Origin of the sequence: Lysinibacillus sp. G01H (assembly GCF_028872195.1) — a bacterium.
Taxonomy (GTDB): domain Bacteria; phylum Bacillota; class Bacilli; order Bacillales_A; family Planococcaceae; genus Lysinibacillus; species Lysinibacillus capsici.
This window is the reverse complement of sequence record NZ_CP118397.1, coordinates 4,325,366-4,383,036: the sequence shown is the minus strand read 5'-3', so window position 1 is coordinate 4,383,036 and position 57,671 is coordinate 4,325,366. Positions and strand designations below refer to the sequence as shown.

Genomic DNA, 57,671 nt, shown 5'->3' with positions numbered 1-57,671 from the left:
AGAAGATGCGGTGAAAGATTTATATGGGGAAAGGTGGATTGCTCCTTGGTTACAATCCTACTCAGATAAAGAACTTTTAGCTTTATGGGAGCATCATTTTTTACCGAATTTACAACTCCAAGGAATCGAACAACATCATCCATTTCTATACGGGGGGCCCCTTCCACCTTGGATAGGCTACTGTATAGGCTACAAAATTGTCCAGTCGTATAAAATGAACCATTCACGCCAACATCCCTTGTTCATTTCAAGCCAAGATTTACTTGCTGGTTCGAATTTTCCGCTACAATAGAGAAAAGGAGTGATTGTTGTGTCCAATGAATTAAAAAATATATTATTACCAATTGTAGATTCAGCAACAAGGGTGCTCATTGTTGGATCCATGCCAGGAAAACAATCGTTAGAGAAACAGCAATACTATGGCAATCCACGCAATCACTTTTGGCCTATTATGGGTGAGTTATTAGAGATAGCGATTCCAAATGATTATACAGAGAGAATAGCCTTATTAAAAAACAATGCAATCGGTCTTTGGGACACGATTGCAACTTGTGAACGCGAAGGAAGTTTAGATGCAGCGATACGTAATGAAAAGCCCAATGATTTTCAAACCCTTTTTGAACAATACCCTAATATCCAATTAGTGCTTTTTAATGGAGCGAAAGCATTTGAGGTTTTTAAAAAGCATATTGGCTTAGAGCTTCTAGATGGACGAGCCTATAAAAAGATGCCATCAACAAGTCCAATACCAGGGAAAAATATTAAAACGTTCACTGAAAAGCTAGAGGACTGGCGGATTATCCAACTCTATTTAGTCTAAACATCAGGACGAGATTAACGTGATGAAGTAGCTACTTTGGGGTGAATAGTATTCCTTGTGCTTTTAAACCATTGATAAAAGAGAATATACACAAGAAGGATTTCAATAGCATCCCCACCGTAGTACATGATCTTAGCACCTAGTTCTGCCTCAGTGGATGGTACATGATGAGGCGGATTTGCAAAAATAAATTTTGCCAATATGGCATGAGCAGCCAATGCTACTACTAATGTAAGAGATCGAAAAACATAAGAGTATGGATGTGGAGTAGGATCAATATAAATAAAGGCGATGGTGAACAAATAACCCGCTAGAAAAATGTGAAGATGAATGAATACATACAGTAGTATATATTCGTGCATCATGTTGAAGAGTGAGGTTGTATAGAGTAACCATAAACCGCCTACATTTAAAATAGATGCAATAATTGGATGGCGAATAAAAAGAACATACGGTTTTTTTAATATCCGAGAAAGTATACGTGCGTTGTTCACTGGTAAGGTTCTTAACAATAGAGTCATGGGTGCTGCTAATGCCATAAGTAATGGTGCCAGCATGCCAAGCAATAAATGTCCTATCATATGTGCGTCAAAATGAATATGACTAAGAGCAGCCAATGGGCCGATTAATGTAATCAGAGCACAGACATTTCCAATAATCCAACAGATAGTACGGAAATGAGGCCATTGTTTTTTATGTTGATTCGAAATAATAACAGCGAGGATATAGCCTATAAGAACTAAAACAAATGGCAAAGCCAGTAGAAGCTGAACCATAATAGGAAAGTTTTGAGCATGAACTTCGTGAGAATGCAAGATGGGCCACCTCCTATCGTCCTTTTTGATTTGTTTGGAGCAGTAAGACAATACCGATAATTATTAATAGCGCCGCCAGTATGTTCCAAACGATATCATAGGGTAGTATTTCAACATTGTAACGAATTTGGTGAAGTTTCATGAATTTATGTTGTATAATTCCATCGTAAAGCTGAAATGAGCCTGCTCCAAGAAAAATACCGCCTAGCCATCTTTTTAGCCAAAACCCATGTTTTCTATGTAGGTCAGCCAATAAAAAAGCAGATCCAATCGTAGCAAAAAAGCTGAATGCATGAAATAAACCATCTGAAACTAGCCCAATAGCAGCTGTAGACTTATCATAGAAATGATGCCAGTGTAATAATTGATGAAAAATCACCTCATCTATAAATGCCACCACCCCAAGCCCAAATAAAATCCCAGTCCACATGTTACGCTGCTTATATTGAAAGCGATTTTCATGCTTATGTTTTTGTTCTTCATACATATTCGTCATATCCAATCCTATCACCTCAAGCTAATTTTCTTTTAGTCTACCCCTGAGATGAGCTCTTAAACAAATATCCCTCAAAACAGTTGTTTGTCAGAGGGAAGTAAGGATGATTGCCAGCTATTATAGTAAGAGCCAGCAGGACTATAAAAGAATTTGAAGTGATGCTTCTCAGCTAAAGCACGGCTTTTTGATTCTTCTTCAAAACCAATTGTCATCACTTGTGTACCAAATTTATTGCGTATGTGGATAAGCTGTTGCATCATATCGAGTGACCATTCATCTTTTCCTACCACAGGATACGAAAAATCCTCCCACATAATAAAGTCAACATATGGCGCTGTATAATCAGCAAGTGTTTGAAATCCCCAATTTTGAGCAACAGATAAATCGGGATGACGTTTTTTAATTTGTTGGATAAAAGACAAGATGGCTTCATTTTGCCACTTTTGTTCATCTTCAGGTAAATAGGAATTGATATTACCAACCGTATCTAAAAACACACCGTCTAAGCCTTTCTCAACAATTTGCTGCTGTATTTCTGCTAGCAAAATGTCTTGATAGTGCGTAGAAGTCAAATCCATTAAAAAAGAATCCCATTTGGCAAAATACATTCTTTCCCCCTGTTTGTCTCGATAAAAATCTTCTTCCTTCAATTGATGATAGAGTGCTGTATTCCATTTGTCTGCTTCCATCGCATTAATATAGCCGTACACTAAAGTTCCGCTTTTTTGAGCATTGATGATATACTTTTGCTGCATTTCAATAGGTTCTACAATCACTAAATCTAACTTCGTCATGCTCTTGCCAATGGCATCGTTGCCTTTATCTAAGTAGTATGTGTAATCTTTCACATCAGCAAGCTTTGCTTGGATACTTGTGGAAGAAGATACTGGATTTTTAGCAAGCAGCATCCACATACTACCTGCGATTAGAGGGGCTAATAAGAGTATCAATAATTTTTTCATAAGTACTCCTTTTTTAAGGATTTTCCATCCATTATACAATAATAGGAATTGGGTTACCTGTGGTAAATGGGCAATGGCTCAAAGGTGAATCGCCCTTTTACATATATTGAATAATGTAAAAGGAGGGTTTGTGTGTATAATAATCCATTTAGAGAAGATAATTTTAGAAGACCTGGTGGTTGGGGAGATTATAATGATTTTGAAACAACGTCATTTGGGCCAACTCATTTCGGCCCCCCTCCAGCAGGACAAATGCCCATGAGCACACCACCAGGTTTTTCACCACCAATTCCTGCTTGGCGAGAAGGGTCTAGTGGTATACGTTCCTGTTTGTTTAGAAATACGTATATTTGGATGAATAGTGGTAGAAGTTTTTGGTTTTTCCCAACAGCTGTAGGAAGGGAAATCATTGCTGGCTTTAGATGGAGTCGAAGATATGGCTGGTATTTCCGTACGATTTCTAGAAATCAAATTCGCTCCTATGAATGTTTTAGATAGACTTATCTCAAGGTATAGAGTTTTATTTTTAAAAAAATGATGTTACAATGAACGATAACGATGAATGAAGGGAAGATGGGTGGCTAATGAATAACTAATCTTAATTTTTGTATAGGAAATTTTATATTTCACGGACAACAAAAATAGGATTAGTCTGCCCATTTTTCATAATAATTGCTTTATATTCGCAAACAACTGCTGATATTTAGCTACTCCAAAGATTGTTTTCATAATAATTTTGGAGCTTATTTGTGTATGATATTGTAGCGACTAATCCTTCCAAATGAATTGGAGGGATTTTTTTGTCCCTCCAACTGGAGAGGATGGATAGTATGAAGGAACTTTTAAAATTACAGGATGTACGTTATGAAATAAAGGATATATTGTTATTTGAGCATGTGACAGGCACAGTAAAACAAGGCGAAGTCATCGGCATTATAGGGCGAAATGGTGCTGGGAAATCGACATTATTACAATTGATTCAAGGTACATTATCACCAACTATGGGAGCAATTCAGAGAGCACAGGCTTTAAAAATTACATTTGTTGAACAGGAGCTAGCTCATTTTGACAAATTAGAAGTATCCGCAAGAGAAGCTGATCTGCTGGCTAAGTGGCAGGTACCTAATGTGTCATTTACAGCGTTAAGTGGGGGTGAAAAGCTGAAAATGCGTCTTGCAGAAGGTTTTTCCCAGAATGCTCAAATTTTATTACTTGATGAACCAACGAATCATTTAGATGAACAAAGTACCGAATTCCTCATCAGACAAGTCCAAAACTATAAGGGGACAATCATCGTTGTATCACATGATCGCTATTTTTTAGATAAGGTTGCCACAAAAATCTTGTCTATTGAGGAAAAAAGCCTGATTGAACATGATGGTAATTATACAAGCTATATGGCAGATAGAGAACATCGGCGATTAACCCAGCAACGTTCCTACGAGAAGCAGCAAAAAAACATTGAACGAATTGAGGCTCAAATGTGGGAACTGACGTCTTGGTCACAAAAGGGCCACACTCAGTCAACAAAACTGGAAGGCTTTAAGGAGTACCACCGTGTGAAAGCAAAGCGCTTAGATTCGCAGGTGAAATCTAAGAAAAAGCGATTAGAAGCTGAACTTGCGAAGACAAGAGTGGAAGCAGTGGAGCCAGAAGCCGAGATTCGTTTTTCTTTAGGCACGAATCAACGAGTTGGCAAGCGCTTACTGGAAATCAAGCATTTAACTTTAAAATTTGGTGAACGCATATTATTTAACGATGTGAATATTACAGCTCAATTTGGAGATAAGATAGCTATTACAGGAAAGAATGGAAGTGGGAAAACAAGCTTTTTAAAAGTACTTTTAGGCAAGCTAGAAGCTGAGGGTGAAGTATGGCTATCACCAGCTGCAAACATTGGTTATCTGACACAGGAAGTATTTGATTTACCACTTGATCAGACACCAGAGCAATATTTTTATCGAGAGACATTTGAAGAGCGCGCTAAAGTGCGCAACTTGATGAAGAATTTAGGATTTACACTGACACATTGGACATCGCCCATAGGCAAAATGAGTATGGGAGAACGCGTAAAGTGTAAGCTGATGGCTTATATTTTAGAAGATAAAAATGTTCTTATTTTAGATGAGCCGACAAATCATCTTGATCTACCTTCTCGTGAGCAGTTAGAGCATACTCTTACCCAATATAATGGGACTTTGCTTGTCGTTTCACATGATCGATACTTTCTAGAAAAAGTCACGAACAGCGTTTGGGAGCTTCACGGTCAGCACATCAAAAAAAAGTGGACAGAAGTCACACCGAATAAAGTGGATGATACAGCGGCTCTCCGTTTAAAGCTTGAAACGGAAAGGCAAGAGATTTTAGGCAAACTGAGCTTTCTAACAGATAAAGATAAGGACTACGCAATGCTTGACCAGAAGTTTAATGAGCTAACGAAGCGCATCAATGAACTTCGATAGCTGAAGCGTTTAAGTTAACCTTTTCCAGGGAAAAATATGTAGAGAGTGCATTTCTTAAATGGGGGTTAACATGGTGAAAAAGGTAGTATTTCTCTTTTTATTGTTAAGCATTTGTAGCTTAAGTGCTTGTGCAGAACGAAATAAGAATGAACAACAACATGAGATTGAAACAAGTACATCTGTAGCACAGTCAAATAATGATCAAGTTGATGCGGTTCAAGCAACTGAAGCTCTTCAACAAATAAAGGAACAGATTCATTTTGATGTTCCAATAAAAATGCCAACAACGTTACCTATTGCAGAGGGTGCATTTTTATCAGCTACAGTAAGGACAAAGGGCGACCAGGTTGAAGTTATTTTTTATGAAAGCAAAGAGAATATGCCCATTAATGATATTCGATTAAAGAAATCAGCGACTGTTATTGGAAGATTGCTGGTCAAGAAATATAAAAGTGTGGAAGGTGCAAGCACACAGATAGCATTTGATAATTTCAATCAAAATGGCGGGCAAGAGGTTGATCTTGGTTACAATATAAAAGGTTATCAAGATGCAGGTGCTGGTTCATTATGGACTGGTTGGAATGAAGGGCGATGGGCAATTGCCACTCACACACGAACTGATAATCCTGATGCAGGTGTCAAACTTGCTAAGCAGGCAGTAGCGTATTTAGAAAACCACATGCTACCTATTCCAAGGCAATATGGCATGGCTCAGCTAGATGTTTATCAATCAGGTAATTTAATTGTTTGGCAAGATGAAAAGCTTGTTTACACACTCGATTCAATCAAAGAGCCTTTAAAAGCACTAGCAATTGCTACAGCTTTTTATCAATAATAGAAATCCTAGAGTAAAGATGCTCTAGGATTTTTTGTATTATTTTACTTTATACTATTCAGCATTTTTTGGTATTCGCTGAATTTTTGCTGCCATTCATCCATTGGGAAATATTGATGTTCAACGCCATTTAGTAGATCTGTTAACATATCAAGACAAATATGCCATCCCGCTAAATCCTTCGGTGTATGCTCTGTCAGATTTTGAAGTGTCTCTACTAATACCAATAAAGAACCCTTTTCAGTAGAAAATAATTCAAATCTCACCGTATCTGTACCCCAACCAAATCCCAATACTTCTTTCTCAACATAATCTGTGATGGTTATTTCCTCAAAATTACCTGTTCCATCATTCATATTAAAATGTATTTTCCCGTTCTTACGTAGCTCAATGATTTCTAAATTACTCATCCATTTTTGTAGGTTTTCATTGTTAGTCATAGCGGACCAAACGGCATCTATTGGATATAGTAATTTTCGTTTGAACGTAGCAATATGGTAATTTGATTGTTTTTCAATAGTAGCTAGCACAGACATCCTCCTAATGATAAATTGCTTGAAAAAGTCTAGTGATGCCTAGTTCAATTTCATGCTTTTGTAAATGACCATAGCCAATAATCAATCTGTTATTATATTTTCCCTTTTTAATTGTATGATCCTCTACTGGGTAAACCTTTACACCAAATTGTTCTATTTTCACTAATAAGTTTTGTGTAAAATCAATCTTCTCAAATTCTGCAACTAAGTGCATACCTGTAGAATAGCCGAATATCTTTATGTTATGTGAAAAAGTGGATTGTAAACATTGAATCAGAAAATCACGTTGGCTTTTATAGAACTTCTTCATTTTTGTGATATGTCTTTCCATATAGCCCTCCTGTATAAAGCGAGAAAGGATAAGTTGGTCTAAGGAAGGTGTATGTAAGTCCGTAAACCATTTTAATTGACGACATTTTTCAGTAAGCTGTGTTGGAAGGATAATGTATCCTATTCTTAATGCGGGAGAGAGAATTTTACTAAAAGAACCGATGTAGAGAACAAGCTCTGGATCTAGTCCCTGTAAAGAACTAACAGGTGGCCCTTCGTAGCGAAACTCACTATCATAATCATCTTCAATTAAAAAGCAATGATTCTTTCTAGCATACTCAATTAATTGAATTCTACGTTGAATAGGTAAGGTACTTCCTAAAGGAAATTGATGAGAGGGAGTTAGAAAGACAAGTTTAGGATCTATATTATCTGGTAATAGGCTTGTTTTCATCCCGAATTCATCTACTGGTATCGGATAAATGGTAGCACCTGAAGCTTTAAAGATAGTTTGAATATCATTCGTTATAGGATCTTCCATAATAGCAAGATCATTAGGTGACAGCAATAATCTCGACACAAGCATCATTGCCTGTGTCGCACCAGATGTAATAATAATTTGCTCTGGATGACATTCAACGCCCCTTGTTCTTAATAAGTAGTGGGCAAGAGTATGCCTTAATTCTATGCGCCCCTCTGGAACCCCGTATCCCAATATGGAGGATTCACTATCGTGCCAAAGTTGATGACTTATCTTCGCCCAAGTTTTACGAGGAAACAAGTCGAGTGCTGGAATACCTGAGCGTAAGTTGATAACTTCTTTCCCTACTATTGAATCTCCTGCTTTATTTGTAATAAAAGGTTTGGTCTGTTGTGGTAACAACGCCCCTTCTGCAACAAATGTACCAGCTCCTCTTCGTGCAATTAAAAATCCTTCGGCTAGTAACTGATCATAAGCTTCTAATATGACATTTCTTGATACTTTCAATTCTACTGAAAGCTCTCGTGTGGATACTAACTTTTCTCCTGCCTGAAGGTGTCCACTTAAAATTTTTTCCCGTATTTGCTGATAGATTTGACGATTTAAAGGAATATCTAATGCTCGATCAATAGGTATCCATAACATTTTACATACCTCCGATTTGAAAGTGGTACCTTTAAAATCACTTTAAAGTGGTTCTACAGTTACCAATTTTATCATGATAAAGTACTTACCAATACCGAAGAGGGGGAATAAATATGAAGAAAACAGAAGAATTAGTGATTCAAGCCTTGAAAGTCGCAGCACGAGACGAGCGCTTGAAAAATGCGGTGCAACAATCAACAGAGCTCTACCCATTATTATGGAAAGCAGCAAAAAGGTATGTAACAGGGGAAAAGAGAGAGGATGCCATTACTGCTGCACGTAATTATCTTAATGACAATTATAATATCTCCATTGAATATATTGGGGAAAATACAACCAATTTAAGGGATTGTCAAAGAGCAAAGGATGAGCTTTTACAAGTAATTGAGGACATGGGGGTTTTATCTTTGAAGCAAACAGTATCTTTCGATTTATCTCATATAGGTCTTTCTATTAATGCTGAGATTGCTTATAAGCACCTTGAAGAGCTTACACAAAAAGCTCAGCGGTATGGAATAACTTTGATGATAAGTATGGAAGAATCCTCAAAGACTAGTGATATTATTACTCTTTACAAAAAAATAGCAACGAATTATACAAATGTTGGAATTACGTTGCAAGTTCATCTTTATCGTACAAAGGTAGATTTACAAGAACTTATGCAATATCCAGGGAAAATAAGACTTGTTAAAGGGGCTTTTCAAGAGTCTATCGATATAGCCATGATCAGATCAGAAGAACTGAATAAGCGTTATCTTGAGTATGTTGAACAGTTAGTAAATGCGAATCATCCGATATCAATCGCTACACATGATGAAATGCTTATTCAAGAGCTAGAGCGACGTCAATATCTTGATAACTCAAATGTTGAAGTTGAGATGCTTTATGGTGTACGTCCTTCATTACTCAATGAATTAAGACGGAAAGATTATCGTTGTAGAGTATATTTAACGTATGGAAATGAGTGGTACTTATATCTTTGCCACCGAATTGCTGAACACCCTGAAAACCTCTATTTAGCAGTAACCGATATTATTAATGAATCCATTGAACGCGTAGTATAGAAGAATGAATAGATGGATCTGGAGTAGCGGGAAAGTTATTGTGGCAATGAGTATCGTTGGTAGTTCAGTTGTTGCGGGCAAGTTGGTTGTTCAAAGCTTTCCAATTTTCTTAGCGAATGAACTAAGATTTCTTGTGGCTGCAATTATTTTAATTCCTTTGTGGATAAAGATAGAGGGATTTTCAACATTAAACAGAAAAGAATTAGTAGCGGTTTTTTTACAAGCGTTATTAGGGGTGTTTTTATTTAATATATTAATGCTCCATGGTCTTTCAAAAACGACTGCTATGGAAGCTGGTATTATTACTGGTACTCTGCCAGTCTGCACTGCAATCCTATCCTATTTTATTTTGAAGGAGAAATTAACGAGGAATATGGGGATTAGTATACTTCTTGCCGTAGTGGGAGCTATCTTTATGAACATTGCTAACTATTCTGCTACTAACCATTATTCAACTTCATTATTAGGGAATCTATTCATTTTAGGGGCAGTATTTTGCGAATCTTTATTTATCATCATAGGTAAGTTAATTTCTTATCGTATGAGTGCTCTTACAGTCTCAACTATGGTTAGCTTATTTGGAGTCATATTATTTTTCCCATTGGCTGTAGCTGAAAGCAGATATTTTGAATTTGAAGAAATTTCAGCTGCAGAGTGGGGATTAGTATTGTATTTCGGCATTGTTGTAACCGTCATAGCGTTTCTTTTGATGCAACAGGGTCTTGCAGTAATTTCAGCATCGTGGGCAGGTGTACTTACTAGCTTATTGCCAATTAGTAGTATGATTTTATCTTCTATTCTATTGGATGAAAAAATAACTAATCTTCAGGTCTGTGGTTTTTTCTTAATTATAGCTGCCATCTATTTACTGTCAAAGCAGAAAGGGATAAGGAACTAGTGATTTATAAGAAGTTAATTATAGGATAATATTGTTAAAAAAGGAGGGGTGAAGATGACACATCAACAAGCATTGGAACAATATATCCAAGCAACAAATACCCATGATTTTAATCAAGTAAAGGCTATTTTGCATCCACAAGCAATTTATTGGTTCTCTGATAAAACTTGCACAACAACAGAGGAGATTGAGGCTTATTTCAAGCATGCATGGAATGTCATTAAAGAAGAGGTTTATTCAGCTACTGATGTAAAATGGTTAACCGTTGATGAAAAGACGGCTACCTGTCTCTATACATATCACTATGAAGGCTATCATAACGAAAAGTTTGTATCAGGTAGCGGTAGAGCGACTAATATTTTTACATTAGTTAACGATCAATGGAAGATAATTCATGAGCATTTGAGTAGTGGTCATTAAATTATTTTCAATGTAACTTGAACAAGCAACAATATAATAATCACTGTTAGTAGTGTTTTGGCTATTTTTAATGGAATGTAGGGGAGCACTAGGAGACCTAATTGGGAGCCTATAATGGAGCCTAGTGCCATAGCAATTGCATAGTGCCATTGAATAAAGCCAGTGTGATAAAACACAATAAATGCACCTGTACAGCTCCCGAAGAGGAGTACTCGAGTGAGCTGTACAGCCTTTATATAAGTATGATGTGAACGTAGATAGTGTAAGATGCTAAATGTCGAAGAGCCAGGGCCGAAACCACCATCATACATGGCGATGATAAATGGTTGCCAAAAATGAGGTGCTTGATGTTCTAGCGAATCAGGAACTTCCGTCCACGCCTTATTTTTAAAAGTTACGACTAAAGCCAAAAGGAGTAGTACACAGGCCATATAGTTCATAGTTTGCTCAGACAGCGAAACAGCTAAAAGTGAGCCGCAAATCCCCCCAACAATAGCAAGGGCTATATATTTAATGATAGATGTGAGATGTAGCTCCTTCTGATAGAGTAGATAAAAAATACTGGATAAAGACGAAATGCCTGTCGAAAATTTGTTTGTGGCAATACTTGTTTGAATCGGGATACCGACAAGCATCATGGCAGGAAGTGTAATGAGTCCACCACCTCCCGCAAGTGTACCGATAAAAGCAGCTACCATTCCGATACATACGAGTGTTAAAGAAATGTTTGCATAGAAAAGTCCAATTAAGCTAAGTAGTACAAATAACAACAGCAGGATCATTTTATTCATAATCTTCTCCCTTTCTTTTATTAGCTTTAGGGTAAATGGTGTTGATGTATAAATCTAATATATAATTTTTGATGATTTATAGATTTAATTTATATTAATGGGGGCTGGCTGAATGAGATTGCTTCAAACGGAGGAAGAGCTGAAGAACTTAATCGCATCTGATGACTGGATGATGAGCATTTTATCCACAGTAGAAACTTTGCAATTACCAGATTGGTGGGTATGCGCAGGAATTATTCGCTCAAAGGTATGGGATTACCTTCACGATAAGGAGGAAAGAACACCAATTGCTGATATTGATGTGATATATTTTGATAAAGAAAATTTAGCAGAAGAAGTAGAGAAGCAGTATGAGCAAGAACTGAGAAAGGTATCTCCAAACGAGCCTTGGTCCGTGAAAAATCAAGCCCGAATGCATGTCCTAAATGGTAGTAAACCATATCAGTCTGCTGTTGATGGAATCTCTCATTTCCCAGAAATCCCAACGGCAATTGGAGTAAAATTATCAGATGGGTTTCTAGACATTGCAGCACCGTACGGTATTCTTCTTTTAGGAGCAGGCATTGTAGAGCCAACACCGTTTTACCTAGAAAATAAGGATGCCTATGCGATTTATCGTCAAAGAATTCAGCAAAAGCAATGGCATTTGAGTTGGCCAGAATTGAAAATTCATCTTCAATAAAAAAGAAAGAGGGGGACCAATTGCAACAAGATAAAACCTATGTCATTAAACACTATAAAAAATCTTTAGATTGGATAGATAATTTGCGAGGGTTATCTGAGGCGCAATGGCGTATGCCTATTGAACCTGGGAAATGGTCGGTTGCAGAGGTAATTGGGCATCTTCCTCCATGGGACAAGTTTGTGCTAAATCACCGAATCCCTTTTCTGTTTACAGATGAGCGTCTGCCGAAAGGACCAGATGTAGCACATTTGAATACGATGGCAGCTAAGAAAAGCCGTGAACAAACAATGGAGGAAACATTGAATGATTTTATGTCCACAAGGCGTCAATTATTGCAGGATATTCAGCAATGGACAGACGAGCAATGGCAACAGTCATTTAAAATTGGGCAGTCAGAAATGACTATAATCGACTATTTTGTAGGATTAATCAATCATGATTTACATCATTTTCCACAGATTCAGAATGTTATACATGTATAGGAGTTAGCATATGGATATCAAATATTTAATTGATTACTTTGCACATGCTTCTGTAAAATTTACAGATGTTTTTACTAAAAAAATGGACCCAGGTGAAGTAGATGCTGGTAGAACAACAGCTCCAGATAAGTGTGGGTTAGTAGTACCACTTGCAGGGAGTGCGATCTTTAGCTTTAATGGAACCCCCTATATGATGGAGCCTGGAATGATTGTCCATGCAGGCCCCCAGATGCCGATAGAAGTGAGAGCGACTGGTCATAAAGGTTGGGAGTATGCAGTTGTTCATTATCGCCTACCAACAGAAGAAATAAATCTATATCCACTAGCAGAGCAACATTTTCTAATTAATACAGGTTTTAACACACAAATTATTAGCCATGTTAAGCAATTAGTGGAGAGCTATTCCTTTCCTGGTAATATGGCTGTATTCAAGTCTAAGACATTATTTATGAATTTGTTGGAAGATATCCTTGTGGCGGCAAAAATGCAGGTTTTAGATAGTGCCAGCGAATTAATAGAGCAGGCATTACAGTATATACATGAAAATTATGCAGAGCAAATCTCAGTATCAAATATCTCGATGGAATTGGGCATTGAGCGTCGCCGTTTTGCTTATTTATTTGAGCAGCATACAGGTATGAATCCAAGCACTTATATTACGGAATATCGTATACGGCGTGCAAAAGACTTGCTAGAATATGATGTCATTCCAGTAGCTGAAGTAGCAGAATGTGTCGGATATGTCGATTGCTTTTACTTTAGTAGAGTGTTTAAAAAGTGCACAAATTTATCTCCTTCCGCCTATAGAAAGATGAAAATGGAGGAATCCAATTATATGTAAAAAAACTGCTTCTTCCAAAAAAAGAAGCAGTTTTTTAATAGCAAAATCGGCAAAAATCCATGTCATTCTCGAAATCGTCCATTCACAATCTTTTTTCACTTTGTTAGGATAGTATCCGTAAATGATAATGAGTATCAATTATGTATTGACTTATATATGAAAACGATTATCATTATCAATATGAGCTCGTTAGGGGAGAATATCTATGAATAAATATTTTAAAATGTGTGCACCTGCACTATTAGCATTATCACTGGCTGCATGTGGAACAGATAAAGCAGAGGAATCAACATCAACAGCTAATACAGCAGAGACAAGTGCAACAGAGTCACAGACAGAGCAAGCTAAATCAACACAGACCGTAACGTACTTAGGTGAGCAATATGAGCTACCAGCCGAAGTAAAGAACATTGTCGCTGCCAGTCTTGAATCGATGGAAGATGCGGCGATACTTGGTATTAAGCCAGTAGGTGTCCTAGAAGTAGGTGGAAAAGTTCCTGCCTATCTAGCAACAGATTTTGAAGGAGCTACACTTGTAGGGAATAAAATGGAGCCAAATGCAGAAGCCATTCTTAATCTGGATCCTGATGTAATTGTGGGTACTTCGAAATTCCCTGAAGAAACGGCTGAAAAGCTCAACAAAATTCAAACAATGATTCCATACTCACATATTTCAACAAATTGGAAAGAAAATTTAACTTTGCTTGCACAATTAGCTGGGAAGGAAGAGGATGCAAAGAAAATCATCTCTGACTATGAAGCAAAAGTTGCTGATGCCCAAGTAAAATCCAAGGAGCAATTAGCAGATAAGCAAGTATTAATTATCCGTATACGTGGTGGAGTGATGTACATCTATCCAGCAGGCGTTTATTTAAACCCTGTTCTATATGAAGATTTAGGAGCACCTGTACCAGAAGTTGTTACAACAGCTAAGGCGCAAGCGGAACTATCACTTGAAACATTAGCACAAGTAAATCCAGATGTGATTTTCCTACAATTCGAGGATTCAGAGAATAAGGATACGCCAAAAGCTTTAGAGGAGCTACAAAAGAATCCAATTTTCACTAGCTTAAAGGCAGCACAAAATAATCAAGTTTTCGTCAACACAATTGAGCCATTAGCACAAGGTGGTACTGCTTGGTCTAAGGTGAAATTCTTAGATGCTGCAGCTGAAAAATTATTTAAATAGTATAAACAGGCTGGTAGTAGATTTGGTGATATCACCGGGCTATTACCAGCCTTTTGTAAGATGTGGCATTTTTCATTGCAGGCAGTTGTTAAGGGTATACACTTAAGTAATCGATATTGTGTACCGCAAAATGGATAAAGAAAAAGGTGTGAAAGTTGAAAAAAACAAACATAGTGTCGTTTTCAATATTAGCGATATCTCCTTTCCTTATTGCCCTTGTGGCACTTATTTCTGTTATGTATGGGACAAAAGATATTAGTGCCATTACAGTATGGCAGTCGATGACAGCATTTGATCCATCGGATGTTGATCATCAAATTATACGAACAGGCCGTATTCCAAGAGTTGCTGCGGTGTTACTAGTTGGAGCATTTTTAGCAGTTGCCGGTGCAGTCATGCAGGGGATTACACGAAACTATTTAGCCTCGCCTTCATTAATGGGTGTCAATGATGGCTCTGCATTTGTCATTACATTAGCCATTGTTTTTTTTCCAGGGCTACCAAACTATCAAATGATTTTTTTATCGATGCTTGGTTCTGCATTGGGTGCAGGTATTGTCTTTGGTTTTGGCTCGTTAATCCGCAATGGCTTATCTCCAGTAAGGCTAGCCATAATTGGAACTGTCATTGGCACATTTTTAAGTAGTATTGCTACTGCTATTGCGATGTATTTCCAAGTATCACAAACAGTAAGTGCTTGGTATAACACAAAGGTACATATGGTAGATATGGATATGCTGATCCTTTCTATTCCATTTGGTTTAACTGGGTTGATCTTGGCTTTATTCTCTGCAAAAGCAATTACCATTACTTCATTAGGTGAAGATATTGCCATGGGGCTAGGACAGAAAACAAAAGCAGTACGTATTATTAGCATGCTAGCTGTCGTATGTTTGACAGGGACAGCGGTTGCCCTTGTAGGGAAAATCGCCTTTGTAGGGTTAGTCATACCACATATTACACGCTTCCTTGTTGGTGTTGATTATCGCTATATTATTCCTTGTGCAGCCGTCATTGGAGCCTTTTTCTTAGCGCTTTGTGATGTCCTGAGCCGCGTTGTCAATTATCCATTTGAAACGCCAATTGGTGTCTTAACCGCATTGGTCGGTGTACCATTCTTCTTATATTTAGTTCGTAAGCACGGAGGTGAAAAACGTGCGTAAAAAAACCTCAAGTGTATTCTTTTTAACCATGCTGATGCTTGTTTTAATGATTTTAGTTGCGAGCTATTTACATATTACAAATGGTGTTTTTGATATGTCTGTAATGGATGTCATCAAAACATTGTTGCGGATGGAGTCAAATTCAAAGTTTGATCTTGTTATATTTGAATTCCGTTTACCTCGGATTGTCATTGCTGGACTTGTCGGTATTGGCTTAGGTATGGCTGGAGTTGTATTACAGGGGATTACACGCAATGGACTAGCAGATCCAGGAATATTAGGGATTAATGCTGGAGCTGGTGCAGCAGTCGTTCTATTCATGTACTTCTTTCAATTAAAGCTAGTGAGTGCAGATATGAACAGCTGGATGTCAATTTTAATGATGCCACTATTCGGTTTTATCGGTGGAACAATTGCAGCTAGCTTGATTTTTTCATTTGCTTTAAAAAATGGTCATCTGGATATGCAGCGATTAATCTTAACTGGTATAGCTATCAATAGTGGATTTGGAGCTTTGTCCTTGTACCTATCCTTAAAAATGAGTGCACAAGATTTTGAATCAGCGGCTATTTGGATGGCGGGTTCTATTTATAATGCGAATTGGATCTTTGCGCTTACGATGCTACCTTGGCTTTTGATTTTAGGAATATATGTGCATAGAAAATCTTATTTACTCGATTATTTTCAGCTTGAAGAGGATAGCATCACAAGTTTAGGAATAGCTGTTGAAAAGGAGAAAATGAAGCTGTTATTAGCCAGTGTAGGTCTTGTCAGTGCTTGTGTGTCTGTATCAGGGAGTATTGGATTCATAGGTTTAATGGCCCCACACATTGCCAAGCAGCTTGTTGCTATTCAACACCGTTATGTTATGCCAGTGAGTGCTTTAATTGGAGCAGGTCTGTTAATCCTAGCTGATTTTATTGGTAAAACCGTTTTTGCACCATCGGAACTGGCTGTTGGTATTGTCGTTTCAATTATTGGGATTCCATATTTCTTGTATTTACTGGTGAAATCTAAGGCATAGGAGGAAATGGCGTGCAAACTGCATTTAGAATGGAAAACCTGGCTTCAGGTTATGAGCAGGTACGTGTTTTTGAAGGGTTAAATTTAACGATAGAAGAGGGCAAAGTGACTACAATCATCGGTCCGAATGGTTGTGGTAAATCTACACTCCTAAAAACGATAGGACGTATTTTAAAAAAACAACAAGGTACGGTATATTTGCAGGAGCAAAATATGCAAAATTTATCGACCAAAGATATTGCCAAGAAACTAGCAATATTATCTCAAACACCGATAGCTCCTGGTCAATTGAAAGTGGAGGAGTTAATTGCGTATGGTCGCTACCCACATCGCAACAATGTTAATCGTTTAACGAATAAGGATGAGGAAATGATTGAATGGGCTTTAACGGTTACTAATACGATGGAATATCGAAATAGGGAGCTTGCCCAGCTTTCAGGAGGTCAGCGTCAGCGTGTTTGGCTGGCTATGGCCTTAGCACAAGAAACAAATATCTTGCTATTGGATGAACCTACTACTTATTTAGACATGGCTCATCAGCTAGAGGTATTGGACATTGTTAAAAGTTTAAATGAGCAGCACAGCTGTACAATAGTGATGGTTCTACATGATATTAACCATGCTGCCAGATATTCAGATCATCTTATTGCAATGCGTAACGGTATTATCATGCAAACTGGCACGCCACAGGAAATTTTAAGTGCTGAGGTGATGCGTAAAGTATTTAATATTGATGCACGCATTATGGAAGATCCTGTAACAAATACACCTGTATGTTATGGCTACGAAATTTTGAAGGAGGATATCTAATGAATATAAATAAAGTAGACTACGTTACACAACAAATGACTTCAAAATTGACAAATTATTCGTACACGATTAACATCTATGTGCCAGAGGAGGAAGCACCACAAGATGGCTTCCCAGTTTTGTATGTACTCGATGGCTCATCCTATTTTAACCTTGTAAAGGAAGCGGTGCGTCTACAAAGTCGTAATGCACCAAAAACAGGTATCCTTCCGGCTATTGTTATTGGAATTGGTCATGGCGACGATATGCGTGAAAGAAGATTTTATGATTTTACAGCACCTGCGGAGTCGTATATTTATCCAGCAAGATTTAAAGGAAAAAGTCATGAAAAGCTTGGAGGAGCAGTGGATTTTAGTCGCTTTATAGAAGAAGAGCTAAAGCCAACGATTGAGGCACAGTATCCAGTAAATCGAGCACAGCAAGCTTTATTTGGTCATTCCCTAGGAGGTTACTTTACACTGTGGCAACTATTTCACCACCAATCAAGCTTCCAGCGCTATCTAGCTATTAGCCCATCCATTTGGTGGAATGAGCATGAATTAGTGCACTGTGCTTCAGTATTTCTGAACGAGCATCAAGATATGAACGAAACTTTGTTTTTGAGCGCAGGTGAACTTGAAACCTTTATGGTGGATGATGCGCGCCAAATGGCGACCGTATTAGAAAAAATAATGAATGTTGAATTTTATGAGGCTTTAAACGAAAATCATGCTTCCATCGTACCAACTGTTATGAGTAGAGCCATACGTTTTACGCATAAATCACATTAATAGTAGACCGCATTGTCTTTTGACAGTGCGGTTTCTTTTTATTTATTAATAAAATTACCGAATGGTACGCATAATAAAGGAAATTTGGTCATCTGTCTGGTATAAATGGAGGCGCTGTATGCAAAATAAAATTTTAAAAAACCCAGTATTTCTTATTTCTAGTGGAGTAATTTTTCTTTTGGTCATTATTGGAGCAACGATACCAGAAAAATTTAAGAACGTAGCAAACAGCGTATTTCATATGACTACGGATTATTTCGGCTGGTTTTATTTATTGACAGTCTTTATTATCGTTATTTTTTTATTCGGCTTGGCAATAAGTAAATATGGCACCATTCGCTTAGGGGCAGAAGATAGTCGACCTGAATTTAGCTTTCTAACATGGATTTCCATGCTTTTTTCCGCAGGACTTGGCGTAGGCTTGGTCTTTTGGGGAGTAGCTGAGCCAATGAGTCATTACTTTTCACCACCTTTTAGCTCTACGGAACCTTTAACAACAGATGCTGCAAGACTTGCCATGGGATATTCATTCTTTCATTGGGGTATAAGCCAATGGTCAGTGTATGCTATTATGGGACTGGTCATGGCCTATGTACAATTTAATAAAAAACGAAATTTATTAATCTCTACAGCTTTAGAGCCAGTCACTGGTTCAAATCGTATAGTCAAAAGTACGATTGATATTCTGGCAGTTATTGCTACAGTTATGGGTGTAGCCACGTCTATTGGCCTCGGAGTTCTACAAACAAATGGGGGATTGAAATTTGTCTTTGGCTTGCCAAATACATTTCTTATACAAATATCTATTATTGCCATTATGTTTGTAGGCTATATGTTTTCTTCTACGACAGGTCTTCAAAAAGGGATTCGTATTTTAAGTAATGTTAATATGGGCCTTGCGATTGTTCTGTTGCTTTTTGTATTTATAACAGGCCCTACAGTTTTCATTCTAGAAACTTTTACATTAGCAATAGGGGATTATATTTCAAATTTTATTCAGTATAGCCTTCGAATGCAGCCATATGTGGGGGGAACTTGGGTAAAAGATTGGACTATTTTTTATTGGGCTTGGGCTATTGCTTGGTCTCCGTTTGTGGGATCATTTATAGCTCGTGTATCTAAAGGTAGAACGATTCGAGAATTTATTATAGGGGTTTTAATTATCCCACCCCTTATTGCCTGTTTTTGGATTGCAGTCTTTGGTGGTACTGCCATGTGGTTTGATTTACATGAAAATGCACATATAGCTGAAGCGGTTAGTAATGATGTTACAATTGCACTTTTTCAAATGCTTGAACATTTGCCATTATCACTGTTAGCCCCAGTTATAGGCATAATGTTAATCTTTACTTTCTTAATCACTTCTGCTGATTCAGCTACATTTATTATGGCTAGTATGACGTCCAGAGGTTCTTTAAATCCCACAATTTTATCAAAGTTAGTATGGGGTGTCTTAATGGCAGCTATTTCAGGCGTTTTATTGTATACAGGGGGTCTTGAAGCATTACAAACGGCCTCGTTAATCGCAGCATTACCTTTTACAGTGGTTTTACTTTTATTAATGATTGCGTATATTAAGATGATGAAGGAAGAGATTATTCCTCTTCAGAAAAAGGATATTCAACGTTTGAAAATAGCGAGAAAGCATATTGAAAAGGAAGCAAAAGTGAAAGATAAACATACTAAGTAGTAGGCCGTATTCGAAATAATACGGTTTCTTTTTGTTTTAACATGCACTATTATGAATAAAAAACGATAAGAGGTGCTTTAGGATGGAAATTGTTTTAGCACAGAGCAAGGATGCCCCAGTTATACATCAGGTGATGCTACAGGCGTTTCAAGAATATGAAAAAGCCACTCCACCATCCAGTGCACTAAGTGAAACGGTGGATTTTATTGAGCAGGCAATGCAGCAAAGTGAACAAGCGTTTATTGGCTATATCAATAAACAGCCAGTTGCCATGGTAAGGTTTACCCTCAGTACAAAGGGAATTTATTTTTTTAGACTTTCAGTTATCCCAGAAAGACAGGGACAAGGTTTAGCTAAAACACTAATTTCTTGGCTTGAACAATATGCACTATCGAAGGGAATAACAATTAGTCAGTGCAAAGTACGTATGAGTGTTCCACGTAATATTGAGTTATATCGTTCATTAGGTTATGTTGTAACGAAAGAGGAAATGGTGAAGAATTGTAATGGTAACTCTCTAGTAATAGCAACAATGGAAAAGAGACTTTCCAATGAGGAGGAGTTTAATTGAGAAAAAAGGTCGGCTGCTTGCATGCTCATTATTCCAATATAGAATACATAGAGCGCGCTTTTCAAAGCGCTGAAGACATAGAGATACTCCATTTTGTAGACCCTGGCGTGATACAGCAAGTGTCTAAAGGTAGTGATGGTTTAGCGCGTAAAGTTAAGGAGCAAATTGAATGGATAATTAGCTGTGATGTGGATGCCATTTTAATAACGTGTACAAATTATATTGCTTTATTAGAAGGAGAAACTTTTTCTAATCCCCTGATTCCTATTATAAAGATTGATGAGCCCTATTTTGAAAGTATATGTAGTAAGCAACAGCCTCAAATAATTCTTTTCTCAAATCCAGCGACTGTTGAAGGAACGATGGCAAGACTTCACCAATATGCTAAGCAACGAGGAATATCAGTAGATGTAGAGGCAAAAATTATTGAGCATACATTTGAGCTTATTATACAGGGGAAAAAGGAAGCCTATGATGAGGCTATTTCAAGAACTTTACATACTTTATCAGCTGAGCAAAAATTTCTATCTGTAGCCCAGCTATCGATGGTGGATGCAGCACAACGATTTGAAGATCACACGGCGATTACAATTCTCCATCCATTAAAGTCATTAGTTGATATTGTAAAGAGTACCATAAAATGATGGTTTCGCAATTTACAGAATTATCTGTAACAATTTGGTTATAACAAACGTTTCATAAGAAAGGGGGATGTTATGAAACGAGTTGTATTTTTATGTATATTGCTATTAATTTTAGTGGGTTGTACAGATAAAGCAAATGTTACAATGCCAGAGGATCTACCTGATTTTGTACAAGAAAATGATTTTGCATTAGTTGATTGGGAGCATAAGGCAGAGAAATTTGGTGAAAGAGGCATTATTGGTAATGCTGATAAATCGGGTGTCATTGGCGCAGATATGCCAAGTTTAAGCATACAAAAATGGATGTGGCATCTATGGGGAATAGATGAAGTACGAGATACAGAATTAACGGTTATTGGATACCATAGAGAATCTAAAGTCATACAACCGATTTTAGTGGATGGTTGGAGCATAGGACTCGGCGGACCTGTTAATGGAGCAGATGCACATACACCTTCTCATGTGAAAATTCCTCAGTCTGGTGAATGGGCTATTCTACTATATACAAATGAAAAATACTTTGATACGTTGATATACGATATCCGGGAATAATAGTAAACCCTTATTTTGTAAGTATTTAAACTTATAAAATAAGGGTTTTTGATTGTTTGAATATGTATTGGGAAAGGAGGTGTATGTTGTGCGTATGTAAGCTTACATTGTGTATTGCTTTCATATTCTCTGAAATGCACAAGATGCTGAAGTCGCCATTCAGAAAGTATATATAAATACGAAAAGCTATTGAACATAGATAATTACAGTGCATGGTTGTAGCAAGAAAAATATTAAATTGGTAATATAAAAAGTAAAATGGAGGTCAGCAATATGAAAGATTTACGTTATCCTATTGGACAATTCCAATTTCCCAAAGAAATGAATTCACAGCAAGTACTAGAGTGGATTAATGAAATCCGTTTGTTACCAAAACAACTTGCAGAGGCGTTAAGTGGTGCAAGCGAGCAAGACTTAGCAAAATCTTACCGTGAAAATGGCTGGACCGTGACACAGCTAGTCCATCATATTGCTGATAGTCATATGAATAGCTATATCCGTTTTAAGCTAGCGTTAACAGAGGATGTACCAACCATTAAGCCCTACAATGAGGCAGAATGGGCACAGCTACCAGATTCTGAAATGCCAGTAGCAATTTCTTTTAATTTGATTGAAAGCTTACATGAACGTTGGGTTTATTTACTGTCAAGTTTATCGGATGAACAATTAGAAAGAGCCTTTAATCATCCTGATTCAGGCCTGACGACTCTTGAGCATGCAATTGGCCTTTATGCATGGCATGGCAAGCATCATTTGGCACATATTCAGAATGCTTTGGTTAAATAAATATTGATGTTTTATGAAAAAACAAGTGATTTCTGCTAATGAGGAAATCACTTGTTTTCATTTATTATTTAAGTTTATTTTATACGATAGTAATACCAGCACTTGCGTTACCAGCAAGTGTAGCAGCAACTCCTGTAGTAGTCATAGAGAATACCATTAGTAAACGATCACCAGTACTTACAGGTACTGAAACGTTTGCATTACCACTTGCAATCGTACCTACAGCTAATGCTAATAATGGTAAAGCTGGTGCTAAATCAACAAATGCTCCAGTTGGGCTGAAAACGTTGCTTCCTGAAACTGCACGGTAAATTTGTGCTCTTACTGTTGCTGTTCCTGTTAGTGTTAAAGCAGCTGTTGCTGAGATTGTAGCAGAAATAGATGTAATTGTACCTGGACGTGGAACAGTAAATGCTTCTGTAGCAAGACTAGATGTTAAATCGATATTAACGCCAGCTAGAGCAACCCCTGGAACAGATGTACCAAATCCAACAAGACTTACAGTACCAACTAAACCAGTAGCAAGAGACACTAAAGCAACAGGAGTAATTCCTGATGAGAATGGGATAATGGAACCAGTAGCGGCTGGTGGAGTAATACATGCAGCGTCAATTGCAACAAAAGGTCCCAGTGCAGTACACTCCCCGTTACCATGACCGTTACCTGAACAGCCACACATTGAGTTATTCAAACACATTTTTACACCCCCTTTCTTCATTATTCTATTCATTTCAGATTAGGGGTTAAGGGCAATTATCTATTTCACCTATAAATTCAATGATTTCTTAATGACAGCTTTTATTTGACACATAAAGACATCCACTATGTATGTTTTGACATAGTGGATGTTTAAGATAATGTTAACTCCATCTTTTAAAGAAATCGAAAAATGAGTTTTTTCCCTTTTTATGTTCTTCCTCAATCGGCTTGTTTACAGGTTCAAGTTGCATGATCTCTTCTTCAAAGGACGGATGAACCTCATAGGTTGCATCAGAATGATACACTTCAACATATTCTTCTGTTTCTGCAATGATTTGATTGAGAGGCTCACTAGCTATTGCTTCAATGTCTTGATTAACAGGCTCGCTAGGTTGCTCCAAGATAACTCGTTCTATCGAGTCATTCGTTACAATGGGATTCTCAAGATTGTTATGTTCATTCTCAATTTTCACAACCTCCATAGGATTATTTAATGTTTCAGTTTTAGTGCTATCGGATTCATTAACTATAGAAGATTGTAAAGTATCATTCTCGATGTTTTCTTCGCTTGAAGCAGGCTGTACGGCAGATGGATCATAAACACTTACTGGAACTTCCTTTGCATCCATGGCATTTTTAAAATGGAAGGTGGATTCAACTGTCGTGTTTCTGTATAAACCATTGTATATTTGGCTGGGGTGCGTATTGATTGATTGAAAATATTGCTGATTAAAATGCCGTTCTTCAGGTTTAGTTTCCGGTAGACCATTCTGAGGAGAGGGACCCCCGATATTTACATTTGGTTGGTGGTTTTTGGCTTTACCTGCCACACTTTGTAGTAGTCTATAAGAAGGTTGTGCTGATGTAATTGTAGTTTGATCTGCTGTCTGTGTCATTCTAGGTTGTCTAGGTAAAAGATTAGAATAAGCTTGAGCAGGCATGTCAATGGAGGGCGGTACGGTTTTTGTATCATTTCCTTTAACTGGCAATAGTCTATTTAAAATTGATAAAATCTCTTGGTTCATTCCTTCAATGGTTTGATTCAAAGACTCAAGCTGTGTTGAAAGAACCTTAATTTGATCGTCGTATCCTTTTATATATGAATTTTGTTTAGTATCCAATGTCTGAGTAATCCCTTCTAAATGGGCCATCTGTGTTTTTAGTCCATCAAACTCCTGCTTCATATAAAGGAAATCTTCAATTGACTCCCCCATTTTTAACGAGGTTAACGATTCTCTATAAGATTCAATTTTTTGCTTTAAATTTTCAATTTCTTGAGTGGTATACAATTTTGACTCTTCCATTGTAGTTCACCCCTTTCAGTCCATTATTAGTTTATTAAAAATATTGACTTTCTGTTACAAATATAACGGTTCTTTCAACATTTTGATTCGTATCGTTAATGAGGGAAGTGTATGAAAACAAATCTTGATTGATTTTAATAAATATCCAATGTAACTATTTGTTAGCCCATGCACTTATAGCTGAAAAACATATGCTACAAACGAAAGATAAAAATTTTATGGAGGTGTCAAAAGGATGCAAGAGCATATGCCATCCCAGGCGCAGGAACTAATCTGTATAAATGTTGATAAGGTATACGACTGGATTGTAAAAGAAATGTCGTTTGATATTTCACCTACTGGACCAATTACATTCCCAGGTGTTACAGCAACTACTGACTTAACAGGTGCTATTGTTACTTGTCGAGTAATTCCAGCAACTACAAATCCAATTGTGATTCTGAACCGTGAGAATCGCCAATTCTCTATTGATGGATCAACGGTTTGTCTGCAACATCTAAATGTTCAAAAGAACTTCATTCTAACAATTGTCGTTACTTTACCTAATGGTACTGTTTTCACAAGCAATAATATTCCAGTTTCTCGCTGTGAGCAAGTGACATTATGTGCACCTAAGGGAACAGACGTTGAAATTTTATACACAGATTTAGATTGCTTCGTTTGTACAACTGGAACACTTAGTGTTGGAACAGGTGCTGCAGCAGGTACAATTACGTTCTCTGCGTTGACAATTACTGTTGCTGTTTGTCAAAGTATTCAATCTACATTCCCGGTTACTGTGGAATTTTTAGCAACTTTCTGCGAACCAAGAGCAGACTTACCATTCTCATGTCCAACTGCGGTTCGTCCACAACAATGCCCAGTTATTTTCCCAACTGTTGGTTAATTGTGATAACAAAAAGAAGAAAGTCATACTATGAAGAGAGGGTAATCCTCTCTTTTTTTTAATGGAAATAACAAGGAGGTTTAAAGTGGCAGATCGTATTGAAGACAAGATACAGGCACTAAAAGAACAAACAAATGCCTATGTTCATGATATTAAAAGGTTGGTTGAGGAATTAACAATTCCCAATAGGATTAACCTCATTAGTTATTTTACAACTGCATTTAATATTTCTTATGATCCTGAGCAAGAGAGTTTATGTTTAGGCTCCTATCATATTCGTAATATTGGTAGTGCAGCCGTCACGAACCCATCTCTGTGTATAACAATACCCAAGGAGTCACCTTTTTACTTTTCAGGGAGATATGTTCATGAAAATTTCACTCCGAATTTTAAAACACAGGGGCAGAGTCAGTGGGAGCGTTTTAATGACAAATCAAGCAAAGAGGAGTATTGGCTGAGACCAGTTGGTAAATCAACAATCGAACCGAATGAAACTATTTCATTTACCAATTTTCAAATAAAATGGTCCCATAATTTATCATATTCAGGCACGATTATGGGTTTTACATATTGCGATCAGCTCACAGAAGGTGTTGTTGTTTTAAATCCAATTAATCTAAATGGAATGGGCCAGACACAGGAGGAAGACAATGAGTGACAACGAAAAACAAGAGTTTGGTAGTGTAATTCAACAATTAGTGAAGGAACAGCTAAGTCGTCGCAATGAACAAGACAATAGCTTTGCCTTTCTTGAAAAAAGTACATTACAGCTATTAATTGCCTATCTTGTTTCAGGCGAGAATAGTCATGTTGACCAATTAGAGAATTCAAAGTCAGAAGGAAAATGGATGAAGCAGCTGGATGATTTACTAGAGGAAAGTAGAGAGCAGCTTGAAGAGGTGGTCAATTTACTAAAAAGATATTCAGGCTAGGGGGTGTGATGATGGACAATGATATTGTGAAAAACAATGATCCAATACAGCTCCAACAAATGATTATTTTTTTAAGGGCCGAGTTAGCCAAGTACAAAAATGAAGTAAAAAGACTTAGAGATAGTGATTATTATGCTTTGGTTCTTCGACTTGAACGAGAAAATGTTCAATTAACAAGGCATAAAAAAGAACTTTCAATGGAGCTCCTAAAGTTGAAAAGAGACTTTGATAAAGAATTGCAAGCTTACGATGAAGAAATTCAGAAGAGAGAAGCACAAAGAAAAAAGCAAATTGCATCCATTGAGGCATTATTAAAGGAATTGGCAGAGTTGCGGGCTGAAAATAAGTCATTGATGGACAAAATTCAAGCATCAAAGGAGGCTTCGATCGATCCAAATGAAAGGTCTATGGTGGAAGGCATAGATAAAAAGTTAAGTGACTATACAACCTTAGCAAGTAAACAAATGGAGAATATTATAGAGACTCTAGAAAAATACCATAGAGAGAAAGTAGAATCGGACAGCCTTCATCGACATTTATTAAGTGAGTTAGAGATGAAAAATCTAGATATTGAGAGATTATCCAATGAAATAGTTGCATTAAAAAAACAATCTAAGGATAGTAGCACATCAATGAAACAAGGAGTTAATATTGATGAACAAATAGATTTTAGATTACGCATGCTCGATGAATTAGATGAGAAATTGAATGAATTAGCGTTAGAAATCAATAGTGAGCAGCTTTAGCTATAAAATTTCATTATGACTGTTTCAAAAGTATGCCTTTGAAACAGTCATTTTTTTGATTCGAATAAGAAGCTTTTAAGGAGGTTCAACCGCTCACAATGAAGAGGAAGGCACTCCAAAGTAGGTGAGACTAGCTCCAGAGGTCCCTTTTGACCCTCATTCCAATATTACTTTGTTTCTCTATGCAGGGTTACACGTTTCAGGCGAGGGGAGTACTTTTTAAGCTCCAATCTTTCGGGATTATTGCGTTTATTTTTAGTAGTAATATAGTTTTTATCACCTGTTTCAGTACAGGCTAGTGTTACTTGTACACGCATTGAAGGACCTCCTTTTAAATAGTAATTATTACGATTTAAACAATATATTTCTCACTGGATATTGTCAAGTTTAATTTCACTAGTAATAAAAAGTTTTGCATTTTCCAAAATAATATGATTTAATTACAAATTGTAAATAGTAATGATTACGATTTGAGGAGTTGTAAGAATGACAAAGAAAATTCCTGTTACAGTATTGAGTGGATATTTAGGTTCTGGTAAGACAACAATGATGAATCATGTATTGCAAAACAAAAAGGATTTACGTGTCGCTGTTATTGTGAATGATATGAGTGAAATTAATATTGATGCGGAGCTTATCGCAAATGGTAGTGGTATATCACGTACAGAGGAAAAATTTGTAGAGCTATCGAATGGTTGTATTTGCTGTACATTACGAGAGGATTTATTGCAGGAGGTGGAACGTCTTTCGAAGCTAGGCAATATTGATTACATTTTAATTGAATCGACAGGGATTAGTGAGCCGATTCCCGTTGCACAAACATTTAGTTATTTAGACGAGGAGCTTGGCATTGATTTAACGAAGTTTTGTCGATTAGATACATTGGTTACAGTCGTAGATGCCCATCGTTTTTGGCATGATTTTCAGTCTGGGGAAAGCTTATTGGAGCGGAAGGAAGCTGTTGGTGAATTAGATGAGCGTGATGTTGCAGACCTTCTTATTGATCAAATTGAATTTTGTGATGTCCTTATTTTAAATAAGTGCGATTTAGTATCCGCAGAGGAGCTTGAACGGTTAGAACGTATTTTACGTGCATTACAGCCTGAGGCAAAACTTATACGTACAACAAATGGTGTTATCGATCCAGTTGAAATTTTAAATACGGGGCGCTTTGACTTTGAACGTGTCTCTGAATCGGCTGGTTGGTTAAAGGAGTTGGAGCTTGGTCATGAAAACCATACACCAGAGACTGAGGAGTACGGGATCTCTTCCTTTACCTATAAACGCAAAAGACCGTTTCATCCGATGCGCTTTGTTGAGTGGTGTGATCACATGCCAGATTCAATAGTACGAGCGAAGGGTATTATTTGGAGTGCAAGACATCAGGAAGTTGCACTATTATTATCACAAGCTGGGTCATCTGCAAAAATTGAACCAGTCTCTTATTGGGTAGCAGCTCTTTCTCAAGCCCAGCAGCAGGATGTGTTCCAGCAAAGCCCTGAAGTATTGGAAGATTGGGATGAAGAGTTCGGAGATCGAATGACACAACTTGTTATTATTGGCATTGATCTAGATCGAGAAGAAATCACTAAACAGTTAGACAACTGTTTGTTAACAAATGAAGAGTTTCAGAACCCTTGGGAACGTCTACAAGACCCATTTAACTGGGAATGGCAATAAAGAAGAAAAGAAGATTTCGGCTAAGACTCCGAAATCTTCTTTTGAAATATACGATTATAATTAGTAGCATCTCGTAATGCTTTTTCTTCTATAGGTATTCGGACAGAAAGCATTGTAATATTGAGTAATGTAAAACAAAATGCTGTAAAGTAAGCCTGAAACATGAGTGGTAGCAAAAGGATTTCTAAACAAACTACCGCATAATTGGGGTGGCGCATATATTCATATGGCCCTTTACGAACAACTTGTGCGTCAGGTAAAATGAGGATTTTTGTATTCCAAAAAGTGCCTAAAGAGCGAATACACCAGATCCGTAAAGCCTGCACTGCTAAAAATAATATAAAAAATAACGGAAATAAGGGCGAGATGCCATTGTTGTTTGTGACGATTTCCACTATTAAAAACAGAAAAAAGCTAACATGCATGGCTACCATATAGGGGTAGTGTGAAGCACCTACTTCATAGGCTCCTTGTGAGAGCATCCATTTCTCATTGCGCTTGGCAATGACAACCTCTGTCAATCTTTGTAGAACGACAAGGATAAAAATAAAATAGAAGATCATGTTACTCCCTCCAGTTTAATAATACAGCTTCTGCACAAAAACCAGGGCCAAGAGCTACGAGCAAACCTGTATCCTCCACTTGTCCTTCATTTAACATAAACTGCTCTAATACGTATAACACTGTCGGTGATGACATATTACCATGTCGTCTCAATATTTCCCGAGAAATGTCGGTTTTTTGGGGAGATAGATAAAGTGTATCTTCATAAGCTTTTAATACCTTTTTTCCTCCAGGATGCGCAATAAAATGAGTCAATTGTTCGCTATACAGTTCTTGATCCATTAAAAATTGCTCGATGAAAGGTCCGAGCCAATTGGTAATAATAGAAGGAATGCTTTTTTGGAAAATGACATGAAGCCCGTTGTTTTTCACATCCCAACCCATTACATTTTCCGAATCTGGCATCCATTTAGAACCTGTAGCTAGAATATTAGGGGTTGGCCTTTTTGTTGCGAAAGCTACTTCATCCCCACAAACAAGTATACATGCTGCACCATCGGCAAAAAGGGAAGCACCAATTAAATTACTTTTAGAAAAATCATTTGGCTGAAAAGTGAGGCTACATAACTCGACACAAACGACAAGCACCTTTGCATGTGGATGGGCTTTACAAAAATCATAGGCTCTGCTTACACCAGCGGCTCCTCCTGCACAACCAAGACCCCATAGAGGAATGCGCTTAAGTCGATCTGAAAAGGGAAGCTTGTTCATAACACGTGCGTCAATGCTAGGTGTTGAAATTCCTGTACTGCTAACAAAAATGATGGCATCGATGTCCTCAGTTGGAATAGATGAGGATAAAAAAGCTGTATTAGCTAAACATGCTTGAATGACATTTACACTGTATTGTGTAGCCAACTCAATATATAAATTATTACGTTCTTCAAAGGAGTGATTCGTACGATGCCATTCAGCTGGCACACAAAAATGGCGTGTGTCGATGCCACCATTATCAAAAACCTTTAAGTAGCGCTCTAGTTTTGGAATTTTTGCATAAAAAAGCTCTTTCGTTAGTTCCTCTGCGTTATCTTGCTGTAATGTGTAAGGTGGTTGATATGTGCTAATTGAAATGATTTTAGGCAACTCAACATCTCCTCGCATTTAGTGGTTTTTTCATTGTATGCAAGGTGGTAGGGGATACATGCTTGTAGAAATTCACCCAGTGCTTAGCTTATCTATAATTGCGGCAATTGTGGAAATCTCTAATATAGTATGTGGTTTTTTTGCGGGGAGACTTCGGTGTTGATTTGGGTTAGAGATGCTATATTTTGTATAGAGTTAAGAATTAAAATAAATTACATAAAAACGGTAATCTTGCTAAGAGTGCAATTTTGTGGTGTTGAAGTTTAATAGTATGTATATTATATGACTATAAAAAATAACTGCAAAAAAATGATCGGAGGTAACAGATGAGAGCGACACAATTAGATAACCATCTAGCAGTTGAAATTAAAAATCTTATTAAATACTATGGGGACTTTTGTGCAGTAAATAATATTTCGATAGAAATTCCTGTAGGGGAAATTTTAGGGATTTTGGGGCCGAATGGTGCAGGTAAAACAACTACTATTGAATGTATAGTTGGATTACGAGAGCCATCTGAAGGGACAATCAATATACTCGGATTAGCTCATCATTCAAACAAAGAGAAGATTAAAACGTTAATTGGTGTTCAACCTCAAGAAGCAAGCTTATTACCGAATCTAAAAGTAATAGAAACAATTAAACTATTTGCTAGTTTTTATGTTGATCCATATGACAGTGATGAATTAATTAAAATGGTAGGTTTAGAGGAAAAAGCAAACACGCTTGTGAAAAATCTTTCAGGTGGCCAAAAACAGCGATTGTTAATTGCAGTTGCACTCGTATCGAATGCACAAATATTATTTCTAGATGAGCCAACTGGTTCCTTAGATCCTCATGCAAGAAGAAAATTATGGGATCTTATCTTAAAATTTAGAGCGGAAAATCGAACTGTCATCCTTACAACTCACTCAATGGAGGAAGCTGAATTTTTGTGTGATCGTGTTGCCATCATCGATCGTGGAAATATTATTGCTTGTGATACCCCAGAAAAACTAGTGGATACATATGTTTCTGAAAAAGCAATTTGTTTTACGACTAAAGATAGAACGGTTGATATAGAAAAAATCAGCTCATTTCTTGAGGTTATAACGGTTGAAGAAAAATTGGTGGGCGGAGCAAAAGAAATTAAGGTTCATACGAATGATTGTGATACCACCATAAATCGATTATCTAAAGGTGAGCTCTTGAATTGTAGTTGGTCTAATTTACGCATTGAAGGCGCTAATCTTGAAGATGTGTTTTTACGTCTTACGGGACGATCTATCCTAGAGGAGGTTTAAATATGAAAAAATCAAAAAAAAGTTCATTTATACAATTAGTGTTAATGAATTGGCGTGAACTCTCTAGGGATAAAATGAATTTTTTCTTCACTCTTGTCTTCCCTTTTATGTTCATTTTATTGTTTGTTTTGTTGTCTCAAATGACAGGTGATTCCAAAGCGAAAATTGGCATTGTGATGGATGCGAATGCAAATAAGGAAGTCCAACAAATAAGTGAATTTATCAAAACAAATGAGTTAGTAGATGCCGAATTAGTTGATGGAACAAAAGTAAATCAGCTTGTAGAGGAAGAAGAGATAACAATAGGTCTCAACTTCTCGGCAGACTCATATGAGTTAATCTACTTAGATGAAAATATCGACCAAGCTATGATTGTTCGAGGATTCATTATGGAAATAGCAAATCCATACAAAGGGCCGGAAATCTTATTAACTCAAATGGGTGACAAACAGAGTGATATTGATCCACTAACCTACGCATTTCCAGGTGTACTTATTATGGCATTTATGTCACTAGCCTTATTTGGTACAGCTATTCCGATTATAAAAATGAGAAGAATCGGTACATTACGATTATTTTCGCTAACACCAATTAATAAGCTTCAATTTATTCTTTCACAAGTCGTCACAAGACTAAGTCTTGCGATAGTTCAGCTGGTGGTTATAATTGGCATTGGTGTTGCGATGGATATTGTTCCAACTGAAAATATCTTGTCAATCATCCTTGTGTCAGTTTTGGGATTGTGCATGCTATTTTCTGTAGGATATTTGATGGGTGGATTAATCAATTCAGAGGAAGTGGCAAATGGTATTTCAGGTGGATTGTTAGCACCTTTGTTAATGTTATGCGGAATTTTATTCCCATTAGAATATTTGCCTGATTCAGTTGTACTAATAGCAAAGTTTATCCCGTTAACCTATTTTGGAGATGCTATCAAACAACTATCAATGGATGCAACACCAGTCGCACCATTAGGAATTGATCTATTAATTCTTCTTGTAACGACTATTATCATCATATTTGTTGCTGTTCGCACTTTTAAATGGGATCAACCGACACCGCAAAAAAACAAATTCAACAAAAAAAAAGTGAGAAGAGGGATGAATAAATATGGGACAAGTTCTAATTAAAAATGTAGTACAGCCAATTGGTGGATTGATCAATAATGCTATCCTGCTTCCCAATATCCCAGGGGAACCAGCTTATCCAATATATTCGGGGCTTCTCGGGGACCCTTCACTAGTCATACCATCGATTACTCCATCGATATTAGATGGAGCAGGTGGAGCCTTGACAGAAGAAGAAGCACAAATCAAGGCTGTTGCTGAGACAGTTGAACGATATTCTAGTTGTATCTATAACGAAGAGGAACAATTTATTTGGGCTACAGCGGAAGAACTTGGTAATGATGCACTTGATTTAGATCTTATTCCGCGAGTATCGGAAAGAGAGTTACAAAATTCAAAATGCAAGTTGGAACTGCCTAAGAAAAACCTTCCGATACGGTGGGTAAAAGGAATCTCATTATTTGATAAGAAAGAAGTGTGGGTGCCGGCTAATATGGTGTACTTGCATATTCCATATAAAAGTATAGGGGAGAAGTTTTGGCTCCCAATTTCAACAGGATGTGCAGCACATGTGACTATGGAGGAAGCACTTTTGGGCGCAATCAATGAAGTGATTGAAAGAGATGCAATTTCTACCCTATGGTTACAGCAATTAGAACTGCCACGAATTGTGATTGATAAAGTTCCAGATTGGGCTATTCCATTTATTGAACAGATGGAGAAAAATGAGCATGTTCAGCATTATTTCTTTGATGCGACAACAGATTTAGGAATACCAACGATTTATTGTGTTCAAATTTCACCACACAATAAAGATCTAGCTACATTAGTTATGTGTTCAACAGAGTTAGATCCATACAAATCATTAACCAAAATAATGAGGGAAGCTGCATCATCAAGAATGGCTATGCAGCATCGTCCACTAGCTGATAAGGATGTAGATGATTTTATAGAGGTTCATGATGGTGCTCATTATATGGGTAAACCAGAAAACATGCACGCCTTTAACTTTTTACTTCATTCTAAAAATAGACGAAATATCTCTGATATACCAGTTCTTGAAACAGGTAGTCCAACAGAAAACCTAAAAAAGGTTGTTAATTTACTAAAAGAAAAAGGGCATGAGGTCATTGCTGTTGATCTTACTACTGATGAGGCAAGAAGAGCCGGTTTAAAGGTTGTACGTGTCGTGATACCGACATTAATGCCACTTTCCTTTAGTTATACGGATCGCTTTTTAGGGACAAAACGTCTTTACGAGGTACCTAGACTGTTAGGATATCCAGTTAAGGAAGAGCATGAGATTAATCCTTGGCCACAGCCGTTTGCGTAAAGAAAAAGTAGGAGATTGTCAAGTTTGGACCAAAAAGCAGAGACATAGTTCAAATAAGCAAATCTTTTTCAACGCATCTTCTTATTACCTTATTTAGTAAGAAACTTTTCTACTTTTTTATATAAAGCATTCGATTAATAAGAACACATGAACACGATATGAGGATCTTAAGTTAAATAATCAGAAAATTCAATTTTTAGGAGGATGGTTTATGATACATATTTTGGCTTGTGGGACGTTTGGGGAAGCTACTGCAAAAATAATAGCTGAAAAAGTAGAAGATGTAGAGATCACGACGGCTGATCAGGAAGGAAAGTTTTGGGTTGGAAGTTGGCCACATGCAGATTTACATGTTGTAATCTCGTGGCGACCAGTTCCAAAGCTTTGTGAAGTATTAGATGAAATGTGTCACGCATGGAAAGTCCCATGGTTTCCAATTATCTTAGATACTCCAAAATTACAAATAGGTCCAATTGTTGTTCCTGGTGAAGAAGGCTGTTATTCTTGCTATCGTCGCCGTCAAATCCAACATTCGAAATTCGGAAAGTTTATTCCTTCAATTGAAGAATTTTATAGCCAAAATCCGAGTTTTGGACCTATTGGATATTTGGAGGTACATAGTCAAATAGCAGCATGTCTCTTTATAGAATTTCTAAACCGTATTCAAAAAAATATTTATAAAGAAGCAGGAAAAGTGTTTGAATATAATTTGATTACTTCAGGGATAGATAAGGGAAAGGTAGTTGGTTTTCATGGTTGTAAAAGATGTGGTTCAACGGAAAATCAAGCTACTAGAAGCTATGAAAAAATTGTAGAAGAGTTTGATCGAATATTTTCTTACTGAAAATTGAATAAGGAGGAAGAAAAATGTTTGTTGAAAAGGTGATGTCAGCGTCCATAATGGCAAATGTAGTTGAGAACGATCCACAATTTTTAATGCCAACTAAGCCGCGATTACTAAAAGAAGTAGCAATGATTCCTTTACCACATTTACAAAGGATCATTTTTGAAGGTACTGATGAACGGCAGGTAATCGGAGGTAAGGGGACTAGTACTTTGTTTCCTATTCTATTGCCGCTATTGGATGGTACAAGAACATTTGAGAAAATATTAGACGAAATCCCCCAACTTTCACGGGAAGGATTAAAACAAGCATTATCCATACTTTATGTTCGCGGGCTATTAGAAGATAGTGCTGCAGATGAAGAAATTGATCTAACTCAATTTGATGAAAATTCATTAGGATTTTTCCGTAGACATACTGATACAATTCGCTATAATCGCTCAGGTGCGCAAAGCATGAAACGATTAAGTAAAGCAAAGGTTGCAATTTTTACAGAAGATAAGTATGCACCATTGTTCGAACAATTATTGAAGAACTTACATGTAAATGTAATTCATAACCAAAATTTTGAGCTTGATGAAGATGTATCATTGGTTGTGGTATTTTATGATCAAGTACCTGACCGAAAACAGATGTACAAGCTTGATCAAATGTGCGCAGATAAAAAAATCCCATGGTTGTTAAGTATTGTAAAAGAAGAGAAGGCGGAAATGTTTTATTTAGAACGTGATGAAACACCATGCTTTAGTTGTCTTGAAAAATTAAAACCAGATACTTTTAATTATGGTTTACAAGACGCAGATGAAAACAAAAAGAATTTGTGGGCATACTTTACCATTCAGGAAGTGATTTATCTAATAAGCAGAATAGCGCCCCCTGGATCAGGACCTTATGTTCATAATTTTGATGTTGATAATTGGGAGAGGAAACAGTTAAGACTCCCCTTCTTTCCAGGTTGCAGTTGCCGACCAATTGAGGGGTATGAAACAAATGAGATTGAAACAGCTGTTTCCTATCTACACTCAGTAAATTTCCCTTCGCATCATTTAGGGTCGAAGAAAGCCCATCAAGTACATTTTCGTTCTAGTAATATGGAATTAAGTCTTGATTTTAAGAGATTCAAAAACTCCCCATTAATTCCATTATTAAAATATAACGAGATTCCGAAGGCGACAGGAGAAGCGATTCAAAGCTTACTAGGTGAAAAAGAATTACCCTTTGTACATGAAAAGATTGATTTACCTCTACTTTCATCCATTCTTTTGCGAGGAGTAGGTGTGAAAGGGGCTATTAATGGCAAGCTTAAAAGGTGGGCACCAACTGGAGGTAATCTAGGTTCTGCTGAGTTATATGTAATCATACGCGATGTAGAAGGCGTAAAGTCTGGCCTCTATTTCTATCAAGCTGTTGACCATGCACTTGCTGAAATTCAAACACAAACTGAAGATGAGATTACTAGTTTGCTACAACAAACTCTGCATCTAGATTCAGTAATGCATGAAAAACAACTTCCATCCGTAACGATTATTGTTACTTCAGCACTGCATCGAGTCTTTAGCAAATACGGGCAATTTGGATTTAAAATTGTAAATTTAGATGCAGGTGTTTCGCTTTCTCATATGTCCGCAGTAGGAAAAGAAGCGGATTTAAATATGAAAATAATTGATAAATGGGATGACTATGTATTAGAAGACTATCTAAATCTACTGCAATATAAAGAAACGATTTCTGGAGTCATTGCAGTTTTTGATAAAGGAGTTGATTAATTTGCAATATGAAATGAATAATCTTTTTACTAAAATACTAGATGAAACAAAGGTTTCTAAGGCAGATTTTCATACAACCCAAGATATTCCACTGTCCTTATTACAAAATCCATATACAATGTTAGATCTTCCAATCTCTTTGCCTGATCCGAAAATAAGTAAGATGTCGCTTGAAGAAGCGCTCGATTTACGGGAAGCTATTAAGGAATGGGAAGATGAATTTGTTAAATTAGCTGATTTAAGTACCATCCTAAAGTTGATCTTTGATTCTGATACAAAGGATTGGGAAAATGATTTTCTGAATGACCTTGAATTGGGGGTTGTTGTCTATGCGCAAAAGGTAGATGGACTAAATCCGGCAATCTACCATTATTCTTCGAAAGAACATGAACTAGTCCCAATTGGTAATTTAGAATCATTGAACATGAATGAAATTGTATTACAAAGTGAATTTGGTAATGCTCCAGTTATTCTTATTTTCACGGGAAAATTAGGGGCTACTATACATCATTATGGCAGTTCAGGATTACGTCGCTTATTAATTCGCGGCGGAATGGCTGCAGATAGAGCTTGGCTTGCATCAATTAGTCTTGGCTATGTTGGTTCTTTATTTGCAGGTATCCTACCAAAATCGTTATATACAACAGTAAAAATCGATGGATACCAACTAACTTCATTGTTTGCCTATTCTTTTGGAGTTCCTTTAAGTGAGCTATCCATAAAATAGTAAACATATATACATTTAGATTGAAAGGGGAGATTCATGTGGATGTAAAAAAGGAAACTATTCAAGACCTAGATTTATTTGCAGAAGAGCTTGAAGAAAAAATCGATGCTGGCTTTAACTGCTGGAATTCTTTAGGAACTTTTTCTTGTGCACTAGGTAGTACAGCTTCTACAGTCGGAACTGCTTCTAGCTTTGGAGGCTAATCAAAAGAGTTAATTAACACAGTGCAATTTACTTAAAATTTAATTAATGGTTGAATGGAGGCGTGAAACATGGAAATCAATAAAGAAATGGAACTTGAACTATTTGCAGAAGAATTAAATGAACAAGTTTCAGCAGGAACGGGCTGCTTCTCAACTTTAACTACTGCGGCTACAACTTGTGCTGCATCAACTTTTGGGACAGTTGCTACATTGTCTTGTTAAAATTTGTGAATTAGGAGGTTTTAATATGGAAAATTCTCCAGTAGAGTTAGAGCTGTTTGCAGAGGAATTGGAAGATCAAATATCAAGTGGATTTTGCAGCGCAGCTAGCTTCACTACTGCAGCTTCTTGGTTTGGAAGTTTAGGAACCGGAAGTAGTCTTTCATCAGCTTGTTAAAATCTTTATAAATCAATGTTCTACACTTCTCGAGGGGGTTCCCCCGAGAAGTGTTACATATTTCAGGTATTGTATTTTAGGAGGGGTTTGATGGATGCAGCACTTATGACAGAAATGCGTTCAAAGGATATTCAATTGGCAGAGGGAGTAGAGCTTATTTATGGGGCAAATGATCAACCGTTGCTATTTAATATAAAATCAAAAAAATATATTCGGATTTCCACACTAGGCGTTGAGGTGCTGGATTTATTAAATCGTTCCTATTCAATTGATGATATTATTACTCACCTAGCAGAAAAAAATGATAAAAATTTACAAGATGTGGAGAGAGTGGTGTTTAGTTTTTTTTATCAATTGCGTCAGAGTGGTGCCATCAATCTTGATCCTGTTCAAGTTGGGAAATTGGAAAAGACCTTCAATGGTCTATATAGTAGACCAATGCTTCGTTTACCTTTACTAAAAACAACAAATAAAATAATACATCCATTTAGTTATCTATTATCCAAATTCTCAAGAAGGTTTTTAGCAATACTTGCTTTTTTGACCATCATTTTAGCATCTATACCTTTATATATTTTGATTGGAATTGTTAAATTGGAATTCGTATCAACACCTTTAAATTTGTGGTTGATTGCTTTAGGTATTTTCATCCACTATATATTCCATGAATCTCATCATGCAATTGTACTTAAACGATTTGGAATTGATATAAGAGAAGCTGGTATAGGGTTAATGTATTATTTCATTCCTATAGCTTATGTTGACACAACAGATTCATATCGGTTGAAAAGAAAGTTTGATAGAGCTGCAGTATCTTTGGCAGGTCCTGTATTTGATATAACGGGAGCTGGAATCAGTTCGCTTTTTGTATTATATGGAAGCGAAACCATATCCGCACATTTTCAAGTTATCATGATTATACAGCTTATGATTTTTATTGCAAATTTAAATCCTCTATTACCAACAGATGGATTTCATGCAATTGAAGCCGCATCGGGAGAATTAAATTTACGTAGGAGAGCTTTTGAATTTTTTGTTGCTATCGCAACCTTTTCAGAGCTTCCAGCTAGTCTAATAAATATTAGTAGATCGAGAAAAACGTTCTATTTTATATATGGACTTATTAATGTCCTTTATATTTGTATTATTCTATTTTTTGCATACCGATATATACAAAGATTTTAGAGAAGAGGTGTTATATACATGGTATCAATAACAGAGAAACATGTCACAATTGCCCCCTTTGCTTTAGCCCGTATTAATCTTTTTCCAACTAGTATTGTAGATGAATTGGTGTTATTTGAAACACTTTCCATATTTGAAGAAATTAAGGAAGTGGAGGAGCGTCTAGAAGAAATAAGAGGGGCTGTTGAAGCGATATTATTTCGTCTTGTATCCGAACTAAAAGATGAACACACATTTCGAAGAACGGTCTTATCTTTGAAAAGAGACGTCTTCAACCAACGAAAGCCCAAAGCAACGGAAGAAAGTATTCATGAGATTTTGAATTTTCTACCAAAACATGAACAAAGTCAAGTTAAACAATGGTTAGAATCAATCAATTATAATGAATCCCTTCGATTAAAGGCCCAATCTACGTTTAAGGATGAAGTTGACAGAGCATCAAAAAAAATGGCGCACTATTTAGAGAATGATGATCTTAAAAAAGGTATATTGCTTTCAAGTCAAAGTTTTATGTCTGCATATAAGCCTGGAGACCTTTCACAATTTCAATTAGGAGAAGGGATTTCTAAAACATCCACCTCCTATTTGACACGCTCAATTATGAAAACAAGTCCATTTAGTACCTTTACAAAACTGGGAGTAAGTTTATTTTCAAAAGAAGCAAATGATTTATTAGAAGATATGGAAGAGCGATCATATATACAAATTTATCAGCCAATTGTATATATTTGGACCATGGCCATTGCGATGAATACTGAGTTCGGCCAGTTATTTCTATTTGAAGGAAATAGGGGTATAAACGACCAAGGAGACCAACCTCAATATTTGGTAGGTGACTATAGGGTACAAGGCAATTTTGCAGCAAAGACGGAAAACTTGAAAATGCTGCATGATGTATCATTAGTTAAACTTGTTCGCAATACAAGGAAGGGTTCTAGAGAGCAATGGGTAGAAGCACTAAAGGATTTTGGTGGTTTAGCGAGTTTTACTCAATTATTAAAAATTGGCTTGATTAGACCGATTTTCCCGTATGAATCAAATGAAAAAAATCCTTTATCAAAGTTAGTAGGAATACTCAAAAAACTAAAATCCAAAAATTCTTTAATTTTAATTAGCAAATTGGAGAATGTAAATGAAAATATACAAAAATTAGGTCGGGCAAAAGCAACTGAGCGTTTTACATTGCTGAAAGCGATAAGTGAAGAAGCAAAATCTATTTTTCAAGCGTTAAACATAAGCATTCCAAAGTGGTTTGACAAAGGAGGTTTTGTATATGAAGATGTAAGTTTTCATAAAAGGATTCCACATATCAACCCTGCTGTTCAACTGGAACTTGAAAAATATGGCGAAACATTTACTGAGAAAATGATACATAGTCACTATTATGATGTAGTTAAAAGTCACTTTATTGAGAGGTTTGGCATCGGAGGAACTTGTGAGGATGTATTTGAATTTCTATGTAGTATTATGAATCGAAGCGATGTTTTAACATTTATGAGCGAAGCTGGTGAGCTTAATAAACAAAGTATCATGAACAAGTCTAGAAATGGAAAAAGGCACAAGCTTTCTTCGTCTAGTGTGCCTCCTGCAACTGTATTTAATTACCAAATTGCTGCGAAAAATCAAGTGGAGTTAGACAAAGGGAACTTTAAAATTATTGTGAATCATTCTAGTTCTGGTCTTGGGAATATTTTCTATAGATTCCTTCCATTATTTAATCATGAAGGGGAAGCGTTATCCGACCACCTTCTTTCTTGGATAAGTGGACTTGTTCCGGATGCTGAGCCAGTCCTCATTACTTATGGAGCTGATTGGAATAATATTCAAATAGTTGAGCAAAACAGTGAAAGATGTCTTATCTGGCCGAGTGATACCATGAATCAAGTAGATCGACAAAGGTCATTATTATTAGAGGACATTACTATCCAACATCATGCAATTGATGATACTCTAGTAATTCTTGGTCCAGAAGGTAAGCCACTTGCCCCGATTTATACAGGAACAATACCAAACTTTCTTTTACCACCGCTCTTAAAACTATTTTTAATACTTTCGAATCCTTGGATTAATGGGAATCAGACAGATTGGTCTTTTAGCGAGTTTGGACCACAATATCAGCTACCGAAGGAAATTGAATATTATCCAAGAATTGAAGAGGGACGTATGGTGATGAGAAGGGCCCGCTGGAGAATACCGCTTCATATGTTTCCTTTTAAACAACATCATGAAAGTGACTTTACCTATTTTCTACGTGTGAATGGATGGCGGAGGGAAAATCATCTACCAGAAGAGGCCTTTTTCTGCGTAGAGACTAATAGTTCTAAAGACCTTGACCCGAAAAAGCGAAAGCCAATTTATGTACATTTTGGAAGTCCGCATACTTTAGAAGTCATCCAAAGTTATAAAAAGACAAATGGATTATCTTTTGCACTTACAGAAGTATTTCCAAGTCGTGAGGAACATTGGATTTCCACAGCAAAAAACGAATTTCATGCTACTGAATTTTTATCTCTTTGCAAATGGGGATGTTAATAAAGTGAAGCTTCAATTAATGGGGGCTATCCCTCATTGATTGAAAGTTGAGCCAATTAAAGTCTTACGGGCAGTTGCACCTAGATAATTATGAGAAAGAGGGATTTATGTGAACCAAAAAAACTGGCTATTTTATTCAATATATCCAGGCAATGCTGGTTATTTAGATGAAGTCATAGAACGACTTGTTAAACCATCAGTTTCTTTTTTTAAAGATGAAATAGAGAATTGGTTTTTTATGAGATATTGGGATCATAAAGGTACACACATAAGACTACGGTTTTTAGCAAGTCCAGAAATTGAAGAAAAAATAAAACATTGGTTTAGCTTACATGCGTTACTTATCTTGGAGGAAATTAGACAAGAGAAGCCCAAAAAGGTTAATAAATTAATTCCCGCACCTGAATACCAGGACGGAAAAGTAGCGGTCGAAATTAATAATTATGAACCAGAATACAGTAAATATGGTGGGGAAGAGGGGGTTGGAATCGCCGAGCAACTATTTCGAACATCCAGCGAAATGGTCTTACATATACTGAGAGAGGAAAATCAGCAATTTTCCAAAGCTAATGTTTCATTATTAGTATTAAAAAAATCAATAGAAGGTAGTATCAGAAAAAAGAAACAATATATGAGATTTTTGGAGAATTACTTTGACTATTGGACTGGCGGAGACTATGAAGGAGCTGAGGCCATAAAAACCAAAATTTCAACTGCTGCAATTAAACGCAGTGAAGTGATAAAAAATATTTGGAAAGAAATATCAAGTAATCAGGAAATGAATCAATTGATCGATTCCTATCTTAAGAAATTGAAAGAAACCCAGAAACTTATAAAGGATGCCACGAACATTCACCAAGAGTTTACGGATTTGTTATTCCACTACATACATATGACGAATAACAGAATGGGGATAAGTACTTTAGAGGAAGCATACCTAGCAAAATTATTATTAGTTTTAGAGGAAGAATATGCGTTTAAATAATTCAAGTAGAGGTGTCATTGTGTATGACACCTTTTTTCGCTACTTGAGTATGCTTTAATATTGATATGAAGATAGAATGAAATTTAATCATGATAATCCATACAAAACCCAGACACTTCAGGTACGATGATATTATCCCTGTTTGGTAGAAAGATATAAAAATAAAATCTGTTTATCTAATGGGGAGATATTTTTATGTCTAAATATTTTATCTTTAAAAAGAGAAATTACCGATTATTTAGTTTTACCAAGAAGAACCTTGTACACAAATGATGTAGCGAAAAACCAAATGTTCATCGTGTTACAATTAAGGATTGGAAACATGATTATCTACATTTCGGAGAAGATGGTCTTGAACAATTATTCAATCAGAATTTTTACTTCTTCAGAGTAAAAATTCCAGTTCTCTAAGACTATCGAGTTGGTAATTTTATTATTAAGAGAAGTGACGAGGAAATATAGACTTTCAAGTAGTTCTATTTTAAGAAACTGGGTAAAAGTATACTATTCGTAGTGAATTAAAAGATTCGGTTAAAGGAATGAGTCTAGCTATGACAAAAACGTTTCAACAAATGTAATATGAAAAAGAACGATTACATGCAGAGAATTTATTCATAAAAAAGTTAGAGGATATCTTAAGGAGTTATCGTTAGCAAAATTCGCATTCAAAGCTGCTACATAACGATTTGAGAGCTAGCGAGGAATGAAAATTTATTAATCGTTTTATTATGTCCCATCGCCAAAATCCCACGCACAGCTTATTATAAATGGATAAATCGTCACTCAATAGCTCATGAACGAACGAATCAACGATTAGTGGCATTTATCTAGCATTTATACACAAGTAGATGGAATATACGGCGCAAATCGTTCTTGCCTGTTCCTATAGCATATAATTATTTCTATAAATTGATCTCCGTTTTACCATTTCTTTAATTTACCAATTTCCTTCACTTTCATGGAAGCAATTTCACCACAATCTTGGCAATATGTAAGTAGTACAGGCGAGCCTGTTGTTGCTCGTTTGTTCACTGGTCTAATATTTGCATAGCCGTGTCCTAACTCTCCAATTGCAAAGGAACTACTTCCACAAGCTTTACAAGTTAATGTTTGATCAATCATTAAATCACCTCTTCAGTATCTTTACTATTAATATCTATATATTATTGTGGTGTGGTTCATTATTTAATCTATTAAAAAGTAATACATCATTAGTTTTGTTTAAATTACAATTAAAAGGATTATATGTATAAGTATACCACTATATTTCTGGAAAATAAACTTACAAAAGTACTAGTTAAAAATCTTTTTATAAAATCATATGTATTTCAAATCGCATTTAATAAAAGTTAACGGTTTACAAGTTTCTATGCCTTTTATCATTACACAGATAAGAGGCATAGAAACTTGTTAAAATTGAATTAAGGGTAGAAAATATTTCGTTTCATTTCCCAGTTTGAGAGAGTAAAGGTTAGATCAAAAGAAGGTATTTTCCTTTTTATGAAACGAAAGAGCCACAGCAATGAAAAATAAAGTATAGGTTTTCATTACAAACAGATCACTGAGTGCTGCAGATACCTATGACTCAGAGGCTGTAATGAAGAAAATTTTCTTTCCGCAGGGGAGTTTTCTTCTAGCATTTAAACAAGTGGAATAGATATTTGCATGAAAAAGCTCCTTTGTTAGCTTTACCTGATTTGTCTGTTGTAATGTGTACGGTTGATTGGTATGTACTGATTGAAATGATTTTTGACAATTCAACATCTCCTTCATCAATTGCTGCTTATTTATTGTATGCGGGGAGATTGAGGATACATGCTTCTGTAAATAAAACTTCATACTATAATTGTTTTTCTAGATTTAATATTTAATTTAATATATCTTTAAAAAGAATTTTGTGAAAAATGTGGAAATTACTAATTTGCTTTGTGGAATATTTGAGGAAGCAATTCGGTGGCAGGAGGAAAAAGGGGTGATATATTTTAAATGTAATAAAACTATTTATTAGATTTTTATGACTCATCTTGGGAGCAAACAGTTTTGTAGGTAAAAGAGTCTCAATGAATTTTTAGTATAGATCATTTTTATAATGTACCTATTCAACATATTATTACGTATTTAAAAGATGAATCAACAATTTATTTTCTTAATAATCAAGCACTAGGTTATCATAAATTCCAATATTTTTTTAAAATTCAAATGTGGAAAAGTTTTTGTGGAATAAATTGTTATATTCTTCATGTTAAATAGATAAATAAATTAATGAAATCCACTTTTATTATAAAATACTTCATTACTAATTTATTTTGAAATTTGAAAGGTGGTGAGAATAATGACGTATAACAAAAAAAAATCAAATGTACTAGAATTGCAAAAAATGGATGTCAATAATAAAAAGTTGAATGGCGTAATGGGTTATTCAACAACAAGTAATTTCCTTTGTATCGGTACACCAAGCATGATGAGTCAATTTACTTGTAGCAAATAAATCGGATCTGTAACGAATAAAGAGTGGAGGTAATAATTATGGATATGCGTTATGTACAGTATATTAATCTTAAAGAAAAATATTATGAGCCTCCACTTGAAAAGGCGACAGAGTCAGCTCTGAAAATTTCTAATGTACCCTTCAATTGGGTTATAAATTCTGACAAACATTGGACATATTATTCTAAGCCAGACTCTGATTTGCCTATTCAGGGTTGGAAGATACATATAAGTTCTATACCAAAAGAAGCTAAAGAAATATTGAGAGTCGTTTCGGATTTTTTGTTTGAGAATTCTGTTCCGTTTAAACATGTATCTAATGTGTGGGAATTAGTATTAAAGAATTCTAAATATGGTGACAGAGCCTCGTCAGGTAAATTTATTACGATCTATCCGAATAACGAAAGTCAGTTTACTTTCCTTTTAGAGAAATTACATTATCTATTGAAAGACTTTTCAAACGGACCATACATACTGAACGATAAAAGATGGTTAGATGGGAATGTTTATTTTAGATATGGGGCATTCAAGGAGATGTATTTAATTAACGGTGCATCAAAAATTCCAGCCATTCAAAATTTTTCTGGTGAGTTAATACCCGATTCTAGAGCGCCATATTATACGGTTCCTGATTTTATAGAAGAGCCACTAATTGTTAAAAAAATGTCAGAAGCGCATGGGGAAATACAAACTGCTGTATCAGAGCTTGATAATTATATTATTGAATCTGCTTTGCACTTCAGTAATGGTGGTGGGGTTTATGTGGCAAATCACATTCCTTCAAACACTAAAGTAGTATTGAAAGAGGGGCGACCAAATGCAGGTTTAGATGGTCAAGGAAGAGATGCGGTCGAGCGTTTAAATCATGAGGGTAGTATATTAAAAAAACTCCTAGGATTAGAATCCGTGGTTTCATTCCATAAAACATTCCAAGAGTGGGAACATGTATTTTTAGAAGAAGAGTATATTAGTGGGACATCCTTAGATACTTGGATAGCAACGAATTATCCATTCTCTGCACAGCAAAACTCAAGTGAATACTGTGACAATGCATGTTTTATACTAAAACAATTAAAAGATGCTCTGCAATCTATCCATGCTAGAGACGTTGGTATGGGCGATCTACAGCCAGCCAATGTAATGGTAACAGCTTCTAATGATATTAAACTAATTGATTTTGAAGCAGCGAGTCATTTAAACGATAGTATTCCTTCAGGTTTAATGCGACTTGGTTTTGTAGGTGCTCCAAATCTTTCGCGGGAACAGACAGATTGGTTTGCCTTACTTCGTATAGCAAGATATCTGTTTCTACCGATAGGGCCTGTTCAAGATATAGCGGTAGACATCATAAAAAAACATGATCAATGGATTTTTGATCAATTCGGTAGTAAGGCAATGAGATGGATTGAAGAAATTGAAAGTGAATGTAATAAAAGGTGCGTTATACCACAAAAAAGTTTCCTCTCAGCGCCATCTAAATATTTTAATAGATCAGATATACCCAAAATTCTCTCATCAATCAGAGCTGGTATTATTAATGATTTGAGGTGTGATGTCAAACTATTATCGGGGGATATCCGTCAGTATGAAAGTTTAGGTGGTATCTTTAATATACTAACAGGTGGCTTTGGTGTAATCATGGCATTAATGCGCACAGGCGATGTACCTGAAAAGGCAAAATCTTGGGCAATAAAATATAGTTCGCAAGAAGTTATTAATCAGCTTGATATGGGGCTTTTTTCAGGAAAAGCGGGAATAGCAGGAGTACTTTATGATTTAGGGATGATTGAAAGATCCAAAGCAATCTATGATTCAATAGAAATAGAATCAAATAATGAGGATATTTCAATAAGAACGGGATTAGCTGGAATAGGCTTAGCATTTATATCTGCATCCTATATATCTGATTTTAAGTACATGCTTAATCGTGCTATTAAAATAGGCCTTCAGTTACATTCCCTTCTTGAAAAAGATATAGTGGTAACTTCTAACGATGCTGATGCCATTCCACTAGGGCTAGTAGATGGATGGTCCGGTGTTTCTCTATTTTATAGTGCTTTATATAAAGCTACTGAAGAAAAAGTATGGTTAGAACTTTCTCTGCAAGCTTTAGAAAAAGATATAAGTATATGTACTATGGATAATTCAGGAACGTACCAAGTTATCGATAAAGAAAACACAAGGTTTATTCCGTATCTTGCAGGAGGCAGCGCGGGCATAGGTCTTAGCATGATAGAGTTGAGACATTTGCTAAAGGACAAGAGATGGGAAACTGAATTAAAAGGCATAGGGGAAGTGGCTAGTTCCAAATGCTTTTACGGTTCAGGTCTTTTTCGTGGCTTAGGCGGGATAATTCTAACTGCCAACGCAGTTGATATCGAGCTTCAAACGGGAGGACAATTCTTAGATAAAGCAATAAATACCTTAAATTTATATGTACTTAGTGATAATGATAAATATTTTATGCCAGGGGACTATTGCTATAAACTTTCGGGTGACATTTTTTCTGGAGCAGCGGGGATGTTATTGGCACTTTCAGGAATTGAAGAAGATAGATTTTCTTGGCTACCATTACCTAATTTGAAAGAAACTTTTTCTTCTTATCAAAATTCAACTAATGGAATAGCTGTTCTTTAAAATCATTCATTTGCTATAAAAATATTACAATCAATTAGCTAGAATGAGGCAAATTCAAATGAATAAAAATAGTGAACGGAAAAATTCGAAAACTTTAAGTGGTAAAGTTTTTTTAAAGCTTATTAAAGAAGCAAATCCACCAAAATGGATAATCTTTTTTGCTATCGTTTTAGGAATAATCGAAACTGTTGTTGGGTTACTAGTTCCACTTTTTACGATGAAATTAGTAGATCAATTGGCTAGCTCAGCGTTTAATTTTTCTTTTATGCTTTTATTTGGGATTATTTTAATTATGCAAACAGTATCCTCAGGATTATCCTTCTATTTTATGACTTATATAGGAGAATCCATTGTTGCCTCTATTCGAAATCGATTGTGGAGACATGTGCTACGACTCCCCATTTCCTTTTTTGATGACCGTCAGTCTGGGGAAATATTGAGTAGAATTACGCAGGACACAAATATTGTAAAAGCATTGATTACTCAGCATTTAATCACATTTGTCACAGGGATCATTACGATTATTGGGTCAATTATTTTCCTATTGCTCATTGATTGGAAAATGACTGTTATTATGCTGATTTCTATTCCTTTGTCAATTTTATTTATCCTACCCTTGGGACAAAAAATGTACAAGATTGCAAATGCTACGCAGGATGAAATGGCGAATTTTTCTGCTAACCTTGGTCGAGTGTTAGCAAATATTCGTCTTGTAAAAGCGTATCATGCTGAGAAAACCGAAGGCAAGTATGGTGAGAAGAACGTTCACAACCTTTTTAAATTTGGCTTAAAAGAAGCAAGAGTTCAAGCCTTCGTTTCCCCATTCATGACATTTGTAATGATGCTTGTTCTTGTTATATTAATTGGTTATGGTGGCGTACAAGTAGCCTCTGGTGCACTAACTGCTGGTGCGCTAGTAGCGATTATAATTTATATGTTTCAAATTACGGTGCCCTTTACTCAAATGGCCTCCTTCTTTACATCTCTACAAAAGGCACTTGGGGCGATTGAAAGAATTCGAGATATTCTTTTTGTTCAGCATGAGGGCGAGGGCGAGCACGCAAAGATAGAAGTGCAGAGTGCAGAACAAAATATATCATTTTACAATGTTTCTTTTGCCTATCAAGAAGATATGATTATTAAAAATCTCTCATTAACAATTCCTACTGGAAAAATGACGGCATTTGTTGGTCCTAGTGGTAGTGGGAAAACGACATTATTTTCTTTGCTAGAACGTTTTTACAAGCCCATCTCAGGTGAAATATTACTAGGCCAAACTAGTATTTATGACATTTCACTGCAGTCATGGCGCAGTCAGCTTGGTTATGTCTCACAAGAAAGTCCCTTAATGTCAGGGACTATTAAAGCAAATATTTTATATGGTGTTGAACACGGAGTGTCAGAGACAGCTATTCAACATGCTATACAACAAGCCAATGCATGGGAGTTTATTGATAGACTACCTGATGGTGTTAATACGCAAGTTGGAGAAGGTGGTATGAAGCTTTCAGGAGGGCAACGACAGCGGATTGCCATTGCAAGAGCTTTAATTCGAAATCCAAAAATTTTATTGCTGGATGAGGCTACTTCCAATCTAGATAGTGATTCCGAATTACTTGTTCAAAAAGCATTACAAAAATTAATGGCGGATCGAACAACACTCGTTATAGCGCATAGACTTTCTACAATACTTGATGCCGATCAAATTGTTGTGTTAGAACGTGGAGAAATTACAGGTATCGGTACACATAAAGACTTGATGCAAACACACATGTTCTACGAAAAGCTAGTGCGTCAACAACTGAAAAACGAGGATTGAATTTCCCTATATATTTTTACTGGGACGTTCATTATGAATGGGAAATACAATTTTAATATAAAACAACTTGAATTTTGATATTTAAAAAAATCTCCCCAAATTGTTAGAAGAATTTCTAACAATCTGAGGATATTCAAATAGCTTTCTATATTTAAATGTTCTCAACCTCATGTCTTATATTATATTACTTTTAGAACATTAGGGCAGACCACTTTTTAAAATATCTAAACGGATTACCTCTGTTACAGCTTCTGTGCGAGAGTTTACGCCTAATTTTTTATAAATTTTAGTTAAGTTGTATTCAATGGCTCGTATACTTAAAAATAATTCATCGGCAATTTCTTGATTACTATACCCTTTAATCAAGCTTCTCAGGATGGATATTTCTTTTTGAGTGAGTAGTGTACTTAAATTATTGCTTGAGGGAATTGGTTCTTTTAGTTCTTTTAATAAGGGTAAAGGCAATAAGACATACCCTTTTAATGTAGCACGTATAGTCATAATTAAATCTTCATAAGGAACAGTTTTACTAACTATTCCACAAATGTTCAAATTCATAAGCGAGCTAAATTGTGAATAGTAATCGAAGCCAGTATATAGAATAACTTTAGCTTTAGGTCGTATTGCTAAAAGTTTTTTTGTTAGATCTATACCAGAGCACTCAGGCATTTGTATATCAAATAAGTAAATATCATAGTCGCTAATTTCAAATTCTTTATATATTTCTTCTAGCTCGTGAAGATAAGTAACCTTAAAATCTTGTTCATTTTCTAATATGGCTTTAGTACCTAGACCTACCATTTGATGATCATCTACCAAAAGAATATGAATCAATTTTTTCACCTCGGTATTGTTATATGGATTTCCGTACCAATACCAATTTCAGTAATGAAGTTGATATTTCCGTTAAAGCTATAAACTCTTTCTTTTATACCATTTAGTCCTGTATGTGAGTTATTGACTGTTACTGAGTCCGGCTTAAATCCATTACCGTTATCTCGATAGTCAAGATATATGTTCTTTTCATCATCCCATAAACTTAATGATATTTTAGTTGCATTAGCATGTTTATGTGCATTGTTTAGAAGTTCTTGAATAACCCGATAAATGCAAATTTCCAAATTATAGTCGTCGTGTTCGATGATAGGGGGAAAATCATATGTAATGTCAAAGCTAGCCTTTTTTTGCATATTTGCACACAATTCTCTTAAAGCTACAGTTAATCCCCCTTTTGTTATTGAGATTGGACGAAGCTCATTGCAAGTAGTGCGTATTTGATTAATTACATCTTGCATCCCGTTCTTTATTTGATGTAATTGACTTAGTGTATCTCTTGGAAGGTAGGGCGTTGTAGTGATTAAGTTTTCAAGTGAACGATACCAAATAATTTGATCCTGTAAGGCTGAATCATGAAGATCAGCTGCTAAACGTCTTCTTTCTTGCTCGGATAATTGAAACAGAAAACGTGATAAAGTGGAAGATGATTGTGACTGTTGAACCTCTGTTTGTTCAATGGTATGTATTAGATTTTCAACAGCAAAAACGTTTTCATAAACGAGTCTTATATATTTAACAATATTAATAAACCAAACTTTTTCATGAAGGTTAAAAACTGTTTGATTTTTTTTATAGCCAATCCATATGTATGTATGGGTTGTTTCGATTGTATAAATCCTCATACCAATTAAACCTTGGTAATCAAGTAAATCTATCTTTTTATTTTTATGATTACGTATTTTATCTTTGAATTTTTCAGAAAGGTGAATAGCTTGCTCGTTTTTTGGAATTTCCTCTAAATGGAAATTATCTGTAAGATAGTCAAACTTTATAAAAGCAATAATGCTTGGCCCTAATGATTCTTGAAGCTGGTTGATAAACAAATTTTTTAAATCTTTTTCTTTCATGCTTGATGATAATTTTCCAATAAAAAACTCAAGCTGCTGAGACAAACTATCATCCCGCATCCAAAGGCGATGTCGAAGGACAAAGTCTACTTTCTCTTTGATAAAAAGTAAAATAATAATCATACTTACAATTAAAAAAATTAAAAAGAAAAAATATAAAATCTGAGAATTAGGATTTAAGCTGCCAAAAATAATAATTGTAGCAATGCTTATAGCAGGTAAAAGAGAAAGTAAAAAGTAATAAGGAATTCTACTTAATATGAAGTTTAAATCTATTACTTGTTTAGAGACAGATAAATAGAAATATCCAATAGGGATAATAAACAAAAAAATTTCAACGGTATCATCATCTAGGTAGGGTAAATTTAGCATATATGGTAATGCATGCAGCAATATGAATGGTGTGAATGCGAGGACATTAATCCATACTAACCATTTTAGGATTGTCTTCCCTTCATGACATATGTTTTTTATGTAGTAATAACATAATAAAAGAATCACAAAAAAAACATTTGAGCAAAAGTAAAATAAAACTATATTTGCACTAATTGCTGAAAAATGACCTTTATATAATAAATTTAATATACTGATTGATATGATAATGATGGAAAAAACTTTATTAAAGTTAAACCACATCGATGATTGTTGTTGAATAATTCTTCTTTCATGAAGAAGAGCAAAAATAAATAAAACTAAATACATTGATCCTAGTGGTAGAAAAGTAATAATGATGATATTAGCGATAATATCATCCCTTCCAGACTCGGTCGAAGCAAATAAACTCAAAGCAGCTGATAACAAGAATCCAATGAAATATCGATTCACTGCATTTGGAGATTTAACCATTAGCATGGATAAAACTAATGCTAGTATAGAAAATAAACTTGGAATAATTAGTTCTTTAATAGTACTTCTTGTCTCAAACTTTGGGATAGCAACTGTTTGTGTAATTTCGCCGTCTGTAATTTCTACTTTGCTTCCTCTGTTTATAGATACATCAGTAATTGGCTGTCCGTCAATCTTTTTGATAATATTTCCGGGTGAAGCGGTTGTATAACGTACCCATCCATCATTTTGGTTAATATTGGTTATTATATATTCACCAGTTGAATTATTAGATATATTTATGCCCATATATGGCGTTAGCATTAATGATAATAAATAAAAATGTATAATGATAAATATACTACTTAAAATTAAAACAAATTTTTTGAAAACCATAATCTCACTTCCCATAATTATAGTGTTTTAAGAACAAATAATATAGTTGAAAGGATGTAATCTAAATGTTAATGGATGTAATTCATTTATTATTAAATAATTCGAGTAACATTGATCAAAAAGAATTGATATATATGTTATCTGCAGATGAAATTAAAGTAATTACTGATGCTCTGAAATCGCTTGAAAGCGTAAATACTTCTATTCTACCGGCTTCAAGTTCGTGGGCTTCAAAATAATGACTAAACTTTAATGTTAAGTAGTAAATTTTTGTGTTTATTTGAGATATCTAAAGAAGATATACAATCCTTAAACTTCTTAAGGTATATTTGCTCAACAACATGACAATATGTTATTGCACCACCATTCATAATACAAAGTAGTAATTCTTGAAGTTCACTATCAAGCAATTCCTCAAAAGATTTATTATTGTTATAATATTCCTTTATTGATGAAAATTTTGGATCTTGTATATGTAGATAATATAAAATAGGAAGTGTCTTCTTTTTATCTTTGATATCATTTTTATGTATCGAATAAGATAAATCATTTACATCATTTCTTATTTGTGCAATAACTCCGAGATAATAGGAGTATTCTTTTATTTTTTCAAATGTTGATGGACATACATTTCCGGCACCAAGTAAATTTGCTAACAAGATGAGAGATCCTGATTTCAATGCAGTCATGTCAAAATACTCTTGTTCAGTAATAGTGTCATTAATTAAATCAGTGTGCTGCCCATTAATTGCATCAAGCATTAATGGGTAAATAAAGATGTTAAAGAATTTTTTTACATCACTGGAACAATTGATATAATGTATTCTTTGGAGAGCTATAAATAAATACCCTAGTAGAATATTTAAATTATAACTAAGGGGTTTATTACTCCAAGGATTACATAGGGCATCATTATCCTGAATATCATCCAAAATATCGGCAGATAAAAGTATAAGTTCTACAATAGTTTGGATTTCTGTTAATTCGCTTTTATTATGTACGTTTCTAAAAATATTGTAGTGTATTTCAGTTAATTTTGAGAAACTTAAAGGTTGTTTAAATTTAAATTGTATATACTTAATTGCAGTATCTTGTAATTGCTGGTTGAAAAAAGACTCAATAATCCAATTATATGCACAATCCATAATTTCTTGTTGGGAAGTAGTGTTCATTTTTTCTCCTTTCTTTTAAAATGTCTGTAAGTAATGGAATGTATTTTTTACAAAATTAGTAATTATGTAAGTATATTACAGTATAGCATGGTTTTTTATAAATAGTTAAGATGTTTTAAATATTAGATAGGTCTTTACAAATCCTCTTTAATAATTTTTTTACGATAACACATTTGTAATAGTTTCTTTTTATTTAGTAATTCCTTTTTAGATTATTGAAAAAAGGATTTCCTTTTTTAAGTTTCATCATTAATTGAAAATGATAGGAGTGGAGGATTGACGACTCCTTTGGAATCACCCTGAAGTGAGATAATTAGAGGAAAGAGTTCTAAAATCTAAAAGCATATATTCCAGTATTGAGTGATGCCTTTGCGACGAATTCCTATTGCAGAAGGAAATTAATCGGTCGCTCTCAGAAAAGTGACTGTCGGAGTGGTAATAATCCTAATGACGTTATGGTGATGGATCCTTTGAAAAGAAATCTTGTAATTGACAATTTCTGAAAATTTAGCTATATTGATAACAACTAAATGGAAAGTAGGTGATGTGACATGATGAATAGATCTGTAATTAGCGAACTGCAATTCGGTTTGTTCAATTTCACACGCCTAAAATATACAAAGTGACGCCGTGCCATAACTCGGGGTATTTGTGTATCTTTTAAACGTGCCTGTGAAACCTTGTAACTGCCGAATTGCAGCTACAAGGTTTTTTTATCGTAGTTCCAAAAGGTGAATTGCGATAGGGCCTCTTGCGGATGGCAACTATTTTCGCTGAGGCATCATACGTTTAGGAGGAAAATAAATTGAATTTAACAATATTAGGTTTTACAACATATTTTGAAGAGCAAATGATAGAAATGAAAAAACAGGCTAAATTAAAAAATTGTGTGCCTGCAAGGGTTACTTTAGAGCATAAGCATTCTTATCGGGTGTTAGCTGAAGAGGGAGAGTGGCTTGCGACAATTGCTGGTCATTATGCGTATACGTCTTTAGCGAGGGAGGACTATCCAGCAGTTGGTGATTGGGTGCTAGTGGAGAAAATGCCCGGTGAGGAACGAGCAATTATTCATCAGCTATTCCAACGAAAATCTGTATTTTCACGTAAAGTTGCAGGAACGGAAATTCAAGAACAGATTGTCGCATCAAATGTCGATATTGTGTTACTTGTTATGAGCTTGAATGCTGCTTTTAATATTCGACGTTTAGAGAGATATTTAGTGGCTGCTTGGGATTCAGGTGCAAAGCCCATTATTGTCCTGACAAAAGCTGATTTATGCGAGGATGTTTCGAGCTTAGTACAAGAAGTGGAGTCTGTAGCCTTTGGTGTGGATATCTTTGTAACGAGTGCTCTTTCAGGCGAAGGTCTAAAGGAAATTCAAACGCTATTCACAGAAGGGGTCACGGGGGCATTATTGGGGTCTTCTGGAGCAGGGAAATCCACATTAACAAATGCTTTATGTGGTGAGATACTGATGAAAGTAGCGGGTATACGTGAGGATGATGCCAAGGGACGACATACAACAACCCATCGAGAGCTAGTAGCATTGCCTGCTGGCGGCTGTCTAATTGATACGCCAGGGATGCGTGAGCTTCAATTGTGGGATCAAGGGGATAGTTTAGCTTCTAGCTTTCAAGATATTGAGGAACTAGCAACGGCTTGTCGTTATCGTGATTGTACACATCAAAAAGAGCCTTATTGTGCTGTCCAGCAAGCTATAGTAGATGGGGACTTGGACCAATATCGTCTACAAAGCTATTTTAAGCTGCAAAGAGAATTGGCTTATATGGAGCGCAAAACAAATACGCAAGCAAAACTTGAGGAGCAGCGTAAGTGGAAGCAAATAGCCAAGGGAATGAAAAAGGGGAAGAAATAATCAATAGGAGCACAGCCATGACAATTCGAAACATCAATCATTTATTGTTTTCAGTTTCTAATTTAGAGGAATCCATCACTTTTTATGAAAGAGTATTTGATGCCAAGTTGCTAGTAAAGGGGAACAGCACAGCCTATTTTGATGTAAATGGGCTGTGGCTAGCTCTTAATGTAGAAAAGGATATACCCCGTAATGACATCCATCATTCCTATACACACATTGCCTTCACAATCGCTGAGGATGACTTTGATAAGATGTATGACAGATTGGTGCAGCTAAAGGTCAATATTTTAGCGGGTCGGCAAAGAGATGAAAAGGATAAAAAATCGATTTACTTTACAGATCCTGATGGTCATAAATTTGAATTTCATACAGGAACTTTGCAGGATCGTTTGGATTATTATAAGCAAGAAAAGCAGCATATGGCGTTTTTTGATAACTAATTAAGGAGAGATTTTATGAATAAAGCGTTTATTTTTGATATGGACGGAACATTATTTCAAACCAATCTTATTTTAGAGCCTGCGCTCGATGCAACATTTGATGTGCTGCGGACAAACGGCTTGTGGCAGGGAGAAACACCTATAGAAAAATATAGAGAAATAATGGGGGTTCCTTTACCAGTTGTGTGGGAAACATTATGTCCTATGCATGCGGTAGAGATACGAGAAGAGAGCAATGTATTATTCCATGTAAAGCTGATTGAGCAAATACGTGGACATAAAGGTGCTTTGTATCCAAACGCTGAACAAACCCTTGCAACATTGTCAGAGAATTATCCGTTATACATAGCGAGTAATGGACAGGTTGACTATTTACAAGCAATCGTCGAAACCTATCAGTTGGAGCGTTTTATAAAGGGAATCTATAGCATTCAAGCCATTGCAAGTGGGCATAAATCAGACCTGGTCAAAAGAGTTGTAGATGAAAATAAAATTGATTACGGGGCAGTGGTAGGAGATCGGTCTTCGGATATCCAAGCTGCACAGGACAATCAATTACTATCAATAGGTGTACGCTTTGACTTTGCACAAGACAAGGAGTTAGAAAAAGCAGATATAGTAATTGATGATTTAACTGAGTTGCTAAAGGTTACATTAGATTAACTCAAGAAAATGAATCAAAAAAAGGACGCTTTTACAACAATCATTGCATTTCTTCACAAGAAGGCGTAAAATAATGCCAATCCTATAGAAAAAGCATTGAAAAGGAAAAGTAAATTGGATTAGCATTTTGTAGAGAGCCTCTGTTGGTGGAAATGAGGTAAATGAACCCTGTTGAAAATGACCTTTGAGCTTCGTACCGAAAGCTTTTTAGCCAGTAGATTACGACGAGATGGGCACTCGTTACAACAGCAGCAGTATCTCTTTTTTGTGTGAAGACGTACTGAGAGAGGCAAATAGTGTGAGCTATTTGTAAATATAGGTGGTAACACGGGTATACTCGTCCTAATCAGATTTGATTAGGACGGTTTTTTTTACTATTTTTTCTGTGAGGGGAGCATTTAGAATGACGATTGTTATTGGAGGCGCTTGGCCGTATGCAAATGGCTCTTTGCATTTAGGGCATGTTGCCGCATTATTACCAGGTGATATTTTGGCTAGATATTACCGACAAAAAGGCGAGCAGGTTTTATAT

At 35.8% G+C, this 57,671-nt stretch carries 61 protein-coding genes and 1 other annotated feature (2 of these 62 running past the window's edge); of the genes, 46 read left to right on the top strand and 15 right to left on the bottom strand.

The window, feature by feature from the left end; genetic code table 11:
* On the top strand, positions 1-292 hold the 3' portion of the coding sequence (locus PSR12_RS22230) for a DUF2268 domain-containing putative Zn-dependent protease (protein WP_221681653.1). Its footprint begins 503 nt before the window's first position; 292 of the gene's 795 nt are visible here — the last part of the coding sequence; its start codon lies beyond the left edge, outside the window; its stop codon occupies positions 290-292.
* 18 nt (positions 293-310) lie between these two features.
* Entirely contained in the window at positions 311-820 is a 510-nt protein-coding gene (locus PSR12_RS22225; protein ID WP_274770567.1) for a DNA-deoxyinosine glycosylase, read from the top strand.
* A 14-nt stretch (positions 821-834) separates the two neighbouring features.
* Here PSR12_RS22225 and PSR12_RS22220 read toward each other — a convergent pair whose 3' ends face one another.
* From PSR12_RS22220 to PSR12_RS22210, 3 genes are all read right to left on the bottom strand, one after another.
* Positions 835-1,635, bottom strand: a complete 801-nt coding sequence (locus PSR12_RS22220; protein ID WP_221681645.1) for a cytochrome c oxidase assembly protein — start codon at positions 1,633-1,635, stop codon at positions 835-837.
* A 13-nt stretch (positions 1,636-1,648) separates the two neighbouring features.
* A complete protein-coding gene (locus PSR12_RS22215) occupies positions 1,649-2,131 on the bottom strand; it encodes a DUF2243 domain-containing protein (RefSeq protein ID WP_221681643.1) in 483 nt (160 codons plus the stop codon).
* Positions 2,132-2,202: 71 nt separating this feature from the next.
* Positions 2,203-3,093 carry an endo alpha-1,4 polygalactosaminidase gene (locus PSR12_RS22210; RefSeq protein ID WP_257520746.1) on the bottom strand — a complete coding sequence of 297 codons (891 nt, stop codon included), beginning with the start codon at positions 3,091-3,093 and terminating at the stop codon, positions 2,203-2,205.
* A gap of 132 nt (positions 3,094-3,225) precedes the next feature.
* Here PSR12_RS22210 and PSR12_RS22205 point away from each other — a divergent pair, with 132 nt between their 5' ends.
* From PSR12_RS22205 to PSR12_RS22195, 3 genes are all read left to right on the top strand, one after another.
* Positions 3,226-3,591, top strand: coding sequence for a hypothetical protein (locus PSR12_RS22205; protein WP_221681639.1), 366 nt, complete (start codon positions 3,226-3,228; stop codon positions 3,589-3,591).
* A gap of 332 nt (positions 3,592-3,923) precedes the next feature.
* Complete coding sequence (gene abc-f, locus PSR12_RS22200; protein ID WP_274770564.1) at positions 3,924-5,555, top strand: ribosomal protection-like ABC-F family protein; 1,632 nt, start codon at positions 3,924-3,926, stop codon at positions 5,553-5,555.
* A 70-nt stretch (positions 5,556-5,625) separates the two neighbouring features.
* Entirely contained in the window at positions 5,626-6,390 is a 765-nt protein-coding gene (locus tag PSR12_RS22195; protein WP_274770562.1) for a hypothetical protein, read from the top strand.
* 44 nt (positions 6,391-6,434) lie between these two features.
* On the opposite strand, the gene PSR12_RS22190 is transcribed toward PSR12_RS22195, so the two are convergent.
* Complete coding sequence (locus PSR12_RS22190; protein WP_274770560.1) at positions 6,435-6,926, bottom strand: SRPBCC family protein; 492 nt, start codon at positions 6,924-6,926, stop codon at positions 6,435-6,437.
* Between the two features lie 4 nt (positions 6,927-6,930).
* Positions 6,931-8,322, bottom strand: a complete 1,392-nt coding sequence (pdxR, locus tag PSR12_RS22185; protein ID WP_221681631.1) for a MocR-like pyridoxine biosynthesis transcription factor PdxR — start codon at positions 8,320-8,322, stop codon at positions 6,931-6,933.
* A 113-nt stretch (positions 8,323-8,435) separates the two neighbouring features.
* On the opposite strand from pdxR, the gene PSR12_RS22180 reads away from it, so the two are divergent.
* The 3 genes from PSR12_RS22180 to PSR12_RS22170 are packed head-to-tail and all read left to right on the top strand — an operon-like array spanning position 8,436 to position 10,704.
* Positions 8,436-9,386, top strand: coding sequence for a proline dehydrogenase family protein (locus PSR12_RS22180; RefSeq protein WP_274770558.1), 951 nt, complete (start codon positions 8,436-8,438; stop codon positions 9,384-9,386).
* A 4-nt stretch (positions 9,387-9,390) separates the two neighbouring features.
* On the top strand, positions 9,391-10,284 hold the full coding sequence (locus tag PSR12_RS22175; RefSeq protein WP_274770557.1) for a DMT family transporter: 894 nt from the start codon (positions 9,391-9,393) through the stop codon (positions 10,282-10,284).
* A gap of 54 nt (positions 10,285-10,338) precedes the next feature.
* Entirely contained in the window at positions 10,339-10,704 is a 366-nt protein-coding gene (locus PSR12_RS22170) for a YybH family protein (RefSeq protein WP_016993074.1), read from the top strand.
* On the opposite strand, the gene PSR12_RS22165 is transcribed toward PSR12_RS22170, so the two are convergent.
* Positions 10,701-11,495: a sulfite exporter TauE/SafE family protein gene (locus tag PSR12_RS22165; protein WP_274770555.1), complete on the bottom strand. Its 795-nt coding sequence runs from the start codon at positions 11,493-11,495 to the stop codon at positions 10,701-10,703. The two genes, PSR12_RS22170 and PSR12_RS22165, sit on opposite strands and share 4 nt — an antisense overlap.
* A 112-nt stretch (positions 11,496-11,607) precedes the next feature.
* Between PSR12_RS22165 and PSR12_RS22160 the strand changes: the two genes are divergently transcribed.
* From PSR12_RS22160 to PSR12_RS22100, 13 genes are all read left to right on the top strand, one after another.
* The gene (locus PSR12_RS22160) at positions 11,608-12,177 is read left to right on the top strand and encodes a nucleotidyltransferase family protein (RefSeq protein WP_257520738.1); all 570 of its coding nucleotides are present in this window, start codon (positions 11,608-11,610) and stop codon (positions 12,175-12,177) included.
* A gap of 20 nt (positions 12,178-12,197) precedes the next feature.
* Positions 12,198-12,662: a DinB family protein gene (locus PSR12_RS22155; protein WP_257520737.1), complete on the top strand. Its 465-nt coding sequence runs from the start codon at positions 12,198-12,200 to the stop codon at positions 12,660-12,662.
* A gap of 10 nt (positions 12,663-12,672) precedes the next feature.
* A complete protein-coding gene (locus tag PSR12_RS22150; protein ID WP_274770553.1) occupies positions 12,673-13,503 on the top strand; it encodes a helix-turn-helix domain-containing protein in 831 nt (276 codons plus the stop codon).
* A gap of 205 nt (positions 13,504-13,708) precedes the next feature.
* Positions 13,709-14,692, top strand: a complete 984-nt coding sequence (locus PSR12_RS22145) for an ABC transporter substrate-binding protein (protein ID WP_274770551.1) — start codon at positions 13,709-13,711, stop codon at positions 14,690-14,692.
* A 155-nt stretch (positions 14,693-14,847) separates the two neighbouring features.
* The gene (locus PSR12_RS22140; protein ID WP_257520734.1) at positions 14,848-15,855 is read left to right on the top strand and encodes a FecCD family ABC transporter permease; all 1,008 of its coding nucleotides are present in this window, start codon (positions 14,848-14,850) and stop codon (positions 15,853-15,855) included.
* Between the two features lie 28 nt (positions 15,856-15,883).
* Complete coding sequence (locus PSR12_RS22135; RefSeq protein ID WP_274773500.1) at positions 15,884-16,879, top strand: FecCD family ABC transporter permease; 996 nt, start codon at positions 15,884-15,886, stop codon at positions 16,877-16,879.
* A gap of 29 nt (positions 16,880-16,908) precedes the next feature.
* Entirely contained in the window at positions 16,909-17,688 is a 780-nt protein-coding gene (locus PSR12_RS22130; RefSeq protein ID WP_257522562.1) for an ABC transporter ATP-binding protein, read from the top strand.
* Positions 17,688-18,458 carry an alpha/beta hydrolase gene (locus PSR12_RS22125; protein ID WP_257520733.1) on the top strand — a complete coding sequence of 257 codons (771 nt, stop codon included), beginning with the start codon at positions 17,688-17,690 and terminating at the stop codon, positions 18,456-18,458. Before PSR12_RS22130 ends, PSR12_RS22125 begins: the two co-directional genes overlap by 1 nt.
* Positions 18,459-18,576: 118 nt before the next feature.
* Positions 18,577-20,148 (top strand): BCCT family transporter, encoded by a 1,572-nt coding sequence (locus PSR12_RS22120; RefSeq protein WP_274770549.1) that lies wholly within the window; start codon positions 18,577-18,579, stop codon positions 20,146-20,148.
* A gap of 82 nt (positions 20,149-20,230) precedes the next feature.
* On the top strand, positions 20,231-20,719 hold the full coding sequence (locus PSR12_RS22115; protein ID WP_274770541.1) for a GNAT family N-acetyltransferase: 489 nt from the start codon (positions 20,231-20,233) through the stop codon (positions 20,717-20,719).
* Positions 20,716-21,363, top strand: coding sequence for a hypothetical protein (locus PSR12_RS22110; protein WP_274770540.1), 648 nt, complete (start codon positions 20,716-20,718; stop codon positions 21,361-21,363). The genes PSR12_RS22115 and PSR12_RS22110 overlap by 4 nt, the downstream gene beginning before the upstream one ends.
* 72 nt (positions 21,364-21,435) lie before the next feature.
* A complete protein-coding gene (locus tag PSR12_RS22105) occupies positions 21,436-21,915 on the top strand; it encodes a hypothetical protein (protein ID WP_274770535.1) in 480 nt (159 codons plus the stop codon).
* Positions 21,916-22,188: 273 nt separating this feature from the next.
* On the top strand, positions 22,189-22,701 hold the full coding sequence (locus tag PSR12_RS22100; protein WP_221681599.1) for a YfiT family bacillithiol transferase: 513 nt from the start codon (positions 22,189-22,191) through the stop codon (positions 22,699-22,701).
* A gap of 79 nt (positions 22,702-22,780) precedes the next feature.
* Here the strand turns inward: PSR12_RS22100 and PSR12_RS22095 are convergent, their stop codons facing one another.
* The gene (locus tag PSR12_RS22095; RefSeq protein ID WP_221681597.1) at positions 22,781-23,398 is read right to left on the bottom strand and encodes an exosporium glycoprotein BclB-related protein; all 618 of its coding nucleotides are present in this window, start codon (positions 23,396-23,398) and stop codon (positions 22,781-22,783) included.
* 163 nt (positions 23,399-23,561) lie between these two features.
* Positions 23,562-24,704, bottom strand: coding sequence for a hypothetical protein (locus PSR12_RS22090; protein WP_274770534.1), 1,143 nt, complete (start codon positions 24,702-24,704; stop codon positions 23,562-23,564).
* Positions 24,705-24,939: 235 nt separating this feature from the next.
* Here PSR12_RS22090 and PSR12_RS22085 point away from each other — a divergent pair, with 235 nt between their 5' ends.
* From PSR12_RS22085 to PSR12_RS22070, 4 genes are all read left to right on the top strand, one after another.
* Entirely contained in the window at positions 24,940-25,590 is a 651-nt protein-coding gene (locus tag PSR12_RS22085) for a BMQ_0737 family morphogenetic spore coat protein (protein ID WP_004231775.1), read from the top strand.
* Positions 25,591-25,675: 85 nt separating this feature from the next.
* Positions 25,676-26,248: a hypothetical protein gene (locus PSR12_RS22080; RefSeq protein ID WP_221681595.1), complete on the top strand. Its 573-nt coding sequence runs from the start codon at positions 25,676-25,678 to the stop codon at positions 26,246-26,248.
* Complete coding sequence (locus PSR12_RS22075) at positions 26,241-26,522, top strand: hypothetical protein (RefSeq protein ID WP_221681594.1); 282 nt, start codon at positions 26,241-26,243, stop codon at positions 26,520-26,522. The genes PSR12_RS22080 and PSR12_RS22075 overlap by 8 nt, the downstream gene beginning before the upstream one ends.
* An 11-nt stretch (positions 26,523-26,533) precedes the next feature.
* Complete coding sequence (locus PSR12_RS22070; RefSeq protein WP_221681593.1) at positions 26,534-27,268, top strand: hypothetical protein; 735 nt, start codon at positions 26,534-26,536, stop codon at positions 27,266-27,268.
* Positions 27,269-27,435: 167 nt separating this feature from the next.
* On the opposite strand, the gene rpmG is transcribed toward PSR12_RS22070, so the two are convergent.
* Positions 27,436-27,585: a 50S ribosomal protein L33 gene (gene rpmG, locus PSR12_RS22065; protein ID WP_004231780.1), complete on the bottom strand. Its 150-nt coding sequence runs from the start codon at positions 27,583-27,585 to the stop codon at positions 27,436-27,438.
* A 169-nt stretch (positions 27,586-27,754) separates the two neighbouring features.
* On the opposite strand from rpmG, the gene PSR12_RS22060 reads away from it, so the two are divergent.
* Positions 27,755-28,948, top strand: a complete 1,194-nt coding sequence (locus tag PSR12_RS22060; protein ID WP_221681592.1) for a GTP-binding protein — start codon at positions 27,755-27,757, stop codon at positions 28,946-28,948.
* A gap of 20 nt (positions 28,949-28,968) precedes the next feature.
* Here PSR12_RS22060 and PSR12_RS22055 read toward each other — a convergent pair whose 3' ends face one another.
* Together PSR12_RS22055 and PSR12_RS22050 are read right to left on the bottom strand one after the other, a co-directional pair.
* Positions 28,969-29,511, bottom strand: a complete 543-nt coding sequence (locus tag PSR12_RS22055; RefSeq protein WP_221681591.1) for an isoprenylcysteine carboxyl methyltransferase family protein — start codon at positions 29,509-29,511, stop codon at positions 28,969-28,971.
* 1 nt (position 29,512) lies between these two features.
* Positions 29,513-30,595 carry a type III polyketide synthase gene (locus PSR12_RS22050; protein ID WP_221681590.1) on the bottom strand — a complete coding sequence of 361 codons (1,083 nt, stop codon included), beginning with the start codon at positions 30,593-30,595 and terminating at the stop codon, positions 29,513-29,515.
* A 326-nt stretch (positions 30,596-30,921) separates the two neighbouring features.
* Here PSR12_RS22050 and PSR12_RS22045 point away from each other — a divergent pair, with 326 nt between their 5' ends.
* The 12 genes from PSR12_RS22045 (at position 30,922) to PSR12_RS21990 (ending at position 42,917) form a co-directional block, all read left to right on the top strand.
* Positions 30,922-31,878: an ABC transporter ATP-binding protein gene (locus PSR12_RS22045; RefSeq protein WP_274770532.1), complete on the top strand. Its 957-nt coding sequence runs from the start codon at positions 30,922-30,924 to the stop codon at positions 31,876-31,878.
* A gap of 2 nt (positions 31,879-31,880) precedes the next feature.
* Complete coding sequence (locus tag PSR12_RS22040) at positions 31,881-33,008, top strand: ABC transporter permease (RefSeq protein ID WP_274770531.1); 1,128 nt, start codon at positions 31,881-31,883, stop codon at positions 33,006-33,008.
* Positions 32,989-34,278, top strand: a complete 1,290-nt coding sequence (locus PSR12_RS22035) for a YcaO-like family protein (RefSeq protein ID WP_274770530.1) — start codon at positions 32,989-32,991, stop codon at positions 34,276-34,278. The genes PSR12_RS22040 and PSR12_RS22035 overlap by 20 nt, the downstream gene beginning before the upstream one ends.
* 211 nt (positions 34,279-34,489) lie before the next feature.
* On the top strand, positions 34,490-35,122 hold the full coding sequence (locus PSR12_RS22030) for a TOMM precursor leader peptide-binding protein (RefSeq protein ID WP_274770529.1): 633 nt from the start codon (positions 34,490-34,492) through the stop codon (positions 35,120-35,122).
* 23 nt (positions 35,123-35,145) lie between these two features.
* Positions 35,146-36,888: a SagB family peptide dehydrogenase gene (locus PSR12_RS22025; protein WP_274770528.1), complete on the top strand. Its 1,743-nt coding sequence runs from the start codon at positions 35,146-35,148 to the stop codon at positions 36,886-36,888.
* Position 36,889: 1 nt separating this feature from the next.
* Entirely contained in the window at positions 36,890-37,615 is a 726-nt protein-coding gene (locus tag PSR12_RS22020) for a nitroreductase family protein (protein WP_274770527.1), read from the top strand.
* 38 nt (positions 37,616-37,653) lie between these two features.
* Positions 37,654-37,818, top strand: coding sequence for a thiocillin family RiPP (locus tag PSR12_RS22015; protein WP_274770526.1), 165 nt, complete (start codon positions 37,654-37,656; stop codon positions 37,816-37,818).
* Positions 37,819-37,887: 69 nt separating this feature from the next.
* Complete coding sequence (locus PSR12_RS22010) at positions 37,888-38,040, top strand: thiocillin family RiPP (protein WP_274770525.1); 153 nt, start codon at positions 37,888-37,890, stop codon at positions 38,038-38,040.
* 25 nt (positions 38,041-38,065) lie between these two features.
* Positions 38,066-38,215 carry a hypothetical protein gene (locus PSR12_RS22005; RefSeq protein WP_274770524.1) on the top strand — a complete coding sequence of 50 codons (150 nt, stop codon included), beginning with the start codon at positions 38,066-38,068 and terminating at the stop codon, positions 38,213-38,215.
* 90 nt (positions 38,216-38,305) lie between these two features.
* The gene (locus tag PSR12_RS22000; protein WP_274770523.1) at positions 38,306-39,400 is read left to right on the top strand and encodes a site-2 protease family protein; all 1,095 of its coding nucleotides are present in this window, start codon (positions 38,306-38,308) and stop codon (positions 39,398-39,400) included.
* Positions 39,401-39,508: 108 nt separating this feature from the next.
* Positions 39,509-41,932: a lantibiotic dehydratase gene (locus tag PSR12_RS21995; RefSeq protein ID WP_274770522.1), complete on the top strand. Its 2,424-nt coding sequence runs from the start codon at positions 39,509-39,511 to the stop codon at positions 41,930-41,932.
* 109 nt (positions 41,933-42,041) lie between these two features.
* Positions 42,042-42,917 carry a thiopeptide-type bacteriocin biosynthesis protein gene (locus PSR12_RS21990; protein ID WP_274770521.1) on the top strand — a complete coding sequence of 292 codons (876 nt, stop codon included), beginning with the start codon at positions 42,042-42,044 and terminating at the stop codon, positions 42,915-42,917.
* A gap of 921 nt (positions 42,918-43,838) precedes the next feature.
* Here the strand turns inward: PSR12_RS21990 and PSR12_RS21985 are convergent.
* Positions 43,839-44,039, bottom strand: coding sequence for a hypothetical protein (locus PSR12_RS21985; protein ID WP_274770520.1), 201 nt, complete (start codon positions 44,037-44,039; stop codon positions 43,839-43,841).
* A 1,210-nt stretch (positions 44,040-45,249) separates the two neighbouring features.
* Between PSR12_RS21985 and PSR12_RS21980 the strand changes: the two genes are divergently transcribed.
* Genes PSR12_RS21980 through PSR12_RS21970 form a run of 3 tightly spaced genes read left to right on the top strand, consistent with a single transcriptional unit; the run spans position 45,250 to position 49,860 of the window.
* On the top strand, positions 45,250-45,405 hold the full coding sequence (locus tag PSR12_RS21980) for a class III lanthipeptide (protein ID WP_004231812.1): 156 nt from the start codon (positions 45,250-45,252) through the stop codon (positions 45,403-45,405).
* A gap of 38 nt (positions 45,406-45,443) precedes the next feature.
* Positions 45,444-48,041, top strand: coding sequence for a class III lanthionine synthetase LanKC (gene lanKC / locus PSR12_RS21975; RefSeq protein WP_221681576.1), 2,598 nt, complete (start codon positions 45,444-45,446; stop codon positions 48,039-48,041).
* Positions 48,042-48,099: 58 nt separating this feature from the next.
* Positions 48,100-49,860: an ABC transporter ATP-binding protein gene (locus tag PSR12_RS21970; RefSeq protein ID WP_004231816.1), complete on the top strand. Its 1,761-nt coding sequence runs from the start codon at positions 48,100-48,102 to the stop codon at positions 49,858-49,860.
* A gap of 198 nt (positions 49,861-50,058) precedes the next feature.
* Here PSR12_RS21970 and PSR12_RS21965 read toward each other — a convergent pair whose 3' ends face one another.
* Positions 50,059-50,694: a response regulator transcription factor gene (locus PSR12_RS21965; RefSeq protein WP_004231818.1), complete on the bottom strand. Its 636-nt coding sequence runs from the start codon at positions 50,692-50,694 to the stop codon at positions 50,059-50,061.
* A 5-nt stretch (positions 50,695-50,699) separates the two neighbouring features.
* Positions 50,700-52,985, bottom strand: a complete 2,286-nt coding sequence (locus PSR12_RS21960) for a sensor histidine kinase (RefSeq protein WP_221681568.1) — start codon at positions 52,983-52,985, stop codon at positions 50,700-50,702.
* 65 nt (positions 52,986-53,050) lie between these two features.
* Between PSR12_RS21960 and PSR12_RS21955 the strand changes: the two genes are divergently transcribed.
* Positions 53,051-53,224: a hypothetical protein gene (locus PSR12_RS21955; protein WP_004231821.1), complete on the top strand. Its 174-nt coding sequence runs from the start codon at positions 53,051-53,053 to the stop codon at positions 53,222-53,224.
* Positions 53,225-53,227: 3 nt separating this feature from the next.
* Here the strand turns inward: PSR12_RS21955 and PSR12_RS21950 are convergent, their stop codons facing one another.
* On the bottom strand, positions 53,228-54,157 hold the full coding sequence (locus PSR12_RS21950; protein ID WP_221681566.1) for a polyprenyl synthetase family protein: 930 nt from the start codon (positions 54,155-54,157) through the stop codon (positions 53,228-53,230).
* An 805-nt stretch (positions 54,158-54,962) separates the two neighbouring features.
* Here PSR12_RS21950 and rsgA point away from each other — a divergent pair.
* The 4 genes from rsgA to metG all read left to right on the top strand — a co-directional run.
* Complete coding sequence (rsgA, locus tag PSR12_RS21945) at positions 54,963-56,033, top strand: ribosome small subunit-dependent GTPase A (protein ID WP_274770519.1); 1,071 nt, start codon at positions 54,963-54,965, stop codon at positions 56,031-56,033.
* Positions 56,034-56,050: 17 nt separating this feature from the next.
* Complete coding sequence (fosM, locus tag PSR12_RS21940; RefSeq protein WP_274770518.1) at positions 56,051-56,476, top strand: FosM family fosfomycin resistance protein; 426 nt, start codon at positions 56,051-56,053, stop codon at positions 56,474-56,476.
* 15 nt (positions 56,477-56,491) lie between these two features.
* The gene (locus PSR12_RS21935; protein ID WP_257520712.1) at positions 56,492-57,139 is read left to right on the top strand and encodes an HAD hydrolase-like protein; all 648 of its coding nucleotides are present in this window, start codon (positions 56,492-56,494) and stop codon (positions 57,137-57,139) included.
* 87 nt (positions 57,140-57,226) lie between these two features.
* Positions 57,227-57,487 (top strand) — a binding site (T-box leader).
* A gap of 55 nt (positions 57,488-57,542) precedes the next feature.
* A protein-coding gene (gene metG, locus PSR12_RS21930; protein ID WP_274770517.1) for a methionine--tRNA ligase crosses the window boundary here: on the top strand, positions 57,543-57,671 show its start. The gene runs 1,506 nt beyond the window's last position; only the first 129 of its 1,635 coding nucleotides appear in the window; its start codon is at positions 57,543-57,545; the stop codon falls past the right edge of the window.

Excerpts from the sequence above, each read along its gene's own strand:
- PSR12_RS22170 (WP_016993074.1), top strand. The coding sequence starts at position 10,339 with ATGACACATCAACAAGCATTGGAACAATATATCCAAGCAACAAATACC.
- PSR12_RS22190 (WP_274770560.1), bottom strand. The coding sequence starts at position 6,926 with ATGTCTGTGCTAGCTACTATTGAAAAACAATCAAATTACCATATTGCT.
- PSR12_RS22210 (WP_257520746.1), bottom strand. The coding sequence starts at position 3,093 with ATGAAAAAATTATTGATACTCTTATTAGCCCCTCTAATCGCAGGTAGT.
- PSR12_RS22175 (WP_274770557.1), top strand. The coding sequence starts at position 9,391 with ATGAATAGATGGATCTGGAGTAGCGGGAAAGTTATTGTGGCAATGAGT.
- PSR12_RS21960 (WP_221681568.1), bottom strand. The coding sequence starts at position 52,985 with ATGGTTTTCAAAAAATTTGTTTTAATTTTAAGTAGTATATTTATCATT.
- PSR12_RS22165 (WP_274770555.1), bottom strand. The coding sequence starts at position 11,495 with ATGAATAAAATGATCCTGCTGTTGTTATTTGTACTACTTAGCTTAATT.
- PSR12_RS22035 (WP_274770530.1), top strand. The coding sequence starts at position 32,989 with ATGGGACAAGTTCTAATTAAAAATGTAGTACAGCCAATTGGTGGATTG.
- PSR12_RS22030 (WP_274770529.1), top strand. The coding sequence starts at position 34,490 with ATGATACATATTTTGGCTTGTGGGACGTTTGGGGAAGCTACTGCAAAA.
- PSR12_RS22125 (WP_257520733.1), top strand. The coding sequence starts at position 17,688 with ATGAATATAAATAAAGTAGACTACGTTACACAACAAATGACTTCAAAA.
- PSR12_RS22160 (WP_257520738.1), top strand. The coding sequence starts at position 11,608 with ATGAGATTGCTTCAAACGGAGGAAGAGCTGAAGAACTTAATCGCATCT.
- PSR12_RS22005 (WP_274770524.1), top strand. The coding sequence starts at position 38,066 with ATGGAAAATTCTCCAGTAGAGTTAGAGCTGTTTGCAGAGGAATTGGAA.
- PSR12_RS22195 (WP_274770562.1), top strand. The coding sequence starts at position 5,626 with ATGGTGAAAAAGGTAGTATTTCTCTTTTTATTGTTAAGCATTTGTAGC.
- PSR12_RS21935 (WP_257520712.1), top strand. The coding sequence starts at position 56,492 with ATGAATAAAGCGTTTATTTTTGATATGGACGGAACATTATTTCAAACC.
- PSR12_RS21955 (WP_004231821.1), top strand. The coding sequence starts at position 53,051 with ATGTTAATGGATGTAATTCATTTATTATTAAATAATTCGAGTAACATT.
- PSR12_RS22045 (WP_274770532.1), top strand. The coding sequence starts at position 30,922 with ATGAGAGCGACACAATTAGATAACCATCTAGCAGTTGAAATTAAAAAT.
- PSR12_RS22120 (WP_274770549.1), top strand. The coding sequence starts at position 18,577 with ATGCAAAATAAAATTTTAAAAAACCCAGTATTTCTTATTTCTAGTGGA.
- PSR12_RS21985 (WP_274770520.1), bottom strand. The coding sequence starts at position 44,039 with ATGATTGATCAAACATTAACTTGTAAAGCTTGTGGAAGTAGTTCCTTT.
- PSR12_RS22130 (WP_257522562.1), top strand. The coding sequence starts at position 16,909 with ATGGAAAACCTGGCTTCAGGTTATGAGCAGGTACGTGTTTTTGAAGGG.
- abc-f (WP_274770564.1), top strand. The coding sequence starts at position 3,924 with ATGAAGGAACTTTTAAAATTACAGGATGTACGTTATGAAATAAAGGAT.
- PSR12_RS22000 (WP_274770523.1), top strand. The coding sequence starts at position 38,306 with ATGGATGCAGCACTTATGACAGAAATGCGTTCAAAGGATATTCAATTG.
- PSR12_RS22150 (WP_274770553.1), top strand. The coding sequence starts at position 12,673 with ATGGATATCAAATATTTAATTGATTACTTTGCACATGCTTCTGTAAAA.
- PSR12_RS22115 (WP_274770541.1), top strand. The coding sequence starts at position 20,231 with ATGGAAATTGTTTTAGCACAGAGCAAGGATGCCCCAGTTATACATCAG.
- PSR12_RS22135 (WP_274773500.1), top strand. The coding sequence starts at position 15,884 with ATGCTGATGCTTGTTTTAATGATTTTAGTTGCGAGCTATTTACATATT.
- PSR12_RS22010 (WP_274770525.1), top strand. The coding sequence starts at position 37,888 with ATGGAAATCAATAAAGAAATGGAACTTGAACTATTTGCAGAAGAATTA.
- fosM (WP_274770518.1), top strand. The coding sequence starts at position 56,051 with ATGACAATTCGAAACATCAATCATTTATTGTTTTCAGTTTCTAATTTA.
- PSR12_RS22090 (WP_274770534.1), bottom strand. The coding sequence starts at position 24,704 with ATGGAAGAGTCAAAATTGTATACCACTCAAGAAATTGAAAATTTAAAG.
- PSR12_RS22055 (WP_221681591.1), bottom strand. The coding sequence starts at position 29,511 with ATGATCTTCTATTTTATTTTTATCCTTGTCGTTCTACAAAGATTGACA.
- PSR12_RS22100 (WP_221681599.1), top strand. The coding sequence starts at position 22,189 with ATGAAAGATTTACGTTATCCTATTGGACAATTCCAATTTCCCAAAGAA.
- PSR12_RS22085 (WP_004231775.1), top strand. The coding sequence starts at position 24,940 with ATGCAAGAGCATATGCCATCCCAGGCGCAGGAACTAATCTGTATAAAT.
- PSR12_RS22060 (WP_221681592.1), top strand. The coding sequence starts at position 27,755 with ATGACAAAGAAAATTCCTGTTACAGTATTGAGTGGATATTTAGGTTCT.
- PSR12_RS22105 (WP_274770535.1), top strand. The coding sequence starts at position 21,436 with ATGAAACGAGTTGTATTTTTATGTATATTGCTATTAATTTTAGTGGGT.
- PSR12_RS22215 (WP_221681643.1), bottom strand. The coding sequence starts at position 2,131 with ATGACGAATATGTATGAAGAACAAAAACATAAGCATGAAAATCGCTTT.
- PSR12_RS22070 (WP_221681593.1), top strand. The coding sequence starts at position 26,534 with ATGGACAATGATATTGTGAAAAACAATGATCCAATACAGCTCCAACAA.
- PSR12_RS22095 (WP_221681597.1), bottom strand. The coding sequence starts at position 23,398 with ATGTGTTTGAATAACTCAATGTGTGGCTGTTCAGGTAACGGTCATGGT.
- rpmG (WP_004231780.1), bottom strand. The coding sequence starts at position 27,585 with ATGCGTGTACAAGTAACACTAGCCTGTACTGAAACAGGTGATAAAAAC.
- lanKC (WP_221681576.1), top strand. The coding sequence starts at position 45,444 with ATGGATATGCGTTATGTACAGTATATTAATCTTAAAGAAAAATATTAT.
- PSR12_RS22075 (WP_221681594.1), top strand. The coding sequence starts at position 26,241 with ATGAGTGACAACGAAAAACAAGAGTTTGGTAGTGTAATTCAACAATTA.
- PSR12_RS22180 (WP_274770558.1), top strand. The coding sequence starts at position 8,436 with ATGAAGAAAACAGAAGAATTAGTGATTCAAGCCTTGAAAGTCGCAGCA.
- PSR12_RS22025 (WP_274770528.1), top strand. The coding sequence starts at position 35,146 with ATGTTTGTTGAAAAGGTGATGTCAGCGTCCATAATGGCAAATGTAGTT.
- PSR12_RS22145 (WP_274770551.1), top strand. The coding sequence starts at position 13,709 with ATGAATAAATATTTTAAAATGTGTGCACCTGCACTATTAGCATTATCA.
- PSR12_RS21970 (WP_004231816.1), top strand. The coding sequence starts at position 48,100 with ATGAATAAAAATAGTGAACGGAAAAATTCGAAAACTTTAAGTGGTAAA.
- pdxR (WP_221681631.1), bottom strand. The coding sequence starts at position 8,322 with ATGTTATGGATACCTATTGATCGAGCATTAGATATTCCTTTAAATCGT.
- PSR12_RS21980 (WP_004231812.1), top strand. The coding sequence starts at position 45,250 with ATGACGTATAACAAAAAAAAATCAAATGTACTAGAATTGCAAAAAATG.
- PSR12_RS22040 (WP_274770531.1), top strand. The coding sequence starts at position 31,881 with ATGAAAAAATCAAAAAAAAGTTCATTTATACAATTAGTGTTAATGAAT.
- PSR12_RS21950 (WP_221681566.1), bottom strand. The coding sequence starts at position 54,157 with ATGAACACTACTTCCCAACAAGAAATTATGGATTGTGCATATAATTGG.